Annotated in this window: 44 protein-coding genes, 1 tRNA gene and 1 pseudogene (1 of these 46 running past the window's edge); 29 read left to right on the forward strand and 17 right to left on the reverse strand. The window is 55.4% G+C overall.

Annotated elements, in window-relative coordinates; genetic code table 11:
* Nucleotides 1-898 precede the first annotated feature (898 nt).
* Genes Pla52nx_RS05875 through Pla52nx_RS05885 form a run of 3 tightly spaced genes read left to right on the forward strand, consistent with a single transcriptional unit; the run spans nt 899 to nt 2,728 of the window.
* A complete protein-coding gene (locus tag Pla52nx_RS05875; protein WP_231741741.1) occupies nt 899-1,024 on the forward strand; it encodes a DUF2924 domain-containing protein in 126 nt (41 codons plus the stop codon).
* Nucleotides 1,021-2,346 (forward strand): recombinase family protein, encoded by a 1,326-nt coding sequence (locus tag Pla52nx_RS05880; protein ID WP_146517970.1) that lies wholly within the window; start codon nt 1,021-1,023, stop codon nt 2,344-2,346. The genes Pla52nx_RS05875 and Pla52nx_RS05880 overlap by 4 nt, the downstream gene beginning before the upstream one ends.
* 58 nt (nt 2,347-2,404) lie before the next feature.
* Entirely contained in the window at nt 2,405-2,728 is a 324-nt protein-coding gene (locus Pla52nx_RS05885) for a hypothetical protein (RefSeq protein ID WP_146517971.1), read from the forward strand.
* Here Pla52nx_RS05885 and Pla52nx_RS05890 read toward each other — a convergent pair.
* Both Pla52nx_RS05890 and Pla52nx_RS05895 read right to left on the reverse strand, forming a co-directional pair.
* Nucleotides 2,686-3,099 carry a DoxX family protein gene (locus Pla52nx_RS05890; protein WP_146517972.1) on the reverse strand — a complete coding sequence of 138 codons (414 nt, stop codon included), beginning with the start codon at nt 3,097-3,099 and terminating at the stop codon, nt 2,686-2,688. The two genes, Pla52nx_RS05885 and Pla52nx_RS05890, sit on opposite strands and share 43 nt — an antisense overlap.
* A complete protein-coding gene (locus Pla52nx_RS05895; RefSeq protein WP_146517973.1) occupies nt 3,096-4,010 on the reverse strand; it encodes a hypothetical protein in 915 nt (304 codons plus the stop codon). Before Pla52nx_RS05895 ends, Pla52nx_RS05890 begins: the two co-directional genes overlap by 4 nt.
* A 245-nt stretch (nt 4,011-4,255) precedes the next feature.
* Between Pla52nx_RS05895 and Pla52nx_RS05900 the strand changes: the two genes are divergently transcribed.
* The gene (locus Pla52nx_RS05900) at nt 4,256-4,555 is read left to right on the forward strand and encodes a hypothetical protein (protein WP_146517974.1); all 300 of its coding nucleotides are present in this window, start codon (nt 4,256-4,258) and stop codon (nt 4,553-4,555) included.
* 219 nt (nt 4,556-4,774) lie between these two features.
* Here Pla52nx_RS05900 and Pla52nx_RS05905 read toward each other — a convergent pair whose 3' ends face one another.
* Entirely contained in the window at nt 4,775-5,797 is a 1,023-nt protein-coding gene (locus Pla52nx_RS05905) for a helix-turn-helix domain-containing protein (RefSeq protein ID WP_146517975.1), read from the reverse strand.
* A gap of 290 nt (nt 5,798-6,087) precedes the next feature.
* Between Pla52nx_RS05905 and Pla52nx_RS05910 the strand changes: the two genes are divergently transcribed.
* The 17 genes and pseudogenes from Pla52nx_RS05910 to tnpC all read left to right on the forward strand — a co-directional run bounded on the left by Pla52nx_RS05910 (nt 6,088) and on the right by tnpC (nt 26,889).
* A complete protein-coding gene (locus tag Pla52nx_RS05910) occupies nt 6,088-6,366 on the forward strand; it encodes a hypothetical protein (RefSeq protein WP_146517976.1) in 279 nt (92 codons plus the stop codon).
* The gene (locus Pla52nx_RS05915; protein ID WP_146517977.1) at nt 6,363-6,629 is read left to right on the forward strand and encodes a hypothetical protein; all 267 of its coding nucleotides are present in this window, start codon (nt 6,363-6,365) and stop codon (nt 6,627-6,629) included. Before Pla52nx_RS05910 ends, Pla52nx_RS05915 begins: the two co-directional genes overlap by 4 nt.
* 449 nt (nt 6,630-7,078) lie before the next feature.
* Nucleotides 7,079-7,879 carry a hypothetical protein gene (locus Pla52nx_RS05920; RefSeq protein WP_146517978.1) on the forward strand — a complete coding sequence of 267 codons (801 nt, stop codon included), beginning with the start codon at nt 7,079-7,081 and terminating at the stop codon, nt 7,877-7,879.
* A 62-nt stretch (nt 7,880-7,941) separates the two neighbouring features.
* Complete coding sequence (locus tag Pla52nx_RS05925) at nt 7,942-9,648, forward strand: amidohydrolase family protein (RefSeq protein WP_197454194.1); 1,707 nt, start codon at nt 7,942-7,944, stop codon at nt 9,646-9,648.
* Nucleotides 9,649-9,843: 195 nt separating this feature from the next.
* Nucleotides 9,844-11,514: an amidohydrolase family protein gene (locus Pla52nx_RS05930; protein WP_146517979.1), complete on the forward strand. Its 1,671-nt coding sequence runs from the start codon at nt 9,844-9,846 to the stop codon at nt 11,512-11,514.
* Between the two features lie 77 nt (nt 11,515-11,591).
* Complete coding sequence (locus Pla52nx_RS05935; RefSeq protein WP_197454195.1) at nt 11,592-12,929, forward strand: dipeptidase; 1,338 nt, start codon at nt 11,592-11,594, stop codon at nt 12,927-12,929.
* A 199-nt stretch (nt 12,930-13,128) separates the two neighbouring features.
* Complete coding sequence (locus tag Pla52nx_RS05940; protein ID WP_146517981.1) at nt 13,129-14,574, forward strand: serine hydrolase domain-containing protein; 1,446 nt, start codon at nt 13,129-13,131, stop codon at nt 14,572-14,574.
* A 110-nt stretch (nt 14,575-14,684) separates the two neighbouring features.
* Nucleotides 14,685-15,680: a class A beta-lactamase gene (bla, locus tag Pla52nx_RS05945; RefSeq protein ID WP_146517982.1), complete on the forward strand. Its 996-nt coding sequence runs from the start codon at nt 14,685-14,687 to the stop codon at nt 15,678-15,680.
* Nucleotides 15,681-15,758: 78 nt separating this feature from the next.
* Nucleotides 15,759-18,053 (forward strand): DUF3299 domain-containing protein, encoded by a 2,295-nt coding sequence (locus tag Pla52nx_RS05950; protein ID WP_342190345.1) that lies wholly within the window; start codon nt 15,759-15,761, stop codon nt 18,051-18,053.
* Between the two features lie 720 nt (nt 18,054-18,773).
* On the forward strand, nt 18,774-18,941 hold the full coding sequence (locus tag Pla52nx_RS05955) for a hypothetical protein (protein WP_342190346.1): 168 nt from the start codon (nt 18,774-18,776) through the stop codon (nt 18,939-18,941).
* A 43-nt stretch (nt 18,942-18,984) separates the two neighbouring features.
* Nucleotides 18,985-21,609, forward strand: a complete 2,625-nt coding sequence (locus tag Pla52nx_RS05960) for an HsdM family class I SAM-dependent methyltransferase (protein ID WP_146517984.1) — start codon at nt 18,985-18,987, stop codon at nt 21,607-21,609.
* Nucleotides 21,606-22,214: an HNH endonuclease signature motif containing protein gene (locus tag Pla52nx_RS05965; RefSeq protein WP_146517985.1), complete on the forward strand. Its 609-nt coding sequence runs from the start codon at nt 21,606-21,608 to the stop codon at nt 22,212-22,214. The genes Pla52nx_RS05960 and Pla52nx_RS05965 overlap by 4 nt, the downstream gene beginning before the upstream one ends.
* Before the next feature lie 419 nt (nt 22,215-22,633).
* A pseudogene (gene gltS / locus Pla52nx_RS05970) lies at nt 22,634-23,854 on the forward strand (sodium/glutamate symporter).
* A 15-nt stretch (nt 23,855-23,869) separates the two neighbouring features.
* Complete coding sequence (locus Pla52nx_RS05975) at nt 23,870-24,154, forward strand: hypothetical protein (protein WP_146517986.1); 285 nt, start codon at nt 23,870-23,872, stop codon at nt 24,152-24,154.
* Nucleotides 24,155-24,211: 57 nt separating this feature from the next.
* The gene (gene tnpA / locus Pla52nx_RS05980; RefSeq protein ID WP_146517987.1) at nt 24,212-24,577 is read left to right on the forward strand and encodes an IS66 family insertion sequence element accessory protein TnpA; all 366 of its coding nucleotides are present in this window, start codon (nt 24,212-24,214) and stop codon (nt 24,575-24,577) included.
* Complete coding sequence (tnpB, locus tag Pla52nx_RS05985) at nt 24,574-24,927, forward strand: IS66 family insertion sequence element accessory protein TnpB (protein WP_146517988.1); 354 nt, start codon at nt 24,574-24,576, stop codon at nt 24,925-24,927. The genes tnpA and tnpB overlap by 4 nt, the downstream gene beginning before the upstream one ends.
* Nucleotides 24,928-25,047: 120 nt before the next feature.
* Nucleotides 25,048-26,889 carry an IS66 family transposase gene (gene tnpC / locus Pla52nx_RS05990; RefSeq protein ID WP_146517989.1) on the forward strand — a complete coding sequence of 614 codons (1,842 nt, stop codon included), beginning with the start codon at nt 25,048-25,050 and terminating at the stop codon, nt 26,887-26,889.
* 78 nt (nt 26,890-26,967) lie between these two features.
* On the opposite strand, the gene Pla52nx_RS05995 is transcribed toward tnpC, so the two are convergent.
* The 13 genes from Pla52nx_RS05995 to Pla52nx_RS06055 all read right to left on the reverse strand — a co-directional run bounded on the left by Pla52nx_RS05995 (nt 26,968) and on the right by Pla52nx_RS06055 (nt 46,494).
* The gene (locus tag Pla52nx_RS05995) at nt 26,968-27,099 is read right to left on the reverse strand and encodes a hypothetical protein (RefSeq protein ID WP_261344222.1); all 132 of its coding nucleotides are present in this window, start codon (nt 27,097-27,099) and stop codon (nt 26,968-26,970) included.
* Nucleotides 27,100-27,152: 53 nt separating this feature from the next.
* Nucleotides 27,153-31,766, reverse strand: coding sequence for a protein kinase domain-containing protein (locus tag Pla52nx_RS06000; protein ID WP_146517990.1), 4,614 nt, complete (start codon nt 31,764-31,766; stop codon nt 27,153-27,155).
* Entirely contained in the window at nt 31,763-32,362 is a 600-nt protein-coding gene (locus tag Pla52nx_RS06005) for an RNA polymerase sigma factor (RefSeq protein ID WP_197454199.1), read from the reverse strand. The genes Pla52nx_RS06000 and Pla52nx_RS06005 overlap by 4 nt, the downstream gene beginning before the upstream one ends.
* A 92-nt stretch (nt 32,363-32,454) precedes the next feature.
* Nucleotides 32,455-34,689, reverse strand: a complete 2,235-nt coding sequence (locus Pla52nx_RS06010) for a protein kinase domain-containing protein (RefSeq protein WP_146517992.1) — start codon at nt 34,687-34,689, stop codon at nt 32,455-32,457.
* Between the two features lie 97 nt (nt 34,690-34,786).
* On the reverse strand, nt 34,787-35,440 hold the full coding sequence (locus Pla52nx_RS06015) for an RNA polymerase sigma factor (protein ID WP_231741627.1): 654 nt from the start codon (nt 35,438-35,440) through the stop codon (nt 34,787-34,789).
* A gap of 44 nt (nt 35,441-35,484) precedes the next feature.
* Nucleotides 35,485-35,682, reverse strand: a complete 198-nt coding sequence (locus Pla52nx_RS06020; protein ID WP_146517993.1) for a hypothetical protein — start codon at nt 35,680-35,682, stop codon at nt 35,485-35,487.
* A 49-nt stretch (nt 35,683-35,731) separates the two neighbouring features.
* On the reverse strand, nt 35,732-38,275 hold the full coding sequence (locus Pla52nx_RS06025) for a serine/threonine-protein kinase (RefSeq protein WP_197454200.1): 2,544 nt from the start codon (nt 38,273-38,275) through the stop codon (nt 35,732-35,734).
* Entirely contained in the window at nt 38,272-38,829 is a 558-nt protein-coding gene (locus Pla52nx_RS06030) for an RNA polymerase sigma factor (protein ID WP_197454201.1), read from the reverse strand. The genes Pla52nx_RS06025 and Pla52nx_RS06030 overlap by 4 nt, the downstream gene beginning before the upstream one ends.
* A gap of 227 nt (nt 38,830-39,056) precedes the next feature.
* On the reverse strand, nt 39,057-41,447 hold the full coding sequence (locus Pla52nx_RS06035) for a serine/threonine-protein kinase (protein WP_197454202.1): 2,391 nt from the start codon (nt 41,445-41,447) through the stop codon (nt 39,057-39,059).
* Complete coding sequence (locus tag Pla52nx_RS06040) at nt 41,444-42,049, reverse strand: RNA polymerase sigma factor (RefSeq protein WP_146517995.1); 606 nt, start codon at nt 42,047-42,049, stop codon at nt 41,444-41,446. The genes Pla52nx_RS06035 and Pla52nx_RS06040 overlap by 4 nt, the downstream gene beginning before the upstream one ends.
* Nucleotides 42,050-43,323: 1,274 nt before the next feature.
* A tRNA-Met gene (locus Pla52nx_RS06045) sits at nt 43,324-43,397 on the reverse strand.
* Between the two features lie 272 nt (nt 43,398-43,669).
* A complete protein-coding gene (locus Pla52nx_RS06050; protein WP_146523889.1) occupies nt 43,670-45,103 on the reverse strand; it encodes an IS4 family transposase in 1,434 nt (477 codons plus the stop codon).
* A gap of 374 nt (nt 45,104-45,477) precedes the next feature.
* Nucleotides 45,478-46,494 (reverse strand): helix-turn-helix transcriptional regulator, encoded by a 1,017-nt coding sequence (locus tag Pla52nx_RS06055; RefSeq protein WP_146519792.1) that lies wholly within the window; start codon nt 46,492-46,494, stop codon nt 45,478-45,480.
* Between the two features lie 309 nt (nt 46,495-46,803).
* Between Pla52nx_RS06055 and rsmG the strand changes: the two genes are divergently transcribed.
* The 5 genes from rsmG (at nt 46,804) to Pla52nx_RS06080 (ending at nt 51,903) form a co-directional block, all read left to right on the forward strand.
* Nucleotides 46,804-47,472 (forward strand): 16S rRNA (guanine(527)-N(7))-methyltransferase RsmG, encoded by a 669-nt coding sequence (rsmG, locus tag Pla52nx_RS06060; protein WP_146519791.1) that lies wholly within the window; start codon nt 46,804-46,806, stop codon nt 47,470-47,472.
* Nucleotides 47,473-47,564: 92 nt separating this feature from the next.
* Nucleotides 47,565-48,476: a sulfate adenylyltransferase subunit CysD gene (cysD, locus tag Pla52nx_RS06065; protein ID WP_146519790.1), complete on the forward strand. Its 912-nt coding sequence runs from the start codon at nt 47,565-47,567 to the stop codon at nt 48,474-48,476.
* A gap of 80 nt (nt 48,477-48,556) precedes the next feature.
* Nucleotides 48,557-50,494 carry a sulfate adenylyltransferase subunit CysN gene (cysN, locus tag Pla52nx_RS06070; protein WP_146519789.1) on the forward strand — a complete coding sequence of 646 codons (1,938 nt, stop codon included), beginning with the start codon at nt 48,557-48,559 and terminating at the stop codon, nt 50,492-50,494.
* A 21-nt stretch (nt 50,495-50,515) separates the two neighbouring features.
* Complete coding sequence (locus Pla52nx_RS06075) at nt 50,516-51,292, forward strand: sugar phosphate isomerase/epimerase family protein (protein ID WP_146519788.1); 777 nt, start codon at nt 50,516-50,518, stop codon at nt 51,290-51,292.
* An 8-nt stretch (nt 51,293-51,300) separates the two neighbouring features.
* The gene (locus Pla52nx_RS06080) at nt 51,301-51,903 is read left to right on the forward strand and encodes a metallophosphoesterase family protein (RefSeq protein ID WP_146519787.1); all 603 of its coding nucleotides are present in this window, start codon (nt 51,301-51,303) and stop codon (nt 51,901-51,903) included.
* Between the two features lie 74 nt (nt 51,904-51,977).
* On the opposite strand, the gene Pla52nx_RS06085 is transcribed toward Pla52nx_RS06080, so the two are convergent.
* Nucleotides 51,978-53,324, reverse strand: coding sequence for a carbohydrate porin (locus Pla52nx_RS06085; RefSeq protein ID WP_231741932.1), 1,347 nt, complete (start codon nt 53,322-53,324; stop codon nt 51,978-51,980).
* Between the two features lie 482 nt (nt 53,325-53,806).
* Between Pla52nx_RS06085 and Pla52nx_RS06090 the strand changes: the two genes are divergently transcribed.
* The 3 genes from Pla52nx_RS06090 to Pla52nx_RS06100 all read left to right on the forward strand — a co-directional run.
* The gene (locus Pla52nx_RS06090) at nt 53,807-55,255 is read left to right on the forward strand and encodes a porin (protein WP_146519785.1); all 1,449 of its coding nucleotides are present in this window, start codon (nt 53,807-53,809) and stop codon (nt 55,253-55,255) included.
* A 234-nt stretch (nt 55,256-55,489) separates the two neighbouring features.
* Nucleotides 55,490-56,188 (forward strand): hypothetical protein, encoded by a 699-nt coding sequence (locus tag Pla52nx_RS06095; RefSeq protein ID WP_146519784.1) that lies wholly within the window; start codon nt 55,490-55,492, stop codon nt 56,186-56,188.
* Nucleotides 56,185-57,671, forward strand: partial view of a hypothetical protein gene (locus Pla52nx_RS06100; RefSeq protein ID WP_197454542.1) — the 5' portion only. 169 nt of this gene lie beyond the right edge of the window; the window shows 1,487 of its 1,656 coding nt (coding positions 1-1,487); the start codon lies at nt 56,185-56,187; its stop codon lies off the right edge, out of view. Before Pla52nx_RS06095 ends, Pla52nx_RS06100 begins: the two co-directional genes overlap by 4 nt.

A 57,671-nucleotide genomic window follows, 5' to 3' on the forward strand; every position in this document is an offset into this window, starting at 1 on the left:
AGCCGCCGAGCACCAGACCATCGAGGTAGCGGGATCGAGTTTGGTTGCCCCATTCCTTCTTCGGTTCTTGGCCTTCTGAACGTCTTAGCCTTCTGGGGAACTTGCCTTCTGAGCGTCTTGGCGATTTTTCTGAGCTTCTGAGAACCTTCTTGCCCAGAAAGATGCGTTTTGAGCGGTCGTCGTCATCTCTCTACCGAGCGACACCCTTTCAAACCCAGTGTTTTCCGGGGTCCGGCGCTGTTCTAAACCTGATCGATTGGGAGGTGCCGACGGCTTCTAACCCGACGGCCCTCAGAAACGCAGAACGTCAGAATTCTGGGCCAGAGAATTCTGGGCCAGAGCTCGAAAACGGGCCGCCGAAATCGCGCTGGGTTATCTGACCGGTCTCAGACGACAGAGAAACGCGGGCCAGCCGCGTTGACGCAAGTCCTTGCGAAATAACGGGATAAAACGAAAAAAGCCGTCGTGGTGACCACGACGGCTTTTCGTTTACTGGTGGGTCGGAAGGTGTTCCAACCAAACAGAGAAGTTGCGGGGGTGGAGCGGCTTTCAAGTCGAGACGGTGGGGGGCCGTTTTTGCATGAGGTTTGTCGGATGACCCGCGAAATCATTGCTGATTTTCTGCTTTTTGCTGTGCAGAGTTGGCTCGGCGGGGGGTGCGAATGGATGGGTGGGGAGGCCGGATTGGGTCGGTCGATGCTTCTTGAGTAGCGTCGCCCGCAGTCGCTGTTCGGGACGGCATCGGTTATCTGGCTGGATTGTTTGATCCGGCTCAGTTGCTTTGTTGCTCGTTTCAAACAGGTGTGGCTATTTCGAAATTCACTGATGGGCCGGCGATGACGCCGGCGGCGCGGCGGAAGGCCGCCGTCATGTTGCTCGCTCGCGGCGTCTTGCGGTGGTGCTGACCGACGGGTTTGAGTTTGAAGGCAAGCGATATCGGTCTCTGACGGCGATTGCCAAAGAGGTCACCGGATGCAGCTACAACGGGTTCGTGTTTTTTCGACTGGGGAGGAAACCTGAATGAGCAAGCCGAAAAATGAAGCGGCGCCGAAGATCCGGTGCGCGATCTACACCCGCAAGTCGCACGAAGAAAGGCTCGATCAAGAGTTCAACTCGCTCGATTCGCAGCGGGATTCCGCGGAATGCTTCATTGCCAGTCAACAAGCCGAAGGTTGGGTAGCGTTGCCGACACGCTACGACGACGGCGGGTTCTCAGGCGGCAACTTGGAACGACCAGCGATGAAACGGCTGCTGGCCGACATCGAAGCCGGCGAGGTGGACTGTGTTGTGGTCTACAAGGTCGACCGGCTGAGTCGATCGCTATTGGACTTCGCTCGCATCATGGGCACGTTCGACGAGCAGAAAGTTTCGTTCGTATCGGTGACGCAGCACTTCAACACGACTCATTCGATGGGTCGGCTGACGTTGAATATCCTGTGGTCATTCGCTCAGTTCGAACGAGAGATCATCGGCGAACGGATTCGTGATAAGATCGCCGGCCAGCGTCGGCGAGGCAAATGGGCCGGTGGGATCCCGGTGCTCGGCTACGACGTTGATCGAACGGAACGAAGCCCGAAGTTGGTAATCAATCAAGACGAAGCCGTTCGCGTGCGTCGAATCTTCGCCATGTACCTGGAAGCCGGCTCAATGCTGCCGGTGGTCGAAGAGTGCGAGCGTCGCGGCTGGGCCAACAAGGTCTGGGTAACTCGCAGTGGCAAGACTCGCGGAGGCAGGCCGTTCGACAAGTCGGCAATCCACACCATGCTGACCAATCCGATTTACGCCGGCCGGATCAAACACAAAGAGCAAACCTTCAACGGTCAACATGACGCAATTGTTGAAAAGACAGTGTTCGATGAAGTTCAGCGGCTGTTGAAGGCGAACAGTAACGGTCGTGGCCGAGCGAACGTCAACATCAAGCTGGCCGCCCACAGTCGCCGAACGATCAAGCCGGCCGCTGACACCGACGAGGCCGAACCGCGCAAACGTCGCGGCAAATTCCCACGGGTTTCGCGGCTGATGGCCTTGGCGATCCAACTCGACGAGATGATCCGCCGGGGCGAAGTCCGCGACGCCACCGAACTCGCGATCTTGTACGACATCACCCAGTCCCGCATGTCGAAGATCCGAGCGATGACGCTACTCGCCCCCGACATCCAAGAAGCGATACTCAACTTGCCGCAGGAGATCGAAGGCCGCTGCCAAATCCACGAAAAGGGCCTGCGTCCGATCCGCAGCGAAGTTTATTTCGACCGGCAGCCAGAAATGTGGAAAACGTTGTTGGCCGAAGTGGAGCGGGAATCATCCGGCGAAATTGATTTGGTATCCCTGTTGCAGACACCGTAATGCAGTGCGATACGATCGCAGCCACGAACTTTCTCGCCTCGGAACGCCGACATTGCTCGTGAAATATCCAACTACTCCAGATGGTCGCTACTTCGTTCACAAAGATCGGCTATGGCGTTGCACCAACCCTAACCTCGACGAGGCGACGCGGCGGCGTTTGGTCGGGGAACTGATGGCCGCACGCCGCGACGTTGGTACCGCCAAACGGGCCGGCGACGATGCAGCATTGGCCGATGCCCGAGGGAAAGTACACGCCGCCAAAGTCGCCCTCGGCAAACGCGGCCCGATGTGGTGGGACAACGACACCGACGACAACCGTTACCTCATCAAGAATACGCCCTACGCGGATTGGTGGTCATCACCCGACGATTCGTCCGCTTGAACCGCCGCCGGCCGCACGGCTGCCCACCAAACCCAAGCGATCAACACGCCCTGCAGCGGCAACCGAGCCACCAGCGCCCAAAATGGAATGTCCGGAAACCGGTCCGCGTGAACCACCATGTCCACGTTCGCCGGGAACACCGCCACCAACAAAGCAATCAACCCCCATCCCGCCGCCCGGCGAAATTTTGGCACCGCCACGCCAATCCCGCCGACGACTTCAAAAAAACCCGACACGTAGACTAACGCCAACGGCCAAGGCAAATACGCCGGCATGATCTTCACGTACGTATCGGGCGACACAAAGTGATTCACGCCAGCGGCGATGAAAAGAAAGGAAAGCAGTCCGAGCGAAACTAACCGCATCGTCATCCATCATTCCCGACGAACTGGCCCAATTTATATCGCCAATCGTTCTCGAATATCATGTCGAATCGCAATTGTTGCTCATGTTGCTCACCCTGTTCTAAGAACAGTTCCCCGACGGTTTCGGTTTCGGACGAGTGTTGCGTGAGCAATTCAAACAGGCGTTGTTTGTACTGCGTGTCTTCGTTGCTGCTCAGGTGCATGCCCTTCGTCTCGAGGACGCTAAACTTGACGGCACCTGTGCCGTCGCCTTTCATGTAAACCAAGAAGTCAGGGTAAATTCGATTTCGTTGCCAACCTTGCATGTGCCAGACTTGCTTGACCGAGATGCGATGCCACCAATGCACCGCCGTCTCGGCATCGAGATACCACGCAACATCTTTCTCTAACGAGTTGATTTCTTTCTGGTACACCGGATCGAAAAGGCCGCTTCTCAAGCGGCGTTCCGTTTTTCGTGATTGGACCCTATCTTCATCACTCACATCGAGCGACAGCGTTTCAGCGAGTTCCCAGTTCAATGCCGGATCGCCCTTCGATATTAATTGAAACGACAGATCGCCACTGGCCAGCATTTTACGAAATTCGGATTCGCCGCCCTCGTTGATTTGCTGCTTCAAGTCTTCTTTGATGGCATTCATCATGAACAATCGGTTCGTGAAGATCCTCGCTTCGGAGATGTCGCGCTTTCGCAGCACTGCTAGCGCATCGCTCACGATTCTTGCACCTTGCCAAGGATTCGGCACAACATCCAGCAACAGCCGTGACATTGCTGGAACGTCGATCATCGGATCCAGCAGTTCGGCGGATTCAACTTCTGGCATCACAGGAGCATTGCCAGCGATGTCGGAGACGTCGATCCGCACGCTGGTTCGATCGACGGTATCCTGCTGGTCGGGCACGAAAGTATCGGCACCCATTAGCCGCTTTGGCGTTAACCGCGGTTCTATTCGGTTGTCAGAAGAACGACTCTCAACAACGTCAAAACCCAAAACGAAACCCAACCACCCAAGCCGGCTAACCGCCGGCTTTCTTCGTTTTTGGACACAACCAACATCCAGCTTGCTGAAACCCACGCGTCTCGATAGGTTCGGAACAAGGCGAGGCAAGACCGCCAAGCCACGATCAAAAACCAACACAAAGAAAACATGGGGCGAACAAACCGATGTCCGAACCACTCTTAAAAATCCCGAATCATCACGCCGCAACTTGCGGCGATCCACCGATCATCAACGGTGAGGAATCGCATCTCTACATCGGCTACTTCGAGAACAAGCATGGAGAGCAATGGATTTTCACCCGCGACCGCAAAACCGGAATCGCCACCCTCCGAGGCGGCGACATCGGCTGGAACACGCCCATCGCTCTGACCGATTGCACCAATGGAACTTTGACGCTAAACCCAAGCGAAGCGCAGTGGCTGGAGTCTTGTCTCGCCGCCAGCCAAGCATTTGCGAGAAGGTGAGACGCCGCTTGCGCCGCCGGACGAGAGTTTCTAAAACGGCAGCAGTCCGCCTCCTCCACCGTCACGATTCAGTTCATAGTGATCGTAACGATCGCATCATCATTGAGCGTCCGACAACAAGGGCTATCTAGCTAGTGTCTTTAGGTTCCACTGAATCATCTGAATGTGCCATGGGATCGCGCTGCGGGCAAAGCTGAGGCCGGTTGCTTTACTCGTGTGTCAGGCTCTTGGAGCCTGCGAAGGCAGATGACCAAATAGTTTCCTGAAGTCTTCTGCAAGACGGCTTCGGTCAACGAAGCCACCTTCTAAGGCTGCTCTTTTGATACTGACATCATCCACACTCGACGTGATCAGACGCTGACGCACCGCGTGGAGCCGGCGAAGTTTCAGGTATCGCATCGGGGAAATGCCGTAGGCCTGTTTGAAAGCGATTTGCAGCGTACGTGCACTGACGCCAAGCTCTTTGCACAACTCGTAGAGGTGAATCGACTCTCGTCCAGACGCATTGAAAATGTCCTTCACTCTGGACAATAGGTAACCGCTTGCGTGAAGTTGATCATTCGCCATCGAAGCCAGCGATGAATCGCGACAGAGAGCCTCGGCGATGCGATCGACTAGGTTTTTCATCAACGACGAAGTGCAGACTGGTTCGACTCCTGCATTCTCGTCGTTATCAATGATTTGAGTCAGCTCGACGATCAGTTGTCGCAGGGAATGCATCGCGTCGCTGCCAGGAGTCAGAAGTCGGCGTTTTGATGCCAGGTTCATCGGATCGTTTTGCAGACGCGCCGCGATCGCTTGCTCAAGAATACCCTCGGGCAAAAACAATTGCGTGGCTCGACTACGACCTGACATTTCGCTGAAATGCTCGCTGCTAGGGCCGTACAGCATGATTTGTGCGGCGTTGAGATGTTCACCACAGATGAACGCAGGACGTTCTCGTGGTTCGGGAATGATGAGCGTGGTACGATTCGATGCGGTCGCAGCCTCGGTGATCAGCTTGCCGGTCCAGCTAATCTGTTGAATTTGCACCGGGCCGATTGACGTCAGTCGGGACGTCGCCGCTGCCCCGCCGGGGGCCGTCTGCATAAATCGAACATCGGCCCGGCCCCTGTAAGCCTCGTTCATTTCGCAGACATCGGTAAACTGCCGCGTTTCGGTGGCAAGTAGGCCGAACTGATCTTGAGGTGTGCGAGCCATCGGTTGCGCTTTTTGCATATCGATTTCGTAGAGACGAGGCACTCGAATTTTGCACCCATGGGCCCGTTGCTGATACAATAGCAGGTGGGGGAGCCTGCGTGTTGGAAGAGGCAACGAGGTCGAAGTTGAATGTTCAGCGTTCGAGTTCGCAGGCAAGTAGTCTACCAGTCCATCACGTACTACTTGTCACTTGAGAATAGAAAATGGCGTCCGATCAGCCCACCGAAGTATTCTCTGATTCCCGTCGAAATTTCATTAAGATTGCTGCGGTCGGGAGTGCGGTTACATCTACTCTTTCCGCAGCGTCCGCTACCACCGCACAAGAGGCTGCCGTGAGATTGCCCGAGAACGCACCGGGGTCTTACGAACCACCGGAGTACAGCGTGATTGAAACGTCGGATGTCGCGGTGCTCTATAAAGTCGATCTTGTCGACATCCTGCAAGCAACGTCGGGCCGGGCCGCGATCACAGTCGGACAGCTTTGCGAAGAGGAACTCCCGAGGTCCAGGATTGTGCTCATTGGCAGTCGCGGCGGCGTGAAAAGCAGCGAGATTTTCGCCTTGTTCCATGAACACTCCAGCAAGCAAACCAATTCACAGGATCAATCATGAAACGAATTGCATGCGCATTACTACTTCTCGCCTGTACTTGCCCACCGTCTCATGCGCAAGAGCATCCAATTGGTAATCCCGCAGCGAAAACGCTGGCAGGGGATGCCGCTGCAGATGACAGCGACGCCGCGCCACAGGAAGATTCGGATAACGAGTTGGTCGAGAACGCAAATAGCGATCGACATGTTCCCGCAAGTGCAGACGCGAATGTGACGCTGAAGCGACTGCAATTGCTGGTCGGGAACTGGGCGGATGTCTGCTGATGCCTGCAACCGCACACGCGCAGCGAGGCAAGGGCGGAAGTCGTCCCTCGATATCACGTCCAAGTGGTGGCTTTAGCCGAACTCCGTCGATGAGTCGTCCGTCGTTTTCGCGACCAGCACCTCGGCCTTCCGTCTCTCGACCAAGTCCCAGCGTGCGGCCTTCGGTACCTTCCATTGGACCGGGCACAACTCGCCCGACACCGGGGCGTCCATCGACACTGCCAAGTCGTCCGATCGATCGCGGGCAAATCAATCAAACGCTGAAAGATCGTTACGGCTCCGGCCGTGAGCGTCCTTTCATGCCGAGCTGGTATACGCCGGGCGCACAGCTGCCAGAAACCAGCCGACCAGCCACACGCCCAGCACCACCCACTCAACCTGGAACGACTCCTGCAACTCGGCCTTCGCGACCGTCTCAACCGGAAACTCGCCCGGTGCAGCCCCCCGCTATGACTCGACCTGCAGAACCATCGACAAAGCCCTCTCGCCCCGATCGGCCGGGCACCCTGCCCGGCGAAGGTATCGGAAATCGACCGAATCCTGACCGTCCTGGTAAGCCCGATCGTCCACCGGCCTACCGACCACCAAACTGGCGTCCGCCTGCTTACCAGCCGGTCTGGCACCCATGGTACCGCCCTGGGAATGGGCAGTGGAATTGGTGGCGACCAGTCACCTATGTTGCTCTCTCGCAATGGTTGCCCTACCGTTGGTCAACGCCGGTCACTTACTCCTATGGCTCTGGCGGAACCGTTCAGTACGTCGGCGACACGATCACGATCAACAACGATCAATCGGTAACAACGCAGCAATACTTTGAACAAGTCGATACGCGTGCATCCAACGTCCCCGAAATCGCCGAAGACCAAGCGGACGATCTGGAATGGTTGCGACTAGGGGGCTTCTCAATCATCCAGGATGATGTCAGCGATTCGACGATGATGATCCAGTTGGCCGTGACCAAAACCGGCGTGATAGCCGGAACCCTCTTCAATGAAGTCACGGGCGTTCCGCATCCGCTCGAAGCAATGGTGGACGCCGAAACTCAGCGTGCAGCATGGCGGTCAGCCGAAGGTACCAATGAAGACGTGGTAATGGAGACAGGAATCTTCAACTTTTCGGAAGAGGAAACGCCGGTGTTGATTCACTTCGGACCCGATAGTCGACAAACCTGGAAACTGATTCGATTGGAAGATCCCGAGGGCGACGCCAGCTCGAACGCCGCAGAACCTGGCTCGGCGCCCGATCGATAGGCCAACCAGGACCGTTCTTCGCGAAGGCATGGGGGAGTTTACCGTGCGCAAGTCCTGGCGGCATGGATCAGACGGTTACAACGTTCAGCAAACAAGTGAAAATCAATATGCATCAACTAAGACGGGATTTTCAGCAAGGGCGCAAGCTGTTTACTGCGTTCACCCTTGTTGCGGTGTTAACGACAAGCCTTCTCACCGTTTCGGTGGCCCTTTCCCAAGACTACGACATTGCCATCCTCAACGGCAGGGTCATGGACCCCGAGACCAACTTCGATGGCGTGCGCAATGTGGGCATCAAGGATGGCAAAATTGTTGTGATCACTGAAGACGCGATCAAGGGCAAGGAAACCATCGACGCCAAGGATCACGTCGTCGCCCCGGGCTTTATTGAGGGGCACCAGCACGCGACCGACCCCTTCAGTCGCAAGGTGAATTTGCGTGATGGCTTGACCACCCAGATGGATTTCGAAGCAGGTGCCGGCGATATCGCCAAATGGTATGCCGAGGCCGAGGGCAAAACCCAAGCCAACTACGGTATGGTCGTGCTCGCAACGCTTGCTCGTGGATTGGTGCTGGACGGTCCTGAAGTAGTGGCTGGTGCTAATGACATGGGAGGCCTGTTCCCTATGGTGGGTCGCGCCGCCGCAAAGGCCCAGAAAGAAGGGCGCAAGCCAGGCTGGACGGCAACACTGCCCAATAAAGAGCAGATGATCAGGATTATGAGCTATGTCGACGAAGGCCTTCGCCAAGGCGCCTTGGGCGTGGGCATTCCAGTCGGCTATATGACCACGGGCGTGACCCAGTACGAATTGTATAAATACCAAGAGCTGGCATCAAAATACGGTCGTGTTTCGAATGCGCATGTCCGCTTTGCGGGTGTCAGACCTCCCACCCAGGGGCAATTGGGTGTTCAGGAAATGCTGGCCAATGCCATGATTTTGGATGCACCTTTCCTGGCTTCACACCTGAACAGCAACATGGACTGGGAGTACACGATCCCGCTCATCAACGACGCAAGAGAAAAGCGAGGGGCCAAAGTATGGGGCGAGGTTTACCCCTACGCAGCGGGCGGTACCATTGCTTCGACGGATATCCTCACAGAGTCGAGCATGGCTCAAATGAATATAACCTATTCGGACGTCGCCAACCTTGACGGCACGCGTTGGGATAAGGCGATGTATGAGGACGTTCGCAAGAATGATCCGGGCAGAACGATTTTGATTTTCAACAACTCCCCTGAGGACATCGCTAAATGGATGGCTATGCCAGGAGTTGTTGTTGTTTCGGACGGGATGGCGATCCAGGATGCAAAGGGCCAATACTACCCATGGGATTCACCTTATGAAGGCAAGTCAGTTCACCCGCGTTGTGCAGGTACCCGCGCCAAGGTGCTCCGCATGGTGCGTGAAGATAAGAACATGACCCTGATGGAAGCCATTTCCAAGATGAGCTACCTGCACGCTAGGTACTTTGATGAACTGGGCGGCATCAGCCAGATGAAGACCAAGGGAAGGGTGCAAGTGGGTGCCGATGCCGACATCGTCGTCTTCAACCCGGACACGGTAACTGACAACAGCACTTACAAGCCGGGCGAAGGAGCGCTGCCCTCCACCGGTATTCCCTATGTGCTGGTGAACGGCGTCGTGGTGGTGAAAGATTCCGAAGTGCAAAAGGTCTTTCCGGGTAAACCGATCCGTTTTCCGGTATTGGAAAAGGGACGTTTGGACCAGATCAATATCGAACCAAGAATTTTTGTACCGAACCAGTGAGTTCTGCAACCGGAGTCTGTCCCGTAAATGTGAGCCGACGGCGCTAGCCGCGGGCCTTCGACGGAAAACACTACTTGCGGTCTGCCCGAGGCTAGCGCCGACGGCTCAAGAAGCACAGATCAGTACTTGCGGGATAGTGTCTAGTCTGTTGAAGAGCGAGCAACGAAACGACCAATTTTAAAAAGGAAAAACGAAATGAATCAAATAAGAAGAGTCCTAAAACAAGGGCGTAAGCAGTTTAATGTGTTTACCCTTGTTGCGGCATTAACAACAAGCCTTCTCACTGTCTGCTCGGCCTTTGCCCAGGACTACGACCTCGTTCTCAACAACGGCCGGGTCATCGACCCTGAAACGCTGTTCGACGATGTCGCCAATGTCGGTATCAAAGACGGTCGCATTGTCAAGATCAGCAAAGAACCACTCAAAGGTGCCGAGACCGTGGATGCCACCGGCCATATCGTGGCACCGGGCTTTATCGACACCCATTTCCACTTTCAAATGCCGATCGGCTATTCCCTCGGGTTGCGGGACGGGCTGACCAGCAGCATGGATTTCGAGATGGGCTGTGCGGGATCCTATGTCGCTCGCTGGTATGAGGCACGCGCCGGTAAGACCCAGGCCAACTATGGCATTGCGGTCAGCCACGAATTTGCCCGCGCGATGTTCATCGACGGGTCAGACGGCGATTACCTGATAGAGGGTCCCGTAGCCGCTCTGACAACCCGGGCGAAAACGGGCTGGAGCGCGACGCGTCCTACCCTGGAACAGGGCAACGCGATTCTCGAAGAAATTGACAAGGGCCTGCAGGCTGGCGCCGTGGGCGTCGGCAGCACCGTGGGCTACATGAGAGAGGGCGTCTCTTCACGCGAGATGTACGAGGTCCAGAAAGTCGGAGCCCGTTATGGCCGCCCGACCGGCGCTCATACCCGCTACACGCTCGGCACCGACACCACCGAGAACAATGGCGCGCAGGAACTTGTCGCCAACGCCGTGGCGCTGGGCGCCCCGGCGATTGTCCTTCACTTCAACAACGACGGCTGGCGGCTGGCACACGAAATGATCATCAGACTTCAGGAACAGGGCCACAACATTTGGGGTGAAGTCTATCCCTACGCTGCGGGTTCCACCACGATCAATGCTTCGTTCCTGGAGCCTAAAAGCTGGATCGACGTATTTGGCAGGCGCTATGAAGATACCATGTTGGATCCGGTCACGGGTAAGTATTATACCCTGGAGACCTACAAGTCCACCGTCGCATCCGAACCGACCAGACCGATCGTCATCTTCAAGCAGCCCGAAGAAGACCAGGCGAAGTGGCTGACGCTCAAGGGCGTGACCATGGCCAGCGATGCGGTTGCTGCCACGCCGTACGACGCCCCTTGGAATTACCCGATGGAAAAGCTGGGCGGCACCCATCCCCGCACGGCTGGCGCCCGAGGTGCTACGATTCGGCTCGGTCGGGAAAACAACATCCCGATGATGCAGTTGATGTCGATCCTCAGCTACAACGCTGCCAAGCATCTGGGCGATACCGGCCTGAAGTTCATGCAAGAGCGCGGCCGCATTCAGACTGGCATGGTTGCCGATATCGTGGTGTTTGACCCCGAACTCTTCACGGACAATTCAACCTACGAAAAGGGCGCTATCCCTTCGACGGGCATGAAAGCCGTGATCGTCAACGGTCAGGTGGTTGTGCGCGACGATGTGCAGCTTCCGGTTTTTCCTGGTCAGCCGATCCGGTTTGAACCCGAAGACAAACCGCGCTTCGAGCCGATCTCAGTTGAGTCGTGGAATGTCGAATTCTCGACCGGTATGCCTTTGCCATCTGGCTTCACGGGTGCCTTCCCTCAGAAGGTCGAAAAGTGATGATGTCAAGCTCCGTGATTTCGTCAGGGTCTATTTCCCGACCACCCCGTTCGTCGACGGCTACGGCGAATTCAAAGGTGGCGCCTATCAACGTGCCGCAGCCAAGATGCTGGCCGGGGAAGATTGGGATTGCGACTACAGAGAAACAGCAACCAACCGAAAGGAACAGAGAAATGATGACCCAAGAAGATTTTTTCGACAAACAAGCGCAAAAAGCTGGGACAAGAAACCAGCAATCCTCCACAAATGAAACGAATGTGGGGCGCCGTGAGTTTGTCAAGACCGTGGGTGCGGGAGCGATCGCATTGGGCAGTGGACTCGGCGCTGGACTCGGCGCAAACCGCACGTTTGCGCAGGAGGCTTCTTCGTCCACGTACAAACCTGTCACCTCGAACTATATGCAGGTTCACAAAGATCTGGTGATCATCGATGGCACCACCAACCTTAGGGGGCTCGACAAGGATGTCAAATATCTCGATTGGTATAAGGAAGGTCGTGCCACGGCCGTGGTGATGACGATCTCGGCAGCCAACATGGTTGCGGCGTCGAACGTCAGGCACAAGGACGATACGTTGGATGGGCTGGGCTTCATCCATCGGCTTCTGCAGACCAGAGATGACCTGTTGTTGGTGCGGTCGACATCGGACATCGAAAAAGCCAAGTATTCAGGCAAGCTTGCGTTGTTCTTGCAGTTCCAAAACGCCGCGGTCGTGGAGAACAATCTTGACCTTGTCAACATGTACAAGGCTCTCGGGATCCATGTCATGGGGATGGCATACAACCAAAGAAATCAGTTTGCCAACGGGGTCACTGAACCGGTTGACGGGGGATTGAGCGTTTTTGGCGTGAAGTTGATCGAGCGGTTGAACGAGGCGAAGATAATCGTCGACGTCGCGCATACCGGCACCAAAAGCGGGCTCGAGACGGTCTGGCGTTCCAAGTCGCCCGTTGTCCTGTCGCACTCGAATTCCCGGAACTATCGCCCGTCACCTCGCAATGCGCCGGATGAGCTGATCACGGCGGTGGCCAAATCAGGCGGGCTGGTCGGCGCGATCATGTATCCACCCTTCGTTGCCGCGAAACCCTTTCCAACCATGGATGACTACGTTGGCAACATCGATTATCTCGTGCAGCTCGTAGGAATCGACCACGTCGGCATTTCTTCAGACTACACCTATCAAATCTCGATGACCCCGGCGGAGCAAAAAGCAGGTTGGAAGATGTATATCGATTCCGGCGTCTGGACCAAAGAGGCCTATCCGTATGACGTTTTGGCCTATCCACAGGGCATCGAGACTCCCAGGACTCTATTCAATCTTACCGATGCGTTGCTTGGTCGCGGCTACAAGAAAGAGGACATCGCCAAACTTTGGGGTGGCAATTGGTTGCGAGTAATGAAAGCGGTTATCGGGTGATTTATTTAGCATCTGAGCATCCGATTTTGTTTTCTCGCTGGCACCCCCGGCGCCGACATGACGAATGCTCCGGCTTCTAAGCCCAAAGCTGATCAGGATCTAGCCATTGCCAGGAGGTAGCTCTTGGTAAGTCGAAGGCAGATAGGACCTTGTTGGGCACTCAAATTCGATAAACGCAAATACTCAGACGAGCAGTCCCATGAAACGAAACATCGCACTATTGTTTATTGTAATAGCCTCGTCATTTTGTGCGGTTCAACCGTCAGCCGCCCAGGAGAACATGGACACGCGGTTTGAGGAAATTAAGAGCGAAGCTCAGCGACTCATGGACGAGATCAAAGTCCCAGGTATAGCCATTGGGGTCATGCACGATGGTAAGGTCCAAATGGCCGGCCTGGGCATTACCAATGTTGACGATCCTCAGGCTGTCACTGAAGCCACCGTGTTTTATATCGGCTCCATATCGAAGACGTTTACGACCACCGTAGCTCTTAAAATGTCAGAACGCGGAGAGCTCGACCTCGAAGCCCCGGTTCGGAAGTATCTTCCGGAGTTTTCGGTCCTGGATAGCGAGGCTTCAGAAAAGGCGAAGGTGATCGACCTTTTCCAGCACCGGACTGGCTGGCAAGGCGACTACTTCGAGGATCCCAGTTCAGGGGAAGATGCCTTGGAGAAGGCCGTGTGTGCTTTTCGATTCCTGCCGCAACGCACACCTTATGGCGAGGTCTGGGCTTACAACAATAACAACTTCATCATTGCAGGACGCCTCATTCAAGTCGCAGGCCGTGCAAAGTCTTATGAACAAAAAGTTAAGGACGAGTTGTTTCTGCCCCTGGGCATGACGCACAGCTCATTCTTCATGGCGGATCTAATGGCAGAACGCTTTGCCGTTGGCCATGCCGGAGTCTATGACGGGACGTCCGAACCTCAGGTCAGCTTTATGCCGTTTCCGCGCAGCGTCTATCCGGCCGGAGGCATACTCAGTAACGTCAGTGATTTGATGAAGTGGATGCAATTTCAGTTCGACGGTAAGGACAAGGACGGCAGTCAACTGTTGTCACCAAAGTTGCTGGACATGGCGCACAGTCCCCTGGTCGAAGGCGAGCTGAGTGAACACACCGGTGTTACGTGGTTTGTTGAGGATGTCGGCGGTGTGCGAACCGTTTTTCATGCCGGTCGGTCGGCAGGGGCGACCGCCAAGATGCTGTTTGCACCGGACAAGAAATTTGGGATCGTTGTTCTTACGAACAGCGACCGTGGGATTGAGGTGTACGATGCGGTAATCGCACTGGCTCTCAAAAAGTATTTGGATATTGAAAAAATACCCTTGGTTGCAATCGCTGCGGATCGTAGTTCCCTTGAGCCTTTCGAAGGTCTTTGGTTGGGGGATAATGAAGACTACAAAATCTATTTTGACAACGACCAGCTCATGGCTGAACGCTTGTACAAACCAATGGCAGGAGTTCAAATTTATGAGAAACCTCCACCGATTTCGATGAGTAGCGCGGGTGAAGACATGGTCATCATGACAGATGGTGCCTTTCAAGGAACGGTCGGTCAGTTGCGGCGTGACAAGTCTGGAAAGCCGGCGCTGCTTAGCATGCAGCACCGGATCTTCCGTCGCTCCACGGAGGAAAACGATTAACAGCGGGTGAATCAGTTTGCTGCGCTACGCAACTTTTATCAGGCAATAGCACTTGCTGTTGTTAACGCCGTCTTCACTCGAATTAACTTAATAACAATAGGAAAAGAACGATGAAACAAAACATAGCACTATGTGTATTGGTAATGGCCTCGTCGTTACTTGCAGTTCAACCGGCATTAGCTCAAGAAAAAAATATTAAAGATGTTTCTCAGAAGATCGAGAAACTTTCGCAGGGACTGGTTGGCCGCATTGGTGTGGCTGCACAGGAAATTGGCGGCGACCAGGTCATAGCGGTCAATGGGGATGAGACCTTCGCCATGGCCAGCACCTACAAGGTGGCGATCGCCACGACCGTGTTGGATCGCGTGGACAAGGGGGAACTCAGTCTCGATCAACTGGTCGAAGTTCCACCCGACATGTACGTCACCGGCGAAATTGCGCTTGCCGAGACATTCCCGCACCCCGGGATCAAGCTCTCGGTGGCGAACCTGATCGAGGTGATGATCACGGAAAGCGACAACACGGCGACCGACGTCTGCATGGAGCTGGCGGGCGGAGCAGCGGCGGTGACCAAGAACCTGCGCAGGCTCGGGATCACCGATTTCAGGGTCGATCGGACTACCCGCGAGATTCTCATGGATTTCTACGGCTTGTCGGGGGCCACGCCAGAAATTGTCGCTGAGGCCATCAAGAACAACCCGGCGCTGGTGATGGCCCAGGTTGATCCCAATCCAGACTTCGAGGCGGATCCCCGCGACCACGCAACGCCCCTTGCGATGCTGCAACTGCTGCTTGCCATCGACGGTGGTGCGGCAATGAGCGCCGAGAGCAGCGCGTTCCTGCTCGGTGTCATGTCGCGCACGCGCACCGGCGCTGGCCGCATCAAGGGGATGTTGCCGAAAGGAACGCCCGTCGCGCACAAGACTGGAACCGTAGGCGGAATTGCCAACGACGTCGGTTATGTCACGCTCCCCGACGGTCGGCGGTTTGCGATCGCCGTGTTCACGAACAGCAGCGAGACACCCGTGGTGGACCGAGATCGGGCGATTGCGGAAGTTGGTCGGACTCTCTACGACTTTTATTACTTAACGGCAAGAGACAAATGACCTTTGTCATGCCTAACACCGTGTTAAACCGGAATGTGTAATATGCGGCTCTTAGGATTCGTTTTTGTGGTGGCGGCCATGTTGGCCGCTACCAAGGTTTCTGCCGCCCCTGAAGAGATCGAGTTTTCAGACCTTGCGGATCCTTTGGCCGTTGTCTTTGATGATCCCTACAGAGACATGGGGTTCCAACTGCTGAACGAGTTGAAGCTCATTCTGCAGGTGGATGAGAGACTCGCGCAAAACGATTTCCCTGAAGATGAGCGTGCCCGGCTCGAAGCCCGGCGCACCGCGGCGAAGGACATGCTGGAGATCAACGGTTACGACGTCGATGAGCTGATCGCCCAACGCTGGGAGGTTGCCAAGAAGCGGAAGGCCGCACTCATGGCCACGAACCCCGCGCTGGACAAGGTCGAGGTGACGCTGTCGGGCTATCTGATCCCTGCGCCGCAGGCCCCAGATGGCAACTACTACGGCTATCTGGTCTCGCAGGTGGGGATGTGCAGCCATCTTCCGCCGCCTCCGCCGAACGAACTCGTGCGGGTAAAGTTGAAAGAAGATCCGCAGGGCCAGTCTCTCTATGTGCCGGTTCAAGTCTCGGGCCTGCTGCGTGTCGAAGCAAGCGATGCCACCATCTTCATCCTCGATGGAGAGTCGCGGATGTTCAGCGGCTGGACCCTGGATGCCAACACCGTCGAGCAAAGAGAAGATTTGCGCGATGATAGCGCTGTGAATGCGTTCCATCAAACGTTCACCAACGGCATCGACTTGGCGGCCTCCACTGATACTGATACGGCCTCCCCTGATGCAGCCTCCGCTGATACGGTGCAGCCAATCACATGGAGAAATCTCGTCCCGCAAGTTGAGATTGATAACGATCCCTTTCTCGAGTTGACCTCTGATCAGAAACTCGACCTCGTGATAGCCTCCAGAATACGGGAGCTACAGTCGGAGGGCGTGGACATTACGCCAGAGCAAATGGAGAAGCTCACTGGCGCAGTAGAGCGGCTTGAAGCGGACGATATCGATATGGATGGTCTGATCGCTTTGCGCGGAGAGATCGTCGCCCAGCGGACGCACGCGATGGCGGCGGTCAACGGCACCCTGAACGGCAAGCAGGTGCGACTCGCCGGTTATGTCCTGCCACTCGGGACAGGTGGGGAAAAGATCACGGAATTCCTGCTCGTTCCATGGGTAGGTGCCTGCATCCACACGCCTCCGCCGCCTCCGAACCAGATGGTTCACATCTCGGTTCCCGGCGGGATGGAACCGCGAGGGCAATTCTCCCCGGTGTGGATCGAAGGAACGATCGAAGTGAAACCGGCGAGCTACGACCTGTTTCTCGTCGATGGCAGCATGCCGGTGAAAGTCGCCTACACCATGGTGACCGATGTTATCAGCGATTATTCGGCTGCGGAGTCGGACGACCTCGCCAAGGTGGAGATTCCCGAGAGTGCCTTCGAGGGTCACAGCTGGTTACAAATAGCGCAGGCGAAGGTTTCCCTGGTTTTCACCCAGGCCATGAGCGGCCTTCGCGACGATGGCAGCACGAAGGCCTTCTGGTTCGCGATCCTGGTGGCCTTCGGCTACGGTCTCGTGCACACGCTTGGTCCCGGCCATGGCAAGGCGGTAGTGATCTCCTACTTTGTTGGCGATGGAGGCAGCTTGCGCAAAGGCTTAAGGATGGGAGTGTTGATCGCGGTCTTTCATGTCCTGTCCTCGATCATCGTTGTGTTGGTGATGGATTTTGCGGTGAGGCAGGCCACCGGCCAGGCTCCTTCCGACTACCGCGCCATCCGCCTCGGCAGCTACGTCCTGATCATGGCCATCGGAGCCGTGATGTTGCGCAGTGCGATCCAAGCCTCGAGACAATCGCGGAAAAGCGTGGATTCTGAAACGGGTGATCACACCCACGCCGATCATGATCACCATCACGAACATCATGGTAACAGCGACGCCCATGCTCATCACGACTGCCTCGCCTGCTCCGCGCTGGAGAAAAAGAACAAGGGTGCTGGCACGTGGCTCGCTCTCGCGGTGGGAGTCGTTCCCTGCACTGGCGCGCTCTTGGTGCTGCTCTTCGGCGTGGCCAACGACCTCCTCTTTCCTGCCATCCTGATGGTCGCTGCCATCTCCGCGGGAATGGCACTCGCCATGTCCGGCATCGGCGTGCTCGCCATCCTCGGCAGGCGCTTCGCCATCCGCCGGATGAAGGCTGACGATCCTCGGCGGGCTCGCTTCACTTCCGGATTGCGGATTACCGGTGCGGCGTGCGTGCTCCTGATCGGAACCTTACTCTTCGGCCTGACCTACTCCAATGCCAGTCAACTGACAGTCCCAACACCGTCTTCGAGTCTCAGCGCCACTCAGCAATAGGACAGCCCGGCAGCCTTAGTGCAGTCCGGTTAGAGAAGCCACTGCCGCGTCCAAGATGCTCTCGAGCGGGCGTAATAGTTACCGCCGCCGATTCGCTGCACATTCACCCCAAACTAGTCCGGCATCCCAGGGAAACTGCATCGAATTAATTTGGCAAAGGCGCGGAGATCGATGCAACCGCCTCACGATTGAGCGAGCGAACTCGCGTCGCTGTCTAGAAGATCCCATGCCTGCTCCGGCGTCGGCCGCTGGTGCATCGATTCGGGTGCCACTTTCGTAACACATCACGGTTCGTCCTGAGCACGCATTGGCTGCGCCAACTGACTGGACTTGTTCGAAGCCGGCGATCTTTTTTTGATGAACGAGTCGCCATGGACTTAACGCGGCGAAGGACTCATGGAAGCCAGTAATAGCTCGAGTTGTTTCGCAATCCACGCACCTCGGCGCAATCCAAATCGTCAACTGCCTTCGCTATCTGAGCCGACTTTTGGGGTAGAAAGTGCCCTCCCCTTTTGGTAGATTCGCCTGCGAAAGACCAGTTCTGCTCCAATGAGGTGCGATATCGTGACCAAACGTGTCAAACGCTCTAGTTCAATCAATTCTCAACCGAGCTGCCTTCTTCGGCTGTCAAAATCGTTGAAGAGCCGCCTGCAACCGAGTGAGGGTGCTCGTCCGGGGCGTCCATCAGACCCAACCTGGAACCAATATGGGAAATTGCCGATGAGTGACGAAACAGCGAAATTGCTGGGCGATTTGGCAAGTCATCTCAGCTCTGAAGATCGGAAGATCAGTCCGATGCAGGTAGCAGCGCATCTCTTGGAGTTGCAGCTAAGAAAGTATTCGGTGTCAGATGCAAAATCGAATGGCACTGCGAGCAAGTGTGCTTAGCCATGGATTGGGCTAGGCGGTTACTTTACAGGTGTAGTCCGCAATGAAACTTAGCACCGTCAAAACGCAGCTCGTCGCTTGTGGCTATCGTCCTGATTGGTTGCGTCACGACTACCGATTCCGAGATGACCAAACGGTGAAGCCGTTGGTGGGGTTCGCTCAGTTGCCGTTTGATGCACGCAGTTCTTGCATCGCAGTGCTAGAGTCAGAGGGCGATCCAAGACGCGAAGTTGAGCAATGTCGTGCGACTGGGGCTCCGCTGGTTTTTGTCTGCACAGACAATTCGTTGCTCTGGTGGACTCAGGGAGTCGGCAAAGCGCAATTCAAAGAATCCATCAGCGAAGATCGAGTCGAAGAATTTTTCAAGGATCGAAAAGACGACTTCTCACCCAACGCGATCTACCGTGCGAAAACTTGGGGCAGATTCCGTAGCGAATTTCAACTGAGCTTCGTTGACGCCGGATTGATGCCGTTGGTCGAGGAGGAAGTTGGCACTTCACTGGAACGGCTGATTGAACGAAACGTGACGACAACAAAGTCGCGACTCGGGTGGGATGCAATCTCCGAACAGCAAGGCCACTGGCTGCTGAAGTCGGTCTTCTGGCTGGTGTCGGCAAAGATTCTGAGAGACAAAGAGGTACCAAATTTCGAGCAACTCGATTTATTGGATGTCGACGCCGTGTTTGCGGCGCTTGCCGGCCACTATGGGACACCCGCCATACCGATTAGCTCCAAGGCGAAGCATAATGCGATTGCTCTCGTTGCTCAGGACATTGCACGATTCAGCAACCTTGCGATGACAACGACGGAAGCGTTGGCATACGTCTATGAGAATACATTGATCTCCAAGGCAACTCGCGCCGAATTGGGGACGCACAGCACACCGGCGTACTTGGTCGACTACATCGTTGGTCATCTTTCCGATTGGATTCAGGAAATCCCAGAGGAAAACCGCAGCGTGTTCGAGCCTGCGTGCGGCCACGCGGCATTCTTGGTTTCGGCGATGCGATTGCTGACAGAATTGCTTCCCGAAAACAAAGCAACGCCCGGCAGGCGACGGCAGTACCTTCGCAAACGGATTCATGGACTCGACAAAGACGCCTTTGCGTTGGAACTGGCTCGCTTGGCATTGACGCTGACCGATCTGCCGAACCCCGATGGTTGGGATTTGGAAGCGGAAGACATGTTCCTCACAGATGACATCGAGACTCAAGCGAAGTCCAGCACGATCGTCTTGGCGAATCCACCGTTCGAGAATTTTTCGGAGACCGAACTACAGCACTATGCGGCGAGAGGGGCGCCACCGACCGTTCACAACAAAGCTGTCGAGATGTTGCGGCGGACTTTGGCGAACATGCAACCGGGCAGCGTTTTTGGGTTTGTGATGCCGCAGTCGATGCTTCACGGTCGCTTCGCTCGTGACGTGCGGAAGTCGATGCTGGAAGATTTCGAGTTGCGTGAAATTTCGCTTTTCGCCGATAACGTCTTTAGCTTTGCCGACGTTGAATCCGCCGTGCTCATTGGCCGACGAACAGCAAGGGCGAAAGCATCAAGCTCGAAGGTGCTTTTTCAGCGAGTCCGCGAATGGGAAATGGATCGCTTTCGATCAGCCTACGAGTCGTCAAATCCAAAGCATGTGCCGCAGACACGGTTTGTGGAGGACAACGAATGGGATATGAGAGTCCCTGATTTGGAAGAAGTGTGGTCGCATCTGGCAGAGAATGTTGCAATCGCAAAGCTGGCAACAATGGGTAAGGGACTTGAGTACAAAGGGAAGTTTTTGGAGAAAGGGTCGGAGACAATTTCGATCGAGCCATTCGGCCAGTCGGTTCAAGGCTTTGCAAAATTCTCGCCGCCGGATGTTGCATTGCATTCGCTCCCGACGATGTATTTCATGAGTCTCGATGAGCAAGTTATTCGCCGACCTCAAACAGGGACCACCACTTGCACCCCTCAGCTACTTGTAAACTACGCACCTGTATCTCGAGGTCCATGGCGACTCAAAGCACTTCTCGATGAGAAAGGCCATCCGGTTACAAGTCGTTTTATCACGGTGCGATCAGAGAAGCTGTCACTGCAAGCCGTATGGGCAATTCTCAATTCGCCAATCGCGAACGCCTTTGCATTCTCCTACCTTGGTAAGCGCGACAACATCGTTGGCGTTATGCGAAAGATACCGATGCCATCGACATCTGACTTTGCCGCGGTGCACGCGGCGGTCGATCGGTATTTTGACGCAGCACGAAGTGACGAATCGGCTAAAATCACGCAGCAACTTCTGGCGGAGGTCGATGCTGCTGTCCTGCGCCAATACAACCTGCCCATCGATCTCGAATACCAGCTTCTTTCACTCTTCGATGGTTGGGATCGACTGGGTGTGCCATTCAAGCAATCCGTCCTGCTTCCCAAATCGCTTGCTGGCAAAGTTCGCTTCAGCGACTTCGTGCGTTATGAAAAAGACTGGCGGAAAACGAATCGACGTCGTGGCCATTTGATCGACAAGAAGATCGACGAAACGATCACCAAAGACGAACGGATGGAACTGGAAGGACTTCAAGCGTACGCCGAGTATTACTTGGATCGCGAGACGCCGTTACCAATGGGCGAATTGGAAAAGGCCGAAAATCTTCTGTTGGCGAGTGCCGCGAATAAAGGTGACGAACGTTGATTCAAGGCTTTGATTATCCCACGGAGCCACACGTAAGACGACATGGCCCCGCGGGCTACACCAACTACGAAAGCTACCGGCCATGGCTGCGCGATGAGTTTCTATTCCGCTGCGTCTATTGCCTGAATCGTGAGAAATGGTGCTCCGACGCTATCGCTTTCAATATCGACCACTTTTTGCCTGTTTCGGTCTCGCCTGATCTGAGTTGCGAGTACACGAACTTGCTGTACGCATGTGCTCGTTGCAATCTAGCGAAATCGGACATTGTTGGCATTGCTGATCCTTGCCAAGTTGCGTACGGCGACTGTCTGGTGATTAGGAGAACGGGAGTGATCCAGCCGCTTAACAAGCACGGCATCAAAATTGCCGATTCACTGGCGTTGAACATGGAGTCCCGAGTTGATGCACGATATCGATGGATTCGGCTTCTCGAAGATTTGCGTGCCTCGATGCCTGATCACTACCGTGAGTACGTGGGGTTCCCAACACTTCTTGACGATCTGCGGCCACCTCGACTCCGTCCGCCATTCAACAGTATCCCCGATAGCGTGAACGATTGCTTTTTTGTGCAGCGGGAAGAAAATCGAATTGCTTCGACCTACTAATTGCCTTGATCCGAACAATCAAGAGTCAGGGATTCGTCCAAGTCACTCAGCGGGTCGCTTGGCAACAGTTTGCCCGAGCCGCGGGAAGTACACTGAAGAATGCCATAAAACTCGTCGGCCTGAAATTGCTCATGCACAAGGCATGATGCCTATCCATCGAAGCCCGACGTGTGCGTAATGCGGGAGTGTCCTCAGCGCGATAATGAGTGTTGGCGGAACTCGGCGAGTTTGCACCGGTGGCCGACTCCGTGGCGTTGATTCTGATCGGCATCACGACGGCGTCGTCTGGGGCGTCAGCATGTCCAATTGTGGCGTACCGTGTTTGGAGGAGAATAGACGTCGCTGGTCGTCTAGTCACGTCCTTTTTCACCGGGATGCAAGAATGGTCACGTCTGCACGCTTCTGCTGAGGAATAGTGAATGAATGAGATTGTCGTCAAAGGTTCGGACATCATTATCCTGGCAATCTTGGTTCTCGCGGTTGGGAATGGGATCACGCAGAAGTTTTCGTTGCTTCGCAAGTTCAGCATTCCCATTGCCGTGACGGGAGGACTTCTGTGTGGCATCGCCGTTGCATTGATCGCAACCTTCGGCGGCCCGAAGATTGTGTTTGACCTGATCATCCGCGATACGCTGTTGATGGTGTTCTTTACGACGATCGGAATATCAGCCAAGTTTTCGCGTCTGGCAGCCGGCGGCAAATCTTTGGGGCTGCTCGTCCTCTGTGCCGCCATCTTTCTTGTCGTTTAGGACGCAACGGGCGTGCTGCTTGCCAAGGCATTTGGCGTTCATCCGGGATACGGACTTTTTGCCGGGAGCGTTTCGCTGGCGGGCGGCCACGGAACAGCGATCGCCTGGGGGAACGACGCCGAGGCCGCAGGACTGCAGGATGCTGCGTTGGTCGGCATCGCGTTTGCCACTTTCGGTTTGATCGCCGGCGGAGTCGTTGGTGGACCTGTCGCGGAGATGTTGATCCGCCGACACAAGCTCTCCCCAACTGGCGAAGCGAACATCACAACCAGCGATTCGTCCGAGCAAAAAGAAGAGTCAGGGTATTCACTGCACAGGGCACTGAGCCTGATGCTGGTGATTGCGATTTGTCTCTCCGTCGGCGAAGTCATTAATCGTTGGCTTTTTGCCAATGATATCAAGCTTCCCGGCTTTCTGACCGCCATGTTGATCGGGATTGCCATCACCAACTTGGCGGACAAGGCCAAGCGGTCGCTGCCTGCCGGCGATTACGATAAAGTCGGCGAAATCGCGCTGCAGTTGTTCCTGGCGATGAGCTTGATGAGCATGGATCTTTCCTCCCTGGCCGGTGCGTTGGGCACGATCTTTGTGGTGCTCTGTATTCAGATACTTGTCCTGACGCTTTTCGCGGTGTTCATCATTTTTCGCGTGATGGGTGGCGACTATGATGCGGCCGTGATCGTGGGTGGATTCTGTGGGCTAGGAATGGGTGCTACTCCCGTTGCCATTGCCAACATGACTGCGATCACTGGCAAATACGGTCCTTCTTTCAAGGCATTCCTAATCGTGCCCCTCGTCGGCGCGTTCTTTATCGACCTGCTCAACGCCGTAGTGATCAAGTTCTTCATCGGGCTTCCGCTACTTCAGCAAGCACCGCTAACAGGGGCCTGAGTCGAGTGCCGCGTCTTGCGAAGCAATCTCGGTTTCGATGACTTGGATGTCACCGGTCAGGTGGAGCTGAGCGATATACCGGTGGACTACTCCGAGAACGACCGCATAATGAACGTTGAACTACCGCGATTGAGTGCGGCCCTTGGGCGCCGTGATGTTCGCCACGATGGAGATCTGCAACCCGATCAATCGAGAACGGCACTGAGAGATTTGATGCACACGGATACAATGAACCAATCAATGAATAATGACGAGGAGCATGCTGCCGGACCACACGGCGAATGTAAGCGTCCACCGTAACCATTATTGACGGGCGAGTTAGGTTGGCGGGTTTCGTTCCACTTAATGGAGGAAACCATGACTCGCTCTCCAGATCCTGAACTGCGCCGATGGTGGCAGCAGTTACTTGATGCCTTTGACCCTGATCGGTCCACTGTCTCGCAGTTTTGTCGCGACAATCGGATCTCCATCACTTCCTTCTACAAGTGGCGGAAGCGACTGCAGCAATCGAACCGACGACCCGGCAATGAGAACAAACGCTTGATTCCCGTGCGGATTGTCGATCACCAAGAACTACTCAGCCAGTGCGCCGCACGCATTCACTTTTCCGATGACTCCCAGATGGAGATCATGGGCTCCCATGCCTTTCTTGTGCCCCAGATCGCTGCCGTGCTTGCCAACGCTCAATGCAGGCAAGCCCTGACAGATGAGGCAACATCATGATCGGCCTCCCGCAAGGCACCAAAGTCCTCTTTTTCACCGCGCCCACGGACATGAGGAAAAGCCACTGTGGGCTCTCAGGTCTCATCCGCAATGAACTCGGTGGCGATCCCGCTGACGGAACACTCTTCTTGTTCCTTAACCGCAGACGTGATCGACTCAAAGCCCTTTATTGGGACCGAGACGGACTGGCTCTTTGGTACAAACGTTTGGAACAGGGAACCTACGAAAGGTTCCGAACCACCGAAGACTCCAAAGCCATTGAGATCGACGCAACCGACTTGGCGATGTTGCTCAGTGGAGTTTCGATTCAGTCAGCCAAGAGAAGAAAACGCTTCAGCCGGGCTGCTTGATCAAAGTCGCATCAAGCCAACTGAACCACTCAAGAGCAAGCCGTAAAAAGCTTGCTCTTTTTTTGCCAAAATCTGAAAAGCGCTATTGCGCATCTGCGCTTTTTGCGTAACTTTTCAGACATGCCAAATGCAAATGAAATCCGACGAGAAAACCAACGACTCAAGCGAGAACTGTCTCGCCGAGAGGCGCTCCTTGCACAACGTGAAAGCAAGTTCGAGCAGCAGCTCAGCACGCGAGAAAAAGAGCTCACCGAGCAATTTGATCAGCGGGTCCGCGAGCTCACCGAGCAGTTCCAGAATCGCATGAACGAAGTCAATCGACTTCACGAAGAAGAGATCGAACAACTCAAGCTGGAACAGAAGCTTCTCATCGAACGTGTCTTTGCGCACAAGAGCGAGCGTTACATCGACAACCCCAATCAGTTGCTGTTGGAGTTGACCAGCGATGACAAGGAATTCAACTTGCAAGTGCAAGATGCCGTCGAAGGACTTCAAATTGCTGCGGACGAAGTCAACGACACGCCGCCCCGACCGCCCAGAAAGAAGATCAAAAAGCAGGGCGATGGCAAGTTCCCCGAGCACATGGTCAAGGACATCATTGACGTTGACTTGAGTGAAGAAGAAAAAGAGGGTCTCAAGCACATCGGCTACGATCCGGTTCACAAACTGCACATGAAACGGCCCGAGTTCTGGGTCGTGGAAACGCGGTACCACAAGTATGTGGATCCGAGCAAGGAAAAGCCGGGCGTTCAGAGCCCTCCACGAGAAGAAAAGCAGGGCTTTGTCAAAGGCGACCACTACGACAGTAGCGTCGTCGCCGAAATCATCACCAATCGATTCGGCTACCATCAACCGTTCTACCGACTGCAAGATCTCTTTGGGGTCAGCGGCTGGGTTCCTTCGCGAAGCACGCTTTCCAATCTACAGTCTTCGGCGGCAAACCTGATCAAACCGTTTTTTGATTACTTGCTCGTGTGCGTGCTGCAAGACTCTGTGATCGGGACGGACGACACCGGGGTAAAACTGTTGCTTCCCAAGGTGGTCCCCGGCATCGACCCCAATGATCCTAAGAGCGGACGTGCCCACGAGGTGATCAGCGAAGCGATCCGCCAAGGCAAACGGCACGTCAATGCCAAGATGTGGGCGTACCGTGGTGTGACGGTTCCGATCAACTTGTTCGACTTCACGGTCAGCCGTCACCGCGACGGCCCCGACCTGTTCTTTATCGATTCAGGTTTCAAGGGGACGTTACTTGGAGATTGTTACGGAGCAAACACAGGCATCGAAATGCGTTCGCGGGGTGAAGTGGTTCACGCGGCATGCAATGCGCATGCGCGTCGAGGGTTCAAGGAAGCACTGCGGACACACGAAGCGCACGGAAGATTCTTCCTGGGGTGTTATCAAGAACTGTACGACATAGAAGACCGCGGCGCGGTAATGGATGCTGATGCGCGACTGGAGCTTCGGCAATCAGAATCATGCGCGGTGTGGAATCGGATGCGCGACTACATCGCAACGAAGACCCTGGATCTATTGCCCAAGGACAAGATGCAATCGGCGATCAACTACGTCACCAACCAGTGGGAAGCATTGACGCGTTACATGAGCGATCCGCTGATCCCATTTGACAACAACGAGAGCGAGCAACTGATGCGTCAGGTGGCGTTGGGCCGTAAGAACTGGTTGTTCGTGGGCAGCGTCAAGAGCGGATGCGAGATGACTTGGTTGATGTCGCTGGTCAGCAGTGCGATTCGAAATCACTTGCACGTGTCGGTCTACGTGAAAGATGTGTTGGATTCCCTGCTTGCGGGCTCGACAGACTACGAGCGTCTTCGCCCGGACGTCTGGGGAGAGCAAAACCCGGAGCATCGTCGTGAATACCGCACAGCGGAGCGGGAGGCCAAAATGAAACGCAAACGCGAACAACGCGCCATCCGCCGCCTACTCAGGCAAAACACCTGACGCGAGATCCCAGCGACTTGTCAGATGGTTCGAGTGGACGCTTACAGCCATATTCCGGACGTAGCGACACAGACTTCGCTAGAGTTCCCGACCCTCGTCGGTGCCTCCAAACCCGAGCAAGCCATGGAGAGTCGATTCGATGAAAGGCTGCTCGTCGACCGAGACTTGATGATCGATTGCACGATCGGGTCGTCGATCGACATCGCTCACGACAGTGGCTCAACAAGTTGGAGGGCTTTTCGCCTAATACTTGGACTGATTATTCATTCATCGGCTGCCCGCGATTTTGATGCATTCTTATAGTGTTCTCTGAGTAGTCCTTTCATCGCTTCGTCTATCTCTGCCGTGTCATAGCCGCCCTCACCGTAATATGGCATATGCAATGGAGAATGCAGCGTGCCATCGGCGTCGACGATGTAGACTGTTGGATAGCCTTCGATGCCCCAATCCAGTTGAAGTGGGCCATTGAGCGGTTGTGGAATGACCGTCCAATTGAGGTCACCACGTTTCGCCGCTGCGTGCAGGTGCGTTTGATCGGCGTTGCTCATGATCCCAACCACACGCACGGGAGCTTGCTTGTATTTGGCTACCAACTGGCGCATCGGAGCGTACATGTCGCCATAGTCATCGTTCACACTCAGTGCGAACATCAAAACAACGTGCTTGCCGCGCAGTTCACTCAAACGAAACGGCTTGCCATCGATATCGAATGCCTCAAGTTCTGGGGCAGGTTGGCCTATGATGACCTTGTTGATCGCATGTGAAAGTCGTTGAGCCGCTGTGCCGCCAGTGCCATAGTGGTCAACGGTTACATCGGAATAGAGTTTGGCGAGTCGTCCCAACTGTTCGTTCAGGTCGCGACGCAACTGATTGAAGTCCGTGTTTTCCAGCGATTTGAGGCGTTGTTCAAACTCATCACGCAGTGCCGGCGGTGCCTCTTTCATCCGATCCTGGACGGCAGCACGAACCTTTGGCATTTGCGACTCGACCATTAGCGTCTCTTTGCCAAAATTAATCTGGGCAATCAGTGCCTCGGCTTGCGTCTTCCGAAAGGGACTCTTTTCCACGAGTGCTTGCAGAAGCTCGTCCGCTTGTGGAACCCAAGGCCCACCGCCCAGGCTTGCGATGATGGATTCTAAACCTTCTCGATGAAGATAGTGTTCAATCACTCGCTTGACCGCTTCCCTTCGTCCTTTGCCAGCGGGCGAATTCGCACCAGCAACACTGCGGGCCATACTGCAAACTTGCACCAGTGCCTTCAGCCCCTCGTCGGTGCCGCGGTACTTTTCTTCCATCGCCAGGTATTTCGAAGGCATGAGATGGCGAGGGTCCATCTGCTCGTACACTCGATTGAGTTCGACATCGTCGGCAGCGTCTTCGGATGCTTGCTGGTAGGCGGACCAGAGTTGGTTGGACTCCGCCTCCAGCTCGGATAAAGCTTGTTCCGCAGGAGAGAGTTCAACTGGTGGCTGTTCCGTTTGAGACAGTTCCTCTGGTTTGCTTTGCTCGCCAATCGCACCCATCCCGCCAGACTGCTCTAGTTTGCCAAAATTGAAGCCGGAGTCAGTATACGTCTTTGGAGCTGATCGGCCTTTGACTATTGGTACTTGTCTTGGCGGTTGACCTTGGTAATGGTCCAGCCTGAACTGGACGCTGTCTTTGAGCAGACGGTCAATTTCTTCTTGGGATACCTGTTGATCATAGTGCTGCTCACCATCTTCCGTTTTCCAGACTGCTTTACCGTCAGCCTCTATCACCTGCACCTTTCGAGTGCCCGTCCGCGAATATGCCAACGGAATCGTGAATTTTGCTAGCCAGACCTTTTTTCCGTTGACCACATCAGCTTCATAGGACTGCAATCGACAAAAATGCGCAAATGCCGAGTCTGCTTTGAAGAAGGGGCCGTCGACGGAGGTCCGAGCCATAACATCGTGAGCAGTTAGGCTCAGTAGACTGTGCCCAACATTCGCTTTCATAAGTTCGTTTGTGTGAATCGCTGCATCCAGCGGAATAACGACATCCACCGATTTGTGGACTTTTGCCTTGATGTATTTCTCGATGTCTAGGTTCACGTATTGCGGATCGAAAACGAGTCGCTCGTTGTAGGATATCGCATCAGTGCTGACCTCGATCGAAGCAGTGGACAATAACACGTTGTTTCCATTATCAATCGTTAGAACGCGAACCGGTAAAACGACCATTGTGTCGTTCGCTGCGATTGCCGTAACGGATACCGGTGCTGAGGTTCCGTCGGGGTACTTGATCTCTCCAACCTTGACGGAGGCGTGCAAATCCAGCAGCGTGTTCGGCTCGTACTTGTAGAGGTAAAACTTGCCGATCGGCAGCGGTCCGCCCTTGGCCATTGCGATGTACCTAGTGGACGTCCGCCTCTTGGCGTCCTGCGTCTTAAACGTGAAGCCCAGCCCCCACGAACCGTCGTCGCGCAGTACTTTCTCGTCCGTGATCGTCACCGAAAACGGCCCCATTTCCGTTGCCGTGCTCGTCCATTCGAGCGGCTCGTTGTGTTTCGTTGCTCCAATCTGCAATGCGATCACGTCTTGTGGATGCGCCTCGCACTCCAGTCGTGTTTGGGGAGCGTGCCGTTTATCTTCGGCGGAATCAATAACCCGATCGGTAGAGCCCACTGGACTCTTACCTCCAAGCGTTGCTGCAAAATCACCGCCTTGAAATATTTCGTCGACGAAATAGTCGTCCAGCAAAACGATATTGATGGCAGCGTCCAACCTGGTTCCGCCAAAGCGATCGACTTTGCTCCTCCATGTCGCGATGTCTTGCTTTGAAAGTTGGCTAAGTCGCTTGCGGTACTTGACCGCTGCGTCCTTGCTGTGCTTCTCTTGAGTGTCCGAAAATCCTGAATTCACACTCTCCTCATCAATCTCGAATAACGCGTCGGTAGAGATTACAACAAGTGGCACGGCGTAGCTCGGACCACCATTGAGATTCGCTTTGTCCGTTTGGCCGATGGCTTCACCCAGCAAAGACTCAAAAGCTTGCTTCCAAGCTTTGGCTTCCGATGTCGAAATCAATCGAGCTCGAAAGAACAGTTGATCGGCCCGCGGCGTGTTCCATTTTCCATTGTCGAACAGGACGCCCAGGTGATTGACGATGTAGGTGCGACATGCCTGCCGCGCCATTTCGCCCTTCAGCTTGTCGCCTGTGATTCGCTCCAATTCGCCAATCCACTTGTCAAGTACACCGTCTGGCGCGGCTTCCAAACGTCTGGTCAGTTCATTTCCCATGGAAACACGAATCGTTGCGCCGGATGGAATTACCGGCACTCCGCCGGGCGGCTTGGTCTGCTGGAGGTCTTTCATCAAACGCCCATAAGGCCAATCGCCCAAGGCATTTGTTACTGGAGCCACTTTCAAGATACGGACAACGTCGTTTCCGCCTCGCTGCAGTGTGACCGAGCCGTTGTCGAGCGCAAGCCCGTCTATCTGACCGCCGATCTCGATTTTATAGTTCCCGGCTGCGACGCGAACGGACTCACCGGATTTCGAGACGGTCAGTTCTTCAACAACCTCCGTGCCCTGAACGATGCGAATCGGAACATCGTCGATTTCCGATTCAATCGTCAACGTGCCTTTGCCTAACTCTAGCACGATCAATATCCCCGCGAAGAACAGAGCAACGCCACCGGCTGCCGCGGCGATGAATTTTCCGATCGGAGGGCGGCGAGTCCTATTTAGCGCTAGCTCAATAACTGCCTCAGGCAATTGAACCGCTGCCGGTTGCTGCACATGAGCCAAACATCCTTCCAGCAACTCGGCAACTTGATCCGCTGATTCAAAGCGATCTTCAGCTCGCTTGGCCATGAGTCGCTCGATAATGCGACCGAGCCATTCAGGGACATCGGAGTTGATTTCGCAAACCGGAGTTGGATCGTCATTAGCGATGCGATGCAACACTCCGTAAGTCGTCTCGGCACGGAACGGCAATCGACCAGCGCACATGGCGTACAACACACTGCCGAGTGAAAACAGATCGCTGCGAGCATCGATCGGCTCGCCGCGAGTCTGCTCGGGAGACATGTACTGCGGCGTGCCTGCAATCACACCGCTGCGGGTCATCGACGCGTCATCGACGGCTCGCGCCAAGCCAAAGTCGGTGATTGTGACTCGCTCGACGCCTTCCTCAAGCAGGATGTTCGCGGGCTTGATGTCGCGATGCACCAAGCCTTGCTCATGAGCGGCGGCGAGCCCGGCGGCGATTTGAGCGCCAATCCGCAATGTGTCTTTCAGCGGCAATGGCCCCTGTGAATCGATCCGCTTTTGCAACGAAGTTCCGCGCACGTACGGCATCACCAGAAAGGGATTCGCATCCTCGCTGGCGACACTGTGAATGGCGATGACATTGGGATGAAGGACCGCAGCGGCCGCTTTGGCTTCGCGAGCGAATCGTTTGCGGGCCGAACCGCTGCTGGCCAGATGCGGCGACATGACTTTCACGGCCACGACGCGATCGAGCGATCGATCATGGGCTTTCAGAACAACTCCCATGCCGCCAGAACCAACGACTCCGCTGACTTCATAGCCACCGATGCGACCCAGCGATTCTGGATCATCGGTCGGCGCGAGCGTATCGAGCACTTGTCGGATGCACTGTGCCCCTTGAGTCGCCTCATCGTGGCCGCCTGTTGAATCGTCAGTCGATTCGTGCAAGGCTCTGTTTCCAAAAAACTGCTTGGCTTCGTTCCATGCGTCCGCATCCGCCGCTGCGATATCAAGTCGCTCACGACACACGACGCAATCATTCAAATGCAGTTGCAGTTCGGACTCCTCCCGGGAATTCAGTTGCCCTCGCAGGAACGTGAGCAGATGGTCGGGGGTGCTGCAATGTTGTTGGGTCTGTGTCATTGGTCGTGTTCTCCAAGTTCTGAGATGATTTCACGCAGTCGAAACATAATGCGACTGCGCGCGGTGTAGATCGCTCCGACGCTCTTGCCAAGCTCAGCGGCAATTTCTTCAGTCGATAGGTCGCCAGTGATCGACAATTCAAACGCCTGCCAGGAATCGAGACGGAATTCGACTTTCACCTTTTCAGCCGCTCGCAGATAAAGTTCGCGACGCAGTTCGGTTTCAATCAAAGCCGTCGTTTCCCCATCGCGATCGACGGCCTCACGCAACAGTTCTTCGACGGAGGAGCCACCCACAGCCTGATCCTTGGGCCGCCGCGTCAGCGCATTGAGAATCGCGTTCTTCGTCACCCGGCTCAGCCAATGCCGAAACCGAGTCGACTCATCCCGCTTCTCCCAATCGCCGATCGCACTGGCCACCGCCATCAGTACTTGCTGTGACAAATCCTGAGCGTCCGCGTACTGCAGCCCACGAGCCTGAGCGATTCGGACAATCACCGGCCGGTAGATCCGCGCAAACAGCTCCCACGCCTCCCGATTGGCGGGATCTTGGACCTGCACCAGCAGGCTATCGCGTGTTTCTGGAAATTCGCTCAAGAATATGGTCTCCTACAAGGACTAACACAGCCAGAGACACATTCTGTCAGAAATTCTTGAATCACGTGGCCCTAACCGAGTTACGCAATCCTCTAGCGGCCTTCGCTAATGACACAACAATTCACCCGTACACCTGGACGAAGATAACGATCATCCGGCCATGAATTCTTGGCGGCCTCTTTGATGAGAACTCGAAACATTCCTGCGTCGTCGGCACCGGGGGAAATGCTGAGGACTTCACCTCCAAAAAAGCCAACGGTTCCTACGGTTGGCCAGCCTTCAAACTCCAATCGAACACGGTCACCTTGCTGCACTCGCGTCACATCGTAGCCCGAGACCCATAGTTCGACCGCCGCTTTCCAAGTCTGCGGACCGATCGTGAACAGTTCGTCGCCCACTTTGACTGCCTTCCCCTGATCAAAAACGTTTAGTCGATTCAACGTCCCATCACGAGGTGCTTTAATCAATAATCTCTCAACTTGTGAAGCCTTGTGTCTGATCTCAAAAATTTCTTTTTCAAGGGCCTCGACTTGAGCCATTGCATCCTGCTGCATGGCCTTGTCGTCGTTCAATTCCGCTTTCGTCTTCTCAGTTGCCAGTTTCTTCTCGAGTTGCTCAGCCTGGGCCGTCAATTGGGCAACCAAATCGGCATCATTGCGGTCGATTTCCATTAGGGTTTCATCACGCTTTACTGTGCCGCCCGCCACGAAGGTTTCGCTTGTTCGATGTACGAATCCGTCGACTGGTGAATTTACGGTTTGCAGTCGATCCTTTGGATTGAGCGGCACTACCTTGCCCAGCCCCCGAACCAACGCCACATTGCTACCTTGCGCGTAGAACAACACTGCGGCGAGGACCGCGACAAGAGCCGGGGCTTCAGTAGCCGTCAACCCGAAGCGGCGACGAGCGACGCCTTTGGGTTGTCTAAGGGTCGATTTCGATCGCCGGTATAAAACTCCCGCCATGATCGACAGGCACAGCGTGGCGAGTAAGTAGGCCGCGACGCGATTGCGATTAAGATCAGAAAATCCTGGATCAAAGGTCCATGCTTCAAAAGAAATCAGTGCAACGAGAATACAAGCGATGGCAAAGAAAATCCTCGCCATCACCAACCGCCAGTCCCATCCGGCATCGCCTACTCTCGATTCTATTCCGCCTGAGCCGGACATGTTCCCACCACTTGTCGGTTCTTGTCCTTGCGAGATTTCTTCAACCGGTTTCCAAGTTTGCAGGAACGACTCTAGAGCATGTGCAACTTCCTTCGGCGTGAGATACCGCTCATTGGGATCCTTCGCCATCATCCTCGACGCGATAGCCGCAAGGTCCTTCGGCACGTCGTTGCGCAATGCATCCAACGGAGCCGGTTCGACCTGTGCAAGACTCTTGAGCTTGTCCTTGACGCTGCCATCGCCAAACGGCACTCCACCGGACAGCAGGTAATAGAGAGTTGCTCCGAGGCTGTAGATGTCGCTGCGAATGTCGACTTGCCGAGCATCATTGGCTTGCTCGGGCGAGATGAAATCTGGAGTCCCCATGATGACGCCCGCTAGCGTTAAGTCCGAGCGAGCTTTAGCAGCACCTGCGGTTGGGGCGGCTTCGGGCGTCAGGGATGCGAGTCCGAAATCGAGGATCTTGGTCGTCCCATCCGCAGTCACCATCAGGTTGTGTGGCTTGATATCGCGATGCACCATGCCACACTCATGAGCGTGCTGCAGTCCCGTCGCGGCCTGTCGCATGTAGTCGCATGCCTCCGCGATCGGCAAGGCTCCTCGCTGTTTCACAATGTGTGACAAGTCAACTCCATTGACGTATTCCATCACCAAGAAGTGAAACTCGCCGGCTTGATCGGCGTCATGCGATGTAACGACATTGGGGTGCGCGAGCTGCGCCGCGGTCTTCACTTCGCGGTGGAATCGATTCACCACCTCGGGCATTTGAAACAGTTCGCGGTTGATCACCTTCAACGCCACTTTGCGTTCCATCTTGCGGTGAATTGCCTCATAGACATCCCCCATGCCACCTTTGCCAATCAGTCGGACGATCTCGTACCGAGGATGATCGGCCAGTTCAGGGGGAATGTCTCCGCGAAACGAAGACGGCGTCGTTTCGCGGCTGTCGTGCTCCAGGGTCGGATCGACCGGTAGCTGCCGAGCTTCCTTCAGTAGGCCGACAAACGTGTCGTCGGATGACAGACTGAGGATCGTATCGCAGCACGGCTCACATACGCTGATGTGACTCTCGATCGTACTTGCTTCATCCGGGCGAAGTTGCCCCAGGTTGTAAGCACTTAGTTGCGCACGACTGGGATGGGCGTTGTTTTCGGTCATGGCAGTACTCGTTAAGCAAGTCGTCGTATTCACTCAGGGGCAAGCCGGAACCTCACCCCGCTCAATACGAAGACCCGATCACGACAGAGCATTTCAGCTATTGGCAAAAATAACCCGAAGAAGATTCGATCAACCCCTCAGCCTCTTGGCGTAACCTGTTCAGGACACGGCACTTCGCGATGATGACGGCATTCCGAGAAATTCCCATTTCCTGAGCGACGTCGTCCGCCTTCGCCCCTTCTAATGCGACGCGGCAGAACGCCAGCCAGGTAGTCGGCTCGAAGTGCGGATCAGCAAGCGACAGCAGTTGGCGAAGCACATATTGGTCGTGTTCGCGATTCCAGATCCGACTCAATTCGCTGGCCGGGTCGTCTAATTGTGCCAATCGCGCTTCGATAGCCGAGTCGTCTGATGCCTGTGGACGGCGGTCCCTTGCTCGCCAAAATTTCCGCAATCGATTGATCAAAATCGCCTTCAGCCATCCACGAAAAGCCCCCGGTTGCCCATGATGCTCGAACGTGCCGAGATCCTTCGATACGGCTAACAAGACTTCTTGAACCAGGTCGTGCGCATCGCTGTCTTGAACGTCGTACCTTCGCAACCATAGGTGAATCAAAGGCGTGTAGAGCCCCGCCAGCCAATTCCAATCCTCGTTTTGAGGGGAATCACGCAGACGTTCGAGAAGACTAAGCGAGGTTTCGTGCATATTGAAGTGGACCTTTCGCACGGCATTGTCCACTGTCAGCAGCATCGCGCCAATTCAGCTTGCTTTCCCCACTATGACTTGAGTGCAATCTATCTGAGGACTCTTGAAATCTTCAATCGCTGCAGATTGAGAATCTGCGAAAATGCACGAATTTGCTCGGGGCCAGCCGGAGCGTCCTTCGCCAAAGACGCCGCCTTCCCGACATCACCCGCAAGTGCCGCTGCGACGTAGGCTTCGACATCCGAGCGGGCGTTGCGATGATCGATGGCTGGCGACTCGGCTTTCATCGACGGTGCTCAGCTTAGTTTTTAGCCGGGCTGCGCCTTCCTCCCGATTTCAGTTTGATTTATGAGCCTCGAACAGAGGCACAACTAGCCAAAAGAAATTGTCAGAGCCGTGTTGATGGAGAACTAAACCACTACCCGAATCGTCCAGTGAAAGTGAGCCAACCACCGAAGTTCGCGAACCGTCCGTGCCAGACATATCCAAACGTACCTGCAACATCCCGCACTCAGAGTCTTGTTGAGCAAGATGCCGTGCCATGATTGTCACCGGTATCCGACTGTGTTTCGGGGTGTAAGTGTAGGGTTTGCCCGCTGTAAGCTGCACGTCATTGCCGACCGTTTGCAGGAACGTCGATTGCCATGAGCGAACGTTGGCAACTTCCTCAGAACTGAGCGTTTTCGCATTTCCAAACCAGCGTTCGAATTGCTCCTGGTGTTTCTCTGCCATCCATTCTGAAGAGACGCCGATGACGGAGAGGCGAATCGGTTTCTTAGCGGATGGAGCCCGCAACTGCAGAAACTGGCTGATCTTGTCGTGAGCACTCGCGTTATGATCAATCACGAGAGCCATCGACGACGGATCGAAATCAATCAAGTTGCACGGTCCGAAACTCTTCTCGATTTGCTTGACCAATAAATCGGCCTCGGCCGCGATTTTCGCCTTGACCATTTCCGATGCAGGCGACTCAGCGTTGATCGTCGGGATATCGACAAACAGCGAATCGGAAATTGCATCTCCAATCGGATAGACTTGCATGGTGTCGATGAACGGCGACTTGAGTTTCAGCACGATCAAATCCGTTCCAGGTTCTTCGCCTGTTCCAATTTGCGTTGGGCGTTCCGCTGACGGATTCCCATCGGCATCACGCAGCGAAAATATTCTCAGTTGCGGCAACTGCTCTTCGGCTCCAGGTGAATTGCCTAGCTCTTGATATGACTGATAGCGTCCGGAAGTATCCAGCAACGCAAGCACCGGCTGCGGTCGTTTCGGGTCTTGAGAGCGAAACGTCAACCAGTGCGGTGATTTGGACATGTCGAGTTCGAACTCGAAAACCTTGTCGGCTCCAGCAGTCTTGCCCGTTCGTTTCCAGATCATCTGATTTCCCCGGAATTCGATTTCCCCAGGCGCCTTGTCTGCTGGGACGACCTCGCCGCTAGAAACGATCTTTTCGACAGTCCAAACTCCGAACAGCGGCTGGGAATGTTCTATATGAACCTCGTTGACTACCTCCGCCGGGAATACTTGTTTTGTCACCACATCCTCGGCCTGCGTGGCAGTCGCTGGTACGTCGTCTTGCGGCGTCTTTTCCGGCGGCTGCATCAGCAGCATTGATAGAACGAATGAGCTGACGACTGCGAGCATGGCGTAGACTCCAAATTTGCGAAGACGAATCGTGGACAAGCGGGACCCTGGTTTTTCAAGAAGACCTTCAGGCAAACGTGCGGTTGAAGGCTGTTGCACATGAGCCAAGCAGTCCTCGAGCAGCTCGGCGACTTCCATTGCCGATGCGAACCGATCGTCTGCTTTCTTCGCCATGAGCTTGCTGATGATCGAACAAAGCCAGTCAGGAATAGTTGGATTGATTTCACGAATCGGTCGCGGCTCGACATCCGTGATGCGACGAAGAACACCGAGGCTTGTCTCGGCACGAAACGGCGGGCGGCCGGTACACATCGTGTAGAGCACACTGCCGAGACTAAACAAGTCGCTGCGGGCATCGACTTGTTCGCCCGCTGCTTGCTCCGGCGACATGTATTGCGGAGTACCCGGATGGAATCCGGTTCTCGTTAAACTGGCGTCATCGGCAGCGCGAGCCAGGCCGAAGTCGGTGATCAATGCCCGTTCGACTCCTTGCTCCATCAGTATGTTCGATGGCTTGATGTCGCGATGAACCAGACCTTGTTGATGAGCGGCGGAGAGCCCAGAGGCTACTTGCATTCCGATCCGTAAAATCTCGCACAATTCCAACCCGCCCTCGCGATCGATTCTCCCTTGCAACGATTCTCCCGCGATGTAGTGCATCACCAAAAACGGTGTCTCGCGGTCGGTCTCGACGTTGTAAATTGGCACGACGTGTTCGTGAACGACTGCCGCCGCAGCGCGGGCTTCACGTGCAAAACGTTTACGAGCCGGACCACTGCTGGAAAGATACGGAGCCAGAATCTTGATCGCGACAGGGCGGTTCAGTTCCGAATCATGCGCCTTGAAGACAATTCCCATGCCACCCGAGCCAATCAGTCGTTCGACATCGTAGCGGCCTAGGCGACCAAGCAACTCGGGATGAGACGCCGGCGAAAGCAACTGGCTGGCCATCGACTCGGTCCAGGCCACTGGCCCTTCGTTTCGCAGAGAATAATCCCACTTGGCTGAGCCGACTCGGTTTTCTGGACAGGGATCGTCGTTCAAGATAGCCTGACGTGCTTTGCTCCAATCTTGCGCACCGGCCGCCAGTTCATCAAAGCGCTTCTGACATCGCGGGCATTGCTCGATGTGCTCGACCACATCCTTGTGCTCCGCAGCATCCTCGCCATCACGCAACACGGCGATGAGTTCGTCATCGTCACAAAGCTGTTGATCTGGCTGATGGTGAATCATCGTTTGTCCTCAAACTGTTTGACAAGTTCTTGAATGCGGTTCATCACTCGACCTCGAGCGACGTAGACGGTCCCGGTTCGCATGTTCAATTGTTTCGCAGCCATGTCGACCGACAGACCTTCGACATGAGTCAGGCAAAAGGACTGCCAAGTTGAGTCCGACACCGAGTCGCGAACCTGAGCAGCGGCCCATTGAAAAACGGCTTGTTCATATTCGAGGTCGAATTGGGAGGAGAGATCGCGGCGCGGGTCTGGGACTTCGGCCAACAGTCGCTCGGCCTCAAGTCCATCCTTACCGATGGGGCGAGTGGCTCGCCGCGTTAGCATGTCTATCGCTTCATTGCGAGCAATCTTGAGCAACCAGGCTCGAAAGCTGCCTCGGTCCTCGCGCTGCAGCCATCGCGGTAGGGCACGAGAAATGGCGAGCAGAACCTCTTGGATCAAGTTCTCAGCATCGGCGTTCTGAAACCCATGTCGGCACGCGACACGGAAAATGACAGGTGCATAGATGGAGACGAAGTCATTCCATGCCGCCACATCTTCGGCATGTTTCAAGCGTAGAATTAAGCTAGCTCGAGTTTCTGCTGGACTGGACTGCATCTGTCTTTCCGACTGGCTGAAGTGAATTGTCTACCCAGTAGACTCAGCCACAGACGGAAATTACACAGTCTCGCAGAAAGTTTTCTGAAATCCGCTCCCCCCTATTCGAAAGGTAGAAAGGGACATGGGATTTCCGAACGCGTAAAGAACGTACCCGCAAACCCGCGTCGAATGACTTTCGTCTATTTTGGCATCTCAGAAACAAACGGGGCAAGCGTTTCCTCAAGTGAACGACCGGTTTCCAGAGTGATGACTCGTAGTTCACCACGTGAGAAACGAAACTTGTTGGGACCTGAAGGTGATTGGCCTACGAAAACGTCTGTCGCTTGATGGGGGAACCAAATGCCAGGAGCAATTTCGCGATAGTCACTATACCGAGTCAATTCGATTGGACGGGCCATTTCATCGAAATAGAGCGAACCATAGAGGCCAGCCAATCGTTGGAATGTCGCTTGGTCAGCACGCTTACCAAACTCATGGAACGCATCGAGCGTTTCAAATTTTCTGCCGCATAGCTTTTCGACTTCTGGGGTCTCGTGAAACGGAGTAGACGCAGCCCCGTGCATGACATAGTTCAGCATTTGCAGCAATCGTCCTGATTTCTGGTCGAACCACAATTTGCAGCGACGAGGTTTGGACATAACGACCCAACACTCGGTTCCGTCGACGGTCTCTTCACCGATGGTCTGATACTCGGCAAACTCAATCGGAACGAGCGCGAACTTGTTGTTCCCATCGCTATTACCCCATTGGAATTCCAGCCTAGCCGACCGCAGATGGAAAAAGGCGCGGGCATCCACCATTTTCCAAACGGTTGAAAGATCACGCTTCGTAAATCGAGGAGCATCTTTGTTGGTCTTTTGTCGCTGCCAAATCGAATCTTTGTGGCTGAAGTAGTGATTCACGATTCGGGTATTGCCGTTAGCACCATCCAAATTCGGTTTATCATATCCGAAAAGGAATTTCTCTTCGTCCCAGGCTGTGATCATTGTGGACGATGGCGTATCGGGCTTCAAACGCTCGGTCATTGCCTTTTCAAGATTAGCCTCGGACCTATCTACCTCATCGCTCATTTCATCAAGCCATCCAGATGCGTAGTTGGCGTAAAGGTATAAATGCGGCAGCTTTGCGATCTCTTGGGCTTGCTGCTCATTTCGCTTTGCCGATGCAATCCCTTTCGTTTGATCGGACTCTGTCGCTTCGGCGCGGTTGGTAGCGTTCTGACCTTCATTTTCTGGCGGTTCTGGTGCTTGCCATAACAACATGCCCAGTAACGTCATTCCAAAAACCCCAAGCATAGTCATTACTCCTGCACGTGTTACAGTAAAAACAGTACGGCCGGTAGCGGCATGATGTACGAGTGACGCTGGCAGAGGCTCGGACGTCGGCTGTTGCACATGGGCTAAACAGTCTTCGAGCAGCTTGGCGACGTCCTGCGCCGATGCAAATCGATCATTTGCTTGTTTCGCCATCAGTTTGCTAATAATCGCGCACAGCCACCCGGGCACGTCCGGATTAATCTCGCGAATGGGGCGAGGTTCTTTGTCCGTAATCAAACGCAGGACGCTGTAGCTGGATTCGGCTCGGAAGGGAACGTGGCCGGTACACATGGCGTACATCACGCTGCCGAGACTGAACAGGTCACTGCGATGGTCGACGGTTTCGGCGCGGGCTTGCTCAGGCGACATGTACTGCGGTGTACCAGCGAGTGTGCCGCTGCGTGTGAGACTGGCGTCATCGACGGCTCGAGCTAAACCAAAATCCATCAACTGCACGCGTTCGACGTTCTGATCGAGAAAGATGTTGGCGGGCTTGATGTCGCGATGCACGATGCCTTGGGCATGAGCCGCGGCGAGCCCCTTAGCGGCTTGCATCCCGACCCGCAAGATCTCACGCACTTCGAGCGGCCCCTTGTCACTGAGTCTTTTCTGCAATGAAACGCCGCGTGAATAGGTCATCACCAAGTACGGCACGCCTTGCCATTCGTCGACGCAGTGAATCGCCATCACATGATCATCGACCACGGCTGCGACCGCTTGACCTTCGCGAGCGAACCTTTGACGCGCCGCTCCCGATGCCGCCAAATGCGGGAGCAACATCTTAATCGCTACGAATCGATTGAGCGGAGCGTCAAAGGCTTTGAATACGATGCCCATGCCACCACGTCCGAGTACTCCCAGCACTTCGTACGACCCGATGCGTCCTAACATCTGCGGATCGTCCGTTGGTCCGAGAAGTTTGATCAGGTCCTCAATGCTCTCTCGCTGGTCGGACTCACGTAGCTCCGTCTCTCCGAGACGGTGTCCAGAATCTCGCTCAATACTCTGTTCTGCGTTTCGTGGAACCAGCTCATTTAGATCCTGCGAGTCTCGGAGAGATTCGCCTACGTGCTGCAGTGATTGTTCGGCTTCGTGCCACCATTGTTGGTCGCCAATTTGATTGGCCATTGCTCGGCGACAACTTTCGCAGGTCGAGAAGTGCTCCTCCCACAGTTCGTTCTGCGAAGCCGGTACTGTTCCGGCGAGCATCGCTTCGATGTCGGATGTTTGTAAGCAACCTGTGGCAGATTTCATGATTCCGGGCTCCAAAAGTCGGACACTTCGTTCACCTTGTCTTTGATGCGTTGCATGACGCGACAGCGAGCGACATAGACGGCACCGGTGCTGCAACCAAGTTCGCCCGACACCTCTGTGACGCAGCGTCCGCCGATCGTTGTTTCATGGAACATCGTCCAGGTCGACTCGGTGAACTCGGTTTGAATTTGGCGGGCCGCCCAGCGAAACGCTTCCATGCGACTCTCGTTCATGATTGCAGTCGTCATGTCGCCACCGTCTGGCAGTTCCAGCAACAGATCCTGCACGCTAGATGTTCCGCTGGCACGATCGGGCCGGGTTCGAGTCATCGCATTGAGGATCGCATTGCGAGTGACGCGTGCTAGCCAATGGCGAAAGCGCGGACCACCTGCTTGAACTTCCCAGGATTCGACTGCCTTGGCCACGGACAGAAAGACCTGCTGACACAGATCCTCGGCATCCGCGTGCTGCAAACCTCGACGCCGGGCCAACCGATAGACGACCGGTTCATAAATCGCCATGAACTGTGACCATGCGAGTGCATCCTGCGGATCGCGAATCCGTAGAATCAGACTTTCGCTCGTTTCCGGCCACTGGCTCATGCGTGCTTAACTTCCAGGGAATGAACAACCATTTTGAGCAGGCATTATGGTCGAAGAACCATCAACACACGTCGCTCTACCAGGTTTCACACAGTGGCCCCGAAAACCTTTCAGCAAAATTCAGAGATGTTGTTCGGCCTCGCGACGCAGAATGACGCCCGCATTGGAAGTGATTCGATGATCGGTCGCCTGAATCTTCACCGACCGATTGAAATGACGCTCGATAAGTTTACCTTGTTGTTAACACATCGCGTGATTCCTGTGTGCGTTGGAGTTGGTTGTTGCTAACCTTAAAACGCAGCGGCCGACTTCACGCGGTGCGTTCTCAAATCAAAAAGTTTCTGGTGAATAGTGCAGGCTTATGACTCACAATCCATACGAATCGCCGAGTACGCACTCTGAAACTGAGTCTTTCCAGATGCGTAGCCGACCGTCATTGACGTATTCGATGCGGAGGGCTGCGATTCCGATTGCAGTTGGTTCGGTAGCGTTCGGCGCTGCAATGGCATTTCGGAATGTGACGTTCCCTTATGTCGCGGCAGCGACCGCAATCATCTTCATCTTAGCAATCATCACCTGGTTTTCCCTTTGGTCTTTCAAGGGGCGTCTTTGATCCTTCATGCGAAACGCCGATCGATACGCGCTGGTCGAATGCGTTGTCTCAGAGGTTGGAAGATCCTCTCGAGGGCGGTCCTCGAAATGAGCACTGGGGAAATCACGCTGTGCTTGGTCGATGATGCGGCTGAGATCGTTGGCAACGCCGCAGAACAGCACACCACCTAGGTGGTCGATCCATCCCAGCTTCTCCCCATTTTTCTAAGCATCTGAGTCTTCTGAGCCCCTGGCCTTCCAGAGGGCTCCGCCTTGCCTGAGCGTCTTGGCGATTTTTCTGAGCTTCTGAGAACCTTCTTACCCAGAAAGATGCGTTTTGAGCGTTTGTTGTCTTCTCTACTCCGAGCGACACCCTTTCAAACCCAATGTTTTCCGGGGTCCGGCGCTGTTCTAAACCTGATCGATTGGGAGGTGCCGACGGCTTCTAACCCGACGGCCCTCAGAAACGGAGAACGTCAGAATTCTGGGCCAGAGCTCGAAATCGGGCCGCCGAAATCGCGCCGGGTTATCTGACCGGTCTCAGACGCCAGAGAAACGCGGGCCAGCCGCGTTGACGCAAGTCCTTGCGAAATAACGGGATAAAACGAAAAAAGCCGCCGTGGTGACCACGACGGCTTTTCGTTTACTGGTGGGTCGGAAAGTGTTCCAACCAAACAGAGAAGTTGCGGGAGCCGGATTCGAACCGACGACCTCGAGGTTATGAGCCTCGCGAGCTACCGGGCTGCTCCATCCCGCGGTGAAGTTATCGACAAGCTTGTCGCTCGTCTTTACCTATACTCACGGTCCCCGCCCAAATTGTCAAGCCGTCGAGGTCGCGATTCGTCTAAGTCGCGTGATTTCTCGGGATTTTTGCTGGGCGGTGGAGGGGTTTGGAGGATCAAATGCCGCTTCTGCCTGCGCCTTCGGCTGCGGGTCAAACGGTTGCCGCATCTGCCTGTGATTACGGAGACTGATGACTCTGTCGTGTTGCGTTTTCACTGTGAGCCGATGGCCCTAGCCCTCTTTATCCTACACATCTCCGATGAGCCTTTTGTAGGCGAGGAAAGCTTCGTGGTACGACTCGATTTTCCGCATTCCTCGCCAGATCGTTGTGGAGCCGGGCGGGCCTTGGCCTTTCTTGTCCAGATAGCCGCCAAGCTTGGCGACCACCAGCATCCATTCGCCGATCGTGGGAGGTGTTTCGGGAACCTCACGTCCGGCAAAGACCACGAGGTACGTCGCCTTCCAAAAACTGGCATCGTAGAAACGCTCGCAACTGACTTGCGGACAAACTCGATTGGCGGTCTTGAGTTGCTCGACTCGAAACCCAGTGATCATCAAAAGCGTCACCGCACGCACGTATGTATCGATCTGCTCGTACTTCAGCTTCTCAATCTTCATGCCGCTCTTGAGCGTCTTGAAATACAGTTCGATGTCCCAGCGGCGACAATAAGAACCAATGACTCGTTCGATTTCCGAGATCGTCGAAATGGGGAGCGATGTAAAAAGTAACCAGCGGATCGGCTCTTCGCCTTCGGGTGCGTCCGTTTCGACGGCCTCGACAACATTGATCGTCACGTCGGGAGCACGACCACCAGGGCGTGCCGGGCCGCGTAAAGTGACCTGCCGGGCACGAATCGAAATCGATGCTACCCGGGCACTGCGACTCATCCGACGAGCACGCGTTTCTCCGATAATTAATGACTTTCGCTCGCTTAAATCGATTTCACGCTGAAACTGAAACTCCGTCTCCTGCATCACTTCGGAGATCGTCCTGGTTTCACCTTGATCGAGCACTGTGCGATCTTGGCAACCACGAATGACGTAGTCATAGTTGGCCGCCAGATCATCGGTTTGCGCTAGCAATTCATAAATATCAGACTCGCTGTCCGAGACGCCAATGTAGTGCGTCTGGGGATGAGCCAGTGCGATTTGCTCGCCACTTTGAAACATCTCCAGCCAACGGTAGCTTTCTTTTTCTTCAAAGGCTTGCTGGCGTCGCAGGTTGACTTTTTCTGTTTTGTTCAGATCCGTCTTGATGTCATCACGCGTCCAAATGCACTGATCGACCGTGCCCAGAACAAGTCCATCCTCGGTGATCGCATAGAGTGGGTGCAGAAAGAAACCGAATTTGTCCCGACTCTCCAACGGCCCGGCCCCGCGGACTTGCCGCTGTGGTTTGGTGAGATCACAGACGGTGGTATCCTGGGATAGGATGACGACCGGTTGCTCGGCGGTGCGAGCGATTGAAGCATCATTGTGGGCTTTGAGAATGCCGTCCACAGGGATATTTCGATTGTTTACCAAACGGTAGGTTGCCTCAAGTTTCGCGTTGTCCTTACACGCACTGGGCGTAGATTCGGCAATCTCGGACTGTTGCTCAAGAATCAGGGCGACACGTCGCTCCCGCCGCTTATCACCTAAATCCAAAGTCCGAAGCTCATCTTTTATCCAGCTTGCCATTGTCCCGATCCCTGGGGAAGTGTTTTGTCGACTCCAACCGACCAAAGGGTAGAAAAAAAGATGTGTAGGATAAAGAGGGCCCTAGCCACGGGCCTCGAAGGGTTTTGCCGACACCATTAAGCCCGCGGCTGGCCCGGATTATTCATCAGCCGGCACGCGATAGCGTCCGGTTCTCGTGTACGTGCGGAAGAACGGGACGCTCTCTATCGCGTGGCGGCTGATATGCGCAGACTGCTTTCGTGCCATTCCGCGCAAGCCGTTTCACGCAAACGTGTTGCGATGACCGTTTTGAGTCGCGTGAATAATCCGGGCTAGCGTCTTGCGGCTCACTACGTCAGCGGTCTCCTTCGGCTGCGGGGCAAACAGGTTTGGAATTAGTTGTTGGTGTAGGTTTTTGCCATCGCTTGGACAGATTGGCTGATCGCTTCGCGGAACTCGGCGGGCTCCAGGACTTCAGCGTCCGCGCCCAACGAGAGGACTTTGGGGAGCAGTTCTCGCGGGTGAGATGCAGGGACCGTCAGGATCGTCGATTCGTCCGTTTCAGGCTTCAGCGTTTGCTCGGGGTGCCAGGGGTCTTCGCGGACGTAGGCTGCTGAGCGTGCGCCCAAGCGGATTTTGACCATCGTCGGATTGTCGCCGGAAAAGATTCCGATGCTGCTGCCTAGGTATTTGGGCAGGTCGATGTTCTCGTCGGGCTTGAAATACTCGTCCAAAGCTGTGGCGTGCCGGAAACGATCCAGTTTCCAGTTTCGCAGTTTTTGCGTCGGGTCTTTGATCTCCGGTGCGGCCGCGATCACGTAGATGCTGCTTTGGTAAACCGCCAAGGCGTAGGGTTCGATCCGGCGTGTCGATGCGGGTTTGCCGATCGATTCGTATTCGATCTCCACGACTCGGTGGTGCTCGATCGCGCGGTTGATGGTTTTCAGGATGCCCGCGTGTTGCTCGTATGATTTACTGGGGGCGCCAAAGACGTACAAGGCTTTACGGAATTTGGAGTAGTGGTCGAAAACGCCGTTGGGCACGGTTTCTTGGACTTTGTTCCAGAAGGTCTCGATGCCCCGCCAGTACTGTGTCCCCATCAGGGGGAACAGCAGTTCGCGGCCGATCGACAAGGCGATCAGTTCGGTTGCGGAGATCCCGATTTCGTGCACTCCTTTGGTGTTCTGGCCGAGCCGATAGACCTTGCCGCGTTGGAGCGTTTCGTTCTGAATGTCGAAACCGGCAGCCTGCAAGGCTTCCAGGTCACGGCGCACGGTGCGTTCGTGCAGGGTGGTCAAACCGAGGTCGGCAACCAGCTCGTCACGAAGCTCGTCCAGCGTGCGGCCGAATCGCGAGATCTCCAGCAACTGTAGCAATTTGTGCTGTCGAATCAGTTGTTCGTTTCTAGCCATGGTGAGCTCCGTTCTACTGCGCGTGGCTGTCGGGCTACGGCGCGTGGCTGTCGGGGAGGGAGGAAATGACGCGTGACTGAAATGGTGGGGGCAGATCGTGATTCTGGATCAGCACGCGTGTTGATGAAAGGTGTGGGGGGGCGAATGCCGAAGGCTGGTAATTGGGCATGTTCACCATCGTGGGTGACAAGGTTGGTCCAATCGGGTTGAGTGGGCGGAGGTTGAGTAGGGCAACTACTTTGCAAAGCTGGGCGAATACCGGATCATGGAGAAACACACACAAAATCCCTTTCTCTTGCGAATCCCGCCATGCCCCTGGACCCCGAATTCATTGCTGCCCTGGAAAAACAGTCTGTGGAGCTGGACGAAACGGTGGCCCAGCGACTGCAAGACTACGCGACATGCATGTGGGGATTCAACGAGCAGCTGAACCTGACGCGGCATACGACGTGGGATTTGTTCGTCTCACGAGACTTGCGGGATTGCTTGCAACTGGCACCGTTGATTCAACCGGGCGAGGAAGTCTTGGACTTGGGCAGTGGCAATGGGATTCCGGGGATTCCGTTGGCGATTTTGCGTCCGGACGTGGAGGTGGCGTTGGCCGAGTCGGTTGCCAAGCGGGCGGCGGTGTTGGCGGAAATGATCGAGCAGTTGCAGTTGCCGGTGCCGGTTTATTCGGCGCGTGGCGAAGACCTGATGGATGATTTTCGGTTCACGACGATCGTTTGCCGGGCAGTCGGCAGCATCACCAAACTGTGTCGCTGGTTCGAAGATCACTGGGCGAGTGTGGACCGGATGCTGTTGATCAAGGGTCCGAAGTGGGTGGAGGAGCGTGGGGAAGCACGGCACTTGGGGGTTCTGGCGAACTTGGAGGTCCGCCGAGTGGCCGAGTATCCATTAGGCGACGACAGTGGTGAGAATCAGGGCGCTATTTTGCAGATTTGGCCGAAGGGGCGTGAGCCGATGCGGAGCGTCTAGTTCTATTTTGGCATCCGTCTATACTCGTGGGCTCCATTCTCTCGCGTTCCCGTTGGCGGTTCGCGAAACGCCCTGCCCCCATTGATGGCCCGATGTCGGACTACAATCTAACGCACCTGAAACAGTTGGAAGCGGAAAGCATCCATATCTTCCGCGAAGTTGCTGCTGAGTTTCAGAATCCCGTGATGCTGTACAGCATCGGGAAAGACTCATCTGTGCTGCTGCATTTGGCGCTCAAGGCGTTCGCGCCGGCCAAGCCTCCCTTTCCGTTGTTGCACGTCGACACGACGTACAAGTTCAAAGCAATGTACGACTTCCGCGACAACTATGTCGCCAAGGAGCTGGGGCTGGAGCTATTGGTACACATCAACCAAGAGGGTTTGAAGCACAACATCTACCCTTGGGTCGATAGCGAGCGTCATACCGAGTTGATGAAAACGGACTCGCTCAAGGCGGCGTTGGACAAGTACGGTTTTGATGCTGCCTTTGGTGGAGCTCGCCGAGACGAGGAAAAATCTCGAGCCAAGGAACGCGTGTTTAGTTTCCGCGACAAAGCACATCGTTGGGACCCCAAGAATCAGCGGCCAGAGCTTTGGAATATTTACAACGCCCGGGTCAACAAAGGCGAGTCGATCCGTGTGTTTCCGATGAGCAACTGGACGGAACTGGACGTATGGCAATACATCCATTTGGAGCAGATCCCGATCGTTCCGCTGTATCTGTCTGCCAAACGCAAGGTCGTCAAACGCAATGGCATCTATCTGATGCGTGATGACGATCGCATGCCGTTGCTGCCGGGCGAAGTCGAAGAGGAGAAGATGGTGCGGTTCCGAACGCTGGGGTGTTACCCGTTGTCCGGTGCTGTTGAGTCCGAGGCCACGGATTTGGTCGATGTGATTCAAGAGATGTTGTTGACGACCACCAGTGAACGGCAAGGTCGCGTGATCGATCAAGATGAGGGTGGTGTGGGGATGCAAAAGAAGAAGGAACGCGGTTACTTCTGAGTTTCGCCACACACCGTCCACGATTGGTTCCTCGGAATCAGCCTGATCATCCCTCACCAGTTTTCTTTCATCCTGCAATCATGTCGCATCAATCTGAACTTATCGCAACCGACATCAACGCCTACCTCAAGCAGCATGAGAACAAGCAGTTGCTGCGTTTCATCACGTGTGGCAGCGTCGACGACGGCAAGAGCACGCTGATCGGGCGTCTGCTGTACGATTCCAAGCTGGTTTACGAAGACGAGCTGGCCAAGGTCCAGAGCGACTCGGCCAAGCAGGGCTCCACTGGCGGCAACTTTGACCCGTCACTGTTCATGGATGGGTTGAAAGAGGAACGCGAGCAAGGCATCACGATCGATGTCGCGTATCGATATTTCAGCACGGCAAAACGCAAGTTCATCATTGCGGACACGCCGGGACACGAGCAGTACACGAGGAACATGGCGACGGGTGCCAGTTCGGCGGACTTGGCGATCTTGATGATCGATGCCCGCAAGGGTGTGTTGACGCAGACCAAGCGTCACAGTTTCATCGTTTCGTTGTTGGGCATCCATCACGTGATCGTTGCGGTCAACAAGATGGACTTGGTGGATTACAGCGAAGAGCGTTTTGACGAGATCTGCAGGGAGTACGAAGCGTTTGCGAGTCGGCTCGATCCGTTCGACGTGCACTTCATTCCGATCAGCGCGCTCAATGGCGACAACCTCGTCGATCGTAGCGAGCACATGCCGTGGTACAACGGCAGCACATTGATGAACATGTTGGAGCGGGTGTACATCGGCAGCGACCGCAACTTGCAAGATTTCCGCATGCCGGTGCAGTACGTCAATCGTCCCAATCTGGATTTCCGTGGTTTCTGTGGCACGATCGCGTCGGGAACGATTCGTCCCGGTGAAGAGATCATGGTGTTGCCTAGCCGGCAAAAGTCGACGGTCAAGGAGATCGTGACGTACGACGGCAACTTGGAGGAAGCCTTTGCGCCGCTGGCGATCACATTGACGCTGGCCGATGAAATCGACGCATCGCGAGGTGACGTGATCGTGCGAACGGGCAACGTGCCCAAGAGTCGCGACAAGATCGATGCGATGTTGGTGTGGATGAACGAAGAGGCGATGGTGCCTGGGAAGACTTATTTGTTCAAGCACACGACGCAGACGGTTCCGGGCACGATCGATACGTTGCGATACAAAGTGGACGTGAACACGCTGCACCGGTCGCCCGCGCCTGATATGGCGCTCAATGAAATCGGTCGCGTGGGGATTTCGCTCAGCGCACCGTTGCACTTCGACGCCTACCGCCGCAACCGAAACATGGGTGCGTTCATCATCATCGACCGGATCACCAATGCGACCGTCGCGGCCGGCATGATCTTGGACAAGACCGATGACGGGGCGACGAGTGTCTGGGACGATCAAGACACGGCCGGAGCAGACGATTCACAGTCGACCTCGGTGGTCAGCAGCGATGAACGGGCCGCACGCTTTGGTCAGACCGCGGCAACGATTCTGTTGACCGGATTGACGGGCAGTGGCAAGACCGCGATCGGCCAAGCGTTGGAACGCAAGTTGTTTGACATGGGGCGTGCGGTTTCCTTGTTGGACGGTGAAGCGGTCCGCAAGGGGCTCAGTCGCGATCTCGGCTACACCGCCAACGACCGCAGCGAGAACTTGCGTCGCAGCGCCCACTTGGCACACACTTTGAATCGAGCCGGTCTGATCAGCATCGCCAGCTTCGTCGCGCCCTCGGAAGACGTGCGTCAGAAAGTCGGCAAGTTGATCGGCGAAGAGCAATTCGTTGTCGTCCATGTGGCCACGCCGATCGAAGTGTGTCGGGAGCGTGACACCAAGGGCCAGTACGCCAAGGCCGACGCGGGTGAGTTGCCGAATTTCCCCGGCGTCACAGCAGAATACGAAGCCCCGGCGGCGCCCGACGTGGTCGTGGATGCCTCCAAACAATCGATCGCCCAGTGCTGTGACGCGGTGATCAAAGTGCTGCAGGACAGAAAGATCATTCGCTGATTCTCACGAACGGATTGCACGATGGCGGAGTTAAGAATTGCGGTCCGTATTGACGCGTTGAAGCTGCCGATCAAGCGCGCCTTGGAGCAAGCCTCCGCGTTGGGTGTTCGATCGATCGAGATGGATGCCCGTGGTGACATACATCCCGAAGCCATGACGGGGACGGGGCTGAGGCACTTGAAAAAGATGCTCAGCGATCTGAACTTGAACGTCGTCGCCTTGCGTTTTCAAACGCGACGTGGGTACGACATCGTTCACGAGTTGGATCGGCGAGTGGACGCGACCAAATCGGCGATGTTGTTGGCGTACCAGTTGGGATGCCGGCATGTGATCAATCAAATCGGACGGGTTCCCGATAGCGATGACGATCCCGGTTTTGCGCCGTTTCAGTCTGTGATCAATGACTTGGGACGCTATGGCACCCGCGTCGGTGCTTTCCTGGCGGCGGAGACGGGGACGGAGTCGGGTGAGCGGCTGGCGAGTTTGATTGATGGCTGCGAAGACGGATTCATCGGCGTCGCACTCAACCCCGGCTACCTCGTGATCAATCGTCATGATGTTTCCGAGGCGATTGCCAGCCTGGGGCGCCACATTCAACTGGTCTGCGCCACCGACGGCGTGTTGGATTTGGCCGCCGGTCGTGGTTTGGCGGTGCCGATCGGCGAGGGCACGGCCGATTTTCCTCAAGTGATCGGGATGCTGGAGGATTTTCAGTTTCGTGGACCGTTCATCGTCGGTCGTCGGGAAAGTACATTGGCCGAGTTGAAACAAGGCATCGAGTACCTCAGTAATCTGTAGAGCGAAAAATGAAACTGTTGTGTTTCAGTGACTTGCACCGCGACGTGGATGCGGCCAAGCGATTGGTCGAACTGGCTACAGAGGTTGACGTGGTGATCGGCGCGGGCGATTTTGCCAATCAACATCAAGGGCTACACGATACGCTGGACGTGCTGCAGGCGATTCGTTGTCCAGCGATTCTGGTTCCGGGTAACGGTGAAACGGTCGAGGAACTGAAAGCTGCGACCGTGGATTGGGAGTCGGCCACTGTGCTACACGGCAGCGGCTGCTCGGTCATGGGAGTCGAATTCTGGGGTGTCGGAGGTGGGATTCCCGTGACGCCGTTTGGACCGTGGAGCTACGACTTTGATGAGAATCAAGCGGCAGAGATGCTCAGTGGATGCCCGCCACGCTGTGTTTTGGTCGTGCATTCGCCGCCGTTGGACACGGTCGACCATGATTCCAGCGGCCGTGTTCGCGGAAGTCGTGCCATTCGCGAGACAGTCAAGCAGAAGCAACCGAGATGGGTCGTGTGCGGCCACATCCACAGTGACTGGGAAAACCAAGTTCGGTTGGGGCAGACGCGTGTACTGAACGCTGGCCCCCGAGGCGTCGTGATCAAGTTGGAATGACGCCCGGTGTACGTCAGCCTTTCCAGGCTGACAGGTTTGGAGTAGGTCAGGCTGGAAAGCCTGACGTACTTGCATCAAAAAGAGATGTTGGCTCGCACGCCGAGCACGTAGGCGTCGTCCACGTTTCGGCGAGCTGGGGAGACCCATTGAAAGTCTGGCGTGACGGTCAGCCAGTTGTTTGCTTGGACATTGTAGAACGTCTCAAATCCTTGGCCGTCCCCGATGGGACCCAGCAGTGTGCTGAGAGCCGGGCCGATTTCGTCGCTGGATGCGGCGTAGTAGTAGCCGACGCCAAAGCTGTCCTGGGGACGTCGAGCGATCGGGCTGCTGCCGCCCAGTCCGACGCTGCCAAAGAATGCAAGTGGATTATTGCCATCGTCGCCCACGCCCAGTCGGCCGAAGTAGCCCCAGCCTCGCTTGGCGTCACACGGATCAACGTGCAGGTACTGGTCCATGTTCCAGTAGGCCGACCAAGAGTCGCTACTGCGGGCAATCGGAACGCTGGGCAAAATGATCCGCGGATCCTGATCAAAACTGACGTAGTCGCGGGTGCTGTAGGTCACGCCAAAGAGTTGGTGACCGGGACGATTGCCGAACTGAGTTGGAACACGCAGTTCAGTGGAGATCGCTGCTCCCTCCGAAAACAACTCACTGAAACCGCTGCTGTTTGTGGTGTCCGTTGGGTTGATCAACAGAAAGGAAAGCAGTGGCTCACCATCGAGCAAATAGGCAAAGCCCATCCCCAATGACGAGTAAGGAATGGTTCGCAGGGCGATCGGGTTGGCGACGAATCCGACATTGGAAAACTGTCGGATCCCGCGGCCGTGTGCAAATGCGTTGACGTCTCCGTCAAGCGTATCGACCTTGCCCGCGAAAACAATAAAGCTTTCCGAAAGAGCTTGAGTGATCACAAAGTTCGTGAGGTACAGGTTATCGCTATCGGCAACAGGCAAATCTGCGGCGAGCGTCGCGGGCAACAATGCACCTGTGTCTCCGGAGACCGATTGCCCGAAGCGTCGTTCGGCGCGGATCTTCAGGAACAAGCCTTCTTGGACGCCCAGTTTGCCCATGTCAAAGTTCGCAACATAGTCGCTGTGAGCGCCGTAGCGATCCGATCGCTCCAGTCCACCATCGACCACGCCGAAATAAAACTGCGTGAAATTCGCGTTGAGGGTGATGCCTTTCTGTGCCCAACGCTCGCGACAGCTCAACGGACCACAGCCGCATCCCAGCGAGTCGCATCCCAGCGAGTCGCATCCCAGTGAGTCGCATCCCAGTGAATCACACTCGCACGCATCGCAGCACGTCGTCGCGGCGTCACACGTCGGGCAAGCAACGCTTTGTTCCAACGATGATTGGGCAAACAATGACTGGGGCAGGAAACCCAGTAAGCTTAATGAGCACAATGCAACGAGAGACACTTGGAAGCCGTTAAAAAGAGCCGCCATAACAATCCTTTGAGCTAGCAGTACCTTCAGCGTACGGCATTTGGCATCGAAACTGATCATGCTTCGCCACCAACCCAATTCGGCGGGGCAGTGAACTTGAACGGATGCGGTTGCATGCCACTCCGATCAGGAAAGGTTTGACGCGGGTGGGTCCCAGCGAAACCACCTGTGCCCAAGTAGACGGATGAGCAGGTACGTCCATGGTTTGGGCGTTCATGGTTTGGGCGTTCATGATTTGGGCGTTCATGATTTGAGGTGGGCAACGCCAAGCATGGATCGCGTGTTCCGCAAGATGCTGTATGAATGCCGTGTGAGATGATCGTGAATGAACCTTGGTGGATTTTCCAAAATCAGTGCTGAACGGCTCCGATTTTGACGATGAAAAGAATCGGGCCGCTGCGTCGGCCATCCTAGCTTGCCAGAAGCGTTCTTGACGACTGATTTGCGCCGGAGCCATGAGAGCCGATCTGCCACACGCTCGGTTCCTACTGGTTGCAATTGGGTTTGCCGCTTTGGTGGCATCTTCGCCGCTCGTTGCCGAAGTGCCGATGGGTTCGCAATCTGAGATCCCGCTGGGGATTTCAGACGACTTGCACACCGACATCGCCGTCGAGGCTTGGGGCGAAGCGTTCGCTTGCGAGCCGACTTTCATCGCGGAATCTAGCTCGTGTGAACACACCGGCGGTGTCTCATCGACAAGCTCGCCGTCGACTCGTGTCGGATACGACAATGGTTTCGTCATCGCGAGCTCGGCAAATCAAGATCTGCACGCGGGGCAATTCGCCTATCGCCTGAGAATCAACGGATATGGGCAGCTTCGCGACACCGTGTTCCGCTCCGATGGCACCAACCCAAGTTTAAACCAGTTGCAGCTCAAGCGAGCCCGGATCATCTTTTCGGGGCACGCGTTCAGTCCCGATCTGACCTATCAGTTGCAGCTCGATGGACGCAGCAATTCGGGAGATGCGTTGCGGATCTTGGACTACTACTTCACCTACGACGTCGGGCATCATCAATGGGACTGTTCGCCTGGAACATTCGGGTTTCGGGCGGGGCTCTACAAGATGCCTTTTTCGTTCGCACGCAGCCTCAGCGGCAAGCAGCTTGAGTTTGCCGACCGATCGATGGCCAGCATTTTCTTTGACGTCAACCGAAGTCTGGCGTGGGGGCTCTACGGTACGACCAACGATCTACCGATCCCGATTCAGTGGGAAGTCGCCGTGTTCAATGGTTTGGTCACCGGAGGTGCTGAGACCGGCAGCAGTGGGCAGTTGGACAACAACAACGCTTTCTCGGCAAGGCTCAACTTGGACCCATCCGGTTCGTGGGCTTCTGGCGACATAGCGGATTTTGAATTCCACGAAACATTGGCAATGCGAATGGGTGCCGGAGCGGTCTTCACGACCATCGACCGACGTGGTCTGACAGAATTCGAGGCGATCCGAGTGGTCGACCAAGGAGTGCCGCTGGGCATTCTGTTGCCCGTAGCTATCGATTCGTACAACGTCACTAGCTTTTCCGCAGACGTGTCGGCCAAGTATCGCGGGGTTTCCGCGACACTTGAGTATTATTGGCGGGCGATCGATCGCTTTCGGGGTGGCAATCAGCCAGCGATCCTGGATCATGGACTTTGGTTTCAAATGGGAGCGTTTGTGATCCCCAAGAAACTCGAGTTGCTAGGGCGGTGGTCGCGTGTGCAGGGCAATTCTGGCACACTCGGGCAGCAGGATGCCAGTGCGGCAGAAGTCTCCGGGGGCTTTGCCTGGTATTTTCGTGACCAACACCTGAAATTAACCTGTGACGCAACGCATCTGGACGGAGCACCGATCCAGTCGTCGACGTTGGACATTGCGGCCGGTGACATCGGCTGGCTGTACCGCACGCAGTTTCAGTTCAGTTTCTGAACCGTTTGGCAACCATCGCCGATTCTCGTGCGGATCTTGTTGCGTTCTTGCGGCAACCCGCGCCCAGGGTGAATCATTCATTTCTCAATGATTTTGATCGCTCAGCGGGCGGGCAAAGGTTGTATTTCCATTGGTCGCGGCGACAATGAGGATTCACAATGCTGGCCTTGGCGAATGCGTCGCCTGGTCATTTGATCATGTGCTTTCTTTTCCAGTATCTTTGCTGAGGCTCCCATGCTGAAATCCCGGATATTCCCTTGGTCTCTGCTGTTGCTGGGAGGTGTCATCGGCTGGACTACGTCGCAAGTTCACTGGCATCACTTGGTGACAGCTCAGGATGATGCCGCTGTATTAAAGGAAGCCGCAAATGACGATGCGACCGTAGCAACCGAAGCGGTGGATGGGGCAAGTGATCGTCCCTTGGAAACGCTTGACTGGTTGGTCGGCGATTGGACAGACAATCAAGACGATCCGAAGATCAAATTCACTTGTCAATTCTCAAAGAACAACGCGTTCTTGATTCGTTCTTTCAAGAGCAAGTTGGGCGAAACGGATTTTTCTGGCATGCAAGTGATCGCGTGGGATCCGGCCCAGCAAGTCATTCGCTCGTGGACCTACGACTCCAACGGAGGATTCGGTGAGGACGTGTGGACTCAAATGGACGAACGTTACACACTCCGCACCAAATACACGCTTGCCGATGGCGGTATCGCATCGGCACTGAGCGTTTTGAACTATGTCGATGAAGGAACCTGCACTTGGCAGACCGTCCATCGTGAAATCGACGGCGTCTTGCAACCCAGTGCGGACGAGATCACTTTGATCAAAGTCACAGCGACGCCATCGGAACCAGCAACAGCACAAGACAACGCCGGGGCACAAAGTGATGCCGCAGCGCAGGGTGATGCCGCGACACCAGGAGAGAACCAATGAACCAGCGAACAATCATCATCATTGCAACCATCACGGCGGGCTTAGCGACAGTATTGTGGGTTCAGCCCAGCGTGGCTCAACGCCGCGGCGGTGGCGGCGGTGGCGGCGGTGGCCGCATGTCGGGATTTCGAGCACCCAGTGCATCACGCAACATCGGTCACGCACCGGCGATGTCACGTCCGTCGATGCCCCATCCAAGTGTGAACCGTCCATCAGCGCCACGGCCATCAGCGCCACGGCCATCAGCGCCACGTCCATCAGCGATACGTCCATCAGCGCCACGTCCATCAGCGCCACAGCAACCGGTCACGCGTCCGGCCACCAGACCGCAATTGCCATCCGGTGGAATTCAAAAGCCGAACCTGGGCAACTCGCCAAACGGCAATCGTCCCAACACGACGTTACCGAACATCAATCGACCTGGGAACAACAAGCCCTCGTACACTCGTCCCGGCGGCAGCACGCGTCCGAGCTTACCCGGCAATGAACGGCCTGGGATCGGCAGTGGCATCACAAAACCCGGTGGCATCAATAGCCCCGGTGGCATCACAAAACCAGGTGGGATCACGAGACCGAATCCTGGTGGGATTGCCAAGCCTTTGCCAGGTGGCGGCCCGAGTGGTTCACAGCTAGACGATTTCTTGGGCATCAAACGTCCCTCGCGTCCCGGTGGTGCGACCACGTTGCCGGGGATCGTAGGCGACAAACGTCCGGGACTTGGCGGGGACAAATTCCCAGGACTTGACGGCGACAAACGGCCCGGAGTTGACGGTGACCGATTCCCGGGAATCGATGGAGACCGACGCCCCGGTATCGGTGACGGCAATCGCCCCAATCTTGGGAACATCGGTTCCAACAACATCAATGTTGGCAATGTCAACGTCGGCAATAAGATCGACTTTTCCAAAGACCGAAACGCGTGGATTGATCAGCGTCACGAGATGGGCGACCGTGTGCGGGTCAACGCGGGAGGGCGTTACGCGTTTGACTATCGGTATGGAAACTATCGCCGCGGAGTTACCGGCGGTTTTGTCTATTACCGCGGTTGGGGCGGGGATCCGTTTTATGGATGGCGTCGTCCGACCCGCGTCGCGTTCGCCGCCTATTTGGGTGCCGCGTGGTTCACACCGACTCCGGTTTACTACGCTTATGGGACTGGCGGTAACGTCTACTATGAGAACAACACCGTCTACGTCAACGGAGAGGCTGCCGGCACTCCGGAGGCTTATGCCCAGGATGCGATCAGCATCGCTGCATCGGCTCCCGCTCCGCCTGCAACGGAGGCAGCAGCCGGTGCTGCCGACGCGTCGACGCAACCTGAGGAGGAGTGGTTGCCATTGGGTGTGTTTGCATACACCAAGGAAGGTGTGGACGACTCACAAGCCATGATCGAGCTGGCGGTGAACAAACAAGGTGTGTTGGCTGGCACCTACTACAACGAAGCCACCAAGGTTTCACGATCGCTGAAGGGCAGCATCGACAA

Source organism: Stieleria varia, assembly GCF_038443385.1.
Taxonomy (GTDB): Bacteria; Planctomycetota; Planctomycetia; order Pirellulales; family Pirellulaceae; genus Stieleria; species Stieleria varia.

Bases quoted from the DNA above. Each gene is read 5' to 3' on its own strand.
- Pla52nx_RS05880 (WP_146517970.1), top strand. From the start codon at position 1,021: ATGAGCAAGCCGAAAAATGAAGCGGCGCCGAAGATCCGGTGCGCGATC.
- Pla52nx_RS05890 (WP_146517972.1), bottom strand. From the start codon at position 3,099: ATGACGATGCGGTTAGTTTCGCTCGGACTGCTTTCCTTTCTTTTCATC.
- Pla52nx_RS05895 (WP_146517973.1), bottom strand. From the start codon at position 4,010: ATGGGTGCCGATACTTTCGTGCCCGACCAGCAGGATACCGTCGATCGA.
- Pla52nx_RS05900 (WP_146517974.1), top strand. From the start codon at position 4,256: ATGTCCGAACCACTCTTAAAAATCCCGAATCATCACGCCGCAACTTGC.
- Pla52nx_RS05915 (WP_146517977.1), top strand. From the start codon at position 6,363: ATGAAACGAATTGCATGCGCATTACTACTTCTCGCCTGTACTTGCCCA.
- Pla52nx_RS05920 (WP_146517978.1), top strand. From the start codon at position 7,079: ATGACTCGACCTGCAGAACCATCGACAAAGCCCTCTCGCCCCGATCGG.
- Pla52nx_RS05925 (WP_197454194.1), top strand. From the start codon at position 7,942: ATGGATCAGACGGTTACAACGTTCAGCAAACAAGTGAAAATCAATATG.
- Pla52nx_RS05930 (WP_146517979.1), top strand. From the start codon at position 9,844: ATGAATCAAATAAGAAGAGTCCTAAAACAAGGGCGTAAGCAGTTTAAT.
- Pla52nx_RS05940 (WP_146517981.1), top strand. From the start codon at position 13,129: ATGAAACGAAACATCGCACTATTGTTTATTGTAATAGCCTCGTCATTT.
- bla (WP_146517982.1), top strand. From the start codon at position 14,685: ATGAAACAAAACATAGCACTATGTGTATTGGTAATGGCCTCGTCGTTA.
- Pla52nx_RS05950 (WP_342190345.1), top strand. From the start codon at position 15,759: ATGTTGGCCGCTACCAAGGTTTCTGCCGCCCCTGAAGAGATCGAGTTT.
- Pla52nx_RS05955 (WP_342190346.1), top strand. From the start codon at position 18,774: ATGAGTGACGAAACAGCGAAATTGCTGGGCGATTTGGCAAGTCATCTC.
- Pla52nx_RS05960 (WP_146517984.1), top strand. From the start codon at position 18,985: ATGAAACTTAGCACCGTCAAAACGCAGCTCGTCGCTTGTGGCTATCGT.
- tnpA (WP_146517987.1), top strand. From the start codon at position 24,212: ATGACTCGCTCTCCAGATCCTGAACTGCGCCGATGGTGGCAGCAGTTA.
- tnpB (WP_146517988.1), top strand. From the start codon at position 24,574: ATGATCGGCCTCCCGCAAGGCACCAAAGTCCTCTTTTTCACCGCGCCC.
- tnpC (WP_146517989.1), top strand. From the start codon at position 25,048: ATGCCAAATGCAAATGAAATCCGACGAGAAAACCAACGACTCAAGCGA.
- Pla52nx_RS06000 (WP_146517990.1), bottom strand. From the start codon at position 31,766: ATGACACAGACCCAACAACATTGCAGCACCCCCGACCATCTGCTCACG.
- Pla52nx_RS06010 (WP_146517992.1), bottom strand. From the start codon at position 34,689: ATGACCGAAAACAACGCCCATCCCAGTCGTGCGCAACTAAGTGCTTAC.
- Pla52nx_RS06015 (WP_231741627.1), bottom strand. From the start codon at position 35,440: ATGCTGCTGACAGTGGACAATGCCGTGCGAAAGGTCCACTTCAATATG.
- Pla52nx_RS06020 (WP_146517993.1), bottom strand. From the start codon at position 35,682: ATGAAAGCCGAGTCGCCAGCCATCGATCATCGCAACGCCCGCTCGGAT.
- Pla52nx_RS06025 (WP_197454200.1), bottom strand. From the start codon at position 38,275: ATGATTCACCATCAGCCAGATCAACAGCTTTGTGACGATGACGAACTC.
- Pla52nx_RS06035 (WP_197454202.1), bottom strand. From the start codon at position 41,447: ATGAAATCTGCCACAGGTTGCTTACAAACATCCGACATCGAAGCGATG.
- Pla52nx_RS06040 (WP_146517995.1), bottom strand. From the start codon at position 42,049: ATGAGCCAGTGGCCGGAAACGAGCGAAAGTCTGATTCTACGGATTCGC.
- Pla52nx_RS06050 (WP_146523889.1), bottom strand. From the start codon at position 45,103: ATGGCAAGCTGGATAAAAGATGAGCTTCGGACTTTGGATTTAGGTGAT.
- Pla52nx_RS06055 (WP_146519792.1), bottom strand. From the start codon at position 46,494: ATGGCTAGAAACGAACAACTGATTCGACAGCACAAATTGCTACAGTTG.
- rsmG (WP_146519791.1), top strand. From the start codon at position 46,804: ATGCCCCTGGACCCCGAATTCATTGCTGCCCTGGAAAAACAGTCTGTG.
- cysD (WP_146519790.1), top strand. From the start codon at position 47,565: ATGTCGGACTACAATCTAACGCACCTGAAACAGTTGGAAGCGGAAAGC.
- cysN (WP_146519789.1), top strand. From the start codon at position 48,557: ATGTCGCATCAATCTGAACTTATCGCAACCGACATCAACGCCTACCTC.
- Pla52nx_RS06075 (WP_146519788.1), top strand. From the start codon at position 50,516: ATGGCGGAGTTAAGAATTGCGGTCCGTATTGACGCGTTGAAGCTGCCG.
- Pla52nx_RS06080 (WP_146519787.1), top strand. From the start codon at position 51,301: ATGAAACTGTTGTGTTTCAGTGACTTGCACCGCGACGTGGATGCGGCC.
- Pla52nx_RS06090 (WP_146519785.1), top strand. From the start codon at position 53,807: ATGAGAGCCGATCTGCCACACGCTCGGTTCCTACTGGTTGCAATTGGG.
- Pla52nx_RS06095 (WP_146519784.1), top strand. From the start codon at position 55,490: ATGCTGAAATCCCGGATATTCCCTTGGTCTCTGCTGTTGCTGGGAGGT.